Annotated in this window: 54 protein-coding genes (1 of these 54 running past the window's edge); 16 read left to right on the top strand and 38 right to left on the bottom strand. The window is 47.8% G+C overall.

Annotated elements, in window-relative coordinates; genetic code table 11:
• On the top strand, positions 1-225 hold a 225-nt coding region (locus tag FB479_RS30755), incomplete at its 5' end, for a hypothetical protein (RefSeq protein ID WP_221629581.1).
• Positions 226-518: 293 nt separating this feature from the next.
• Here the strand turns inward: FB479_RS30755 and hemH are convergent.
• The 5 genes from hemH to FB479_RS18660 all read right to left on the bottom strand — a co-directional run bounded on the left by hemH (position 519) and on the right by FB479_RS18660 (position 7,052).
• Positions 519-1,451: a ferrochelatase gene (gene hemH, locus FB479_RS18635; RefSeq protein WP_142066302.1), complete on the bottom strand. Its 933-nt coding sequence runs from the start codon at positions 1,449-1,451 to the stop codon at positions 519-521.
• Positions 1,452-1,559: 108 nt separating this feature from the next.
• Positions 1,560-2,963, bottom strand: coding sequence for a M20 family metallopeptidase (locus FB479_RS18640; protein ID WP_106657609.1), 1,404 nt, complete (start codon positions 2,961-2,963; stop codon positions 1,560-1,562).
• A 61-nt stretch (positions 2,964-3,024) separates the two neighbouring features.
• The gene (locus FB479_RS18645) at positions 3,025-4,284 is read right to left on the bottom strand and encodes an amidohydrolase (protein ID WP_142066303.1); all 1,260 of its coding nucleotides are present in this window, start codon (positions 4,282-4,284) and stop codon (positions 3,025-3,027) included.
• Positions 4,285-5,019: 735 nt separating this feature from the next.
• Positions 5,020-6,324, bottom strand: a complete 1,305-nt coding sequence (locus FB479_RS18655) for a hypothetical protein (protein WP_142066305.1) — start codon at positions 6,322-6,324, stop codon at positions 5,020-5,022.
• 161 nt (positions 6,325-6,485) lie between these two features.
• Positions 6,486-7,052 carry a hypothetical protein gene (locus FB479_RS18660; RefSeq protein WP_106652398.1) on the bottom strand — a complete coding sequence of 189 codons (567 nt, stop codon included), beginning with the start codon at positions 7,050-7,052 and terminating at the stop codon, positions 6,486-6,488.
• Between the two features lie 224 nt (positions 7,053-7,276).
• On the opposite strand from FB479_RS18660, the gene FB479_RS18665 reads away from it, so the two are divergent.
• Complete coding sequence (locus tag FB479_RS18665; protein ID WP_142066306.1) at positions 7,277-8,908, top strand: peptide ABC transporter substrate-binding protein; 1,632 nt, start codon at positions 7,277-7,279, stop codon at positions 8,906-8,908.
• Positions 8,909-9,264: 356 nt separating this feature from the next.
• Here the strand turns inward: FB479_RS18665 and FB479_RS18675 are convergent, their stop codons facing one another.
• From FB479_RS18675 to FB479_RS18690, 3 genes are all read right to left on the bottom strand, one after another.
• Positions 9,265-10,650 carry an L-cystine transporter gene (locus tag FB479_RS18675; RefSeq protein WP_106652396.1) on the bottom strand — a complete coding sequence of 462 codons (1,386 nt, stop codon included), beginning with the start codon at positions 10,648-10,650 and terminating at the stop codon, positions 9,265-9,267.
• A gap of 709 nt (positions 10,651-11,359) precedes the next feature.
• On the bottom strand, positions 11,360-11,608 hold the full coding sequence (locus tag FB479_RS18685; protein ID WP_047072076.1) for a hypothetical protein: 249 nt from the start codon (positions 11,606-11,608) through the stop codon (positions 11,360-11,362).
• Positions 11,609-11,716: 108 nt separating this feature from the next.
• Positions 11,717-12,514: a carbon-nitrogen hydrolase family protein gene (locus FB479_RS18690; protein ID WP_106652410.1), complete on the bottom strand. Its 798-nt coding sequence runs from the start codon at positions 12,512-12,514 to the stop codon at positions 11,717-11,719.
• Between the two features lie 168 nt (positions 12,515-12,682).
• Here FB479_RS18690 and FB479_RS18695 point away from each other — a divergent pair, with 168 nt between their 5' ends.
• The 5 genes from FB479_RS18695 to FB479_RS18715 all read left to right on the top strand — a co-directional run bounded on the left by FB479_RS18695 (position 12,683) and on the right by FB479_RS18715 (position 19,195).
• Positions 12,683-14,146: a sensor histidine kinase gene (locus FB479_RS18695; protein WP_142066308.1), complete on the top strand. Its 1,464-nt coding sequence runs from the start codon at positions 12,683-12,685 to the stop codon at positions 14,144-14,146.
• A gap of 15 nt (positions 14,147-14,161) precedes the next feature.
• Positions 14,162-14,857: a response regulator transcription factor gene (locus FB479_RS18700; protein ID WP_017249936.1), complete on the top strand. Its 696-nt coding sequence runs from the start codon at positions 14,162-14,164 to the stop codon at positions 14,855-14,857.
• 206 nt (positions 14,858-15,063) lie between these two features.
• Entirely contained in the window at positions 15,064-16,533 is a 1,470-nt protein-coding gene (locus FB479_RS18705) for an S-layer homology domain-containing protein (RefSeq protein ID WP_142066309.1), read from the top strand.
• Positions 16,534-16,633: 100 nt separating this feature from the next.
• Entirely contained in the window at positions 16,634-17,299 is a 666-nt protein-coding gene (locus FB479_RS18710) for an ankyrin repeat domain-containing protein (protein WP_142066484.1), read from the top strand.
• A 177-nt stretch (positions 17,300-17,476) separates the two neighbouring features.
• On the top strand, positions 17,477-19,195 hold the full coding sequence (locus tag FB479_RS18715) for a hypothetical protein (protein ID WP_106652392.1): 1,719 nt from the start codon (positions 17,477-17,479) through the stop codon (positions 19,193-19,195).
• Positions 19,196-19,523: 328 nt separating this feature from the next.
• On the opposite strand, the gene speD is transcribed toward FB479_RS18715, so the two are convergent.
• The gene (gene speD, locus FB479_RS18720; RefSeq protein ID WP_106652391.1) at positions 19,524-20,333 is read right to left on the bottom strand and encodes an adenosylmethionine decarboxylase; all 810 of its coding nucleotides are present in this window, start codon (positions 20,331-20,333) and stop codon (positions 19,524-19,526) included.
• Between the two features lie 205 nt (positions 20,334-20,538).
• Between speD and FB479_RS18725 the strand changes: the two genes are divergently transcribed.
• Positions 20,539-20,892, top strand: coding sequence for a DUF805 domain-containing protein (locus FB479_RS18725; RefSeq protein WP_106652390.1), 354 nt, complete (start codon positions 20,539-20,541; stop codon positions 20,890-20,892).
• A 102-nt stretch (positions 20,893-20,994) separates the two neighbouring features.
• On the opposite strand, the gene FB479_RS18730 is transcribed toward FB479_RS18725, so the two are convergent.
• The 11 genes from FB479_RS18730 to FB479_RS18780 form a co-directional block, all read right to left on the bottom strand.
• Positions 20,995-21,867, bottom strand: coding sequence for a sugar phosphate isomerase/epimerase family protein (locus FB479_RS18730; protein ID WP_142066310.1), 873 nt, complete (start codon positions 21,865-21,867; stop codon positions 20,995-20,997).
• Positions 21,868-21,912: 45 nt separating this feature from the next.
• The gene (locus FB479_RS18735) at positions 21,913-22,908 is read right to left on the bottom strand and encodes a Gfo/Idh/MocA family protein (RefSeq protein WP_142066311.1); all 996 of its coding nucleotides are present in this window, start codon (positions 22,906-22,908) and stop codon (positions 21,913-21,915) included.
• Positions 22,908-23,810 (bottom strand): Gfo/Idh/MocA family protein, encoded by a 903-nt coding sequence (locus FB479_RS18740; protein ID WP_142066312.1) that lies wholly within the window; start codon positions 23,808-23,810, stop codon positions 22,908-22,910. The genes FB479_RS18735 and FB479_RS18740 overlap by 1 nt, the downstream gene beginning before the upstream one ends.
• A gap of 51 nt (positions 23,811-23,861) precedes the next feature.
• Positions 23,862-25,064, bottom strand: coding sequence for an ROK family transcriptional regulator (locus FB479_RS18745; RefSeq protein WP_142066313.1), 1,203 nt, complete (start codon positions 25,062-25,064; stop codon positions 23,862-23,864).
• A 22-nt stretch (positions 25,065-25,086) separates the two neighbouring features.
• On the bottom strand, positions 25,087-26,049 hold the full coding sequence (locus FB479_RS18750; protein ID WP_142066314.1) for an ABC transporter ATP-binding protein: 963 nt from the start codon (positions 26,047-26,049) through the stop codon (positions 25,087-25,089).
• Positions 26,042-27,034 carry an ABC transporter ATP-binding protein gene (locus FB479_RS18755; RefSeq protein ID WP_142066315.1) on the bottom strand — a complete coding sequence of 331 codons (993 nt, stop codon included), beginning with the start codon at positions 27,032-27,034 and terminating at the stop codon, positions 26,042-26,044. Before FB479_RS18755 ends, FB479_RS18750 begins: the two co-directional genes overlap by 8 nt.
• 18 nt (positions 27,035-27,052) lie before the next feature.
• The gene (locus FB479_RS18760) at positions 27,053-27,943 is read right to left on the bottom strand and encodes an ABC transporter permease subunit (protein WP_106652384.1); all 891 of its coding nucleotides are present in this window, start codon (positions 27,941-27,943) and stop codon (positions 27,053-27,055) included.
• Between the two features lie 19 nt (positions 27,944-27,962).
• Entirely contained in the window at positions 27,963-28,886 is a 924-nt protein-coding gene (nikB, locus tag FB479_RS18765) for a nickel ABC transporter permease (protein WP_106652383.1), read from the bottom strand.
• Positions 28,887-28,953: 67 nt separating this feature from the next.
• Positions 28,954-30,540: a glutathione ABC transporter substrate-binding protein gene (locus FB479_RS18770; protein ID WP_106652382.1), complete on the bottom strand. Its 1,587-nt coding sequence runs from the start codon at positions 30,538-30,540 to the stop codon at positions 28,954-28,956.
• A gap of 72 nt (positions 30,541-30,612) precedes the next feature.
• Positions 30,613-31,677, bottom strand: a complete 1,065-nt coding sequence (locus tag FB479_RS18775; RefSeq protein ID WP_106652381.1) for a Gfo/Idh/MocA family protein — start codon at positions 31,675-31,677, stop codon at positions 30,613-30,615.
• Positions 31,678-31,781: 104 nt separating this feature from the next.
• A complete protein-coding gene (locus tag FB479_RS18780; RefSeq protein ID WP_142066316.1) occupies positions 31,782-32,771 on the bottom strand; it encodes an ROK family protein in 990 nt (329 codons plus the stop codon).
• A gap of 206 nt (positions 32,772-32,977) precedes the next feature.
• Between FB479_RS18780 and FB479_RS18785 the strand changes: the two genes are divergently transcribed.
• The 8 genes from FB479_RS18785 to FB479_RS18820 all read left to right on the top strand — a co-directional run bounded on the left by FB479_RS18785 (position 32,978) and on the right by FB479_RS18820 (position 37,783).
• Positions 32,978-33,223: a spore gernimation protein GerQ gene (locus FB479_RS18785; RefSeq protein ID WP_106652379.1), complete on the top strand. Its 246-nt coding sequence runs from the start codon at positions 32,978-32,980 to the stop codon at positions 33,221-33,223.
• Between the two features lie 13 nt (positions 33,224-33,236).
• Complete coding sequence (locus tag FB479_RS18790; RefSeq protein WP_142066317.1) at positions 33,237-33,608, top strand: spore coat protein; 372 nt, start codon at positions 33,237-33,239, stop codon at positions 33,606-33,608.
• Between the two features lie 15 nt (positions 33,609-33,623).
• Positions 33,624-34,760 carry a zinc-dependent alcohol dehydrogenase gene (locus FB479_RS18795; protein ID WP_142066318.1) on the top strand — a complete coding sequence of 379 codons (1,137 nt, stop codon included), beginning with the start codon at positions 33,624-33,626 and terminating at the stop codon, positions 34,758-34,760.
• A 30-nt stretch (positions 34,761-34,790) separates the two neighbouring features.
• A complete protein-coding gene (locus FB479_RS18800) occupies positions 34,791-34,985 on the top strand; it encodes a hypothetical protein (protein WP_142066319.1) in 195 nt (64 codons plus the stop codon).
• Positions 34,986-34,999: 14 nt separating this feature from the next.
• Positions 35,000-35,293 carry a spore coat protein gene (locus tag FB479_RS18805; RefSeq protein WP_142066320.1) on the top strand — a complete coding sequence of 98 codons (294 nt, stop codon included), beginning with the start codon at positions 35,000-35,002 and terminating at the stop codon, positions 35,291-35,293.
• A 226-nt stretch (positions 35,294-35,519) separates the two neighbouring features.
• Entirely contained in the window at positions 35,520-35,978 is a 459-nt protein-coding gene (locus FB479_RS18810) for a hypothetical protein (RefSeq protein WP_142066321.1), read from the top strand.
• A gap of 329 nt (positions 35,979-36,307) precedes the next feature.
• Positions 36,308-37,075 (top strand): matrixin family metalloprotease, encoded by a 768-nt coding sequence (locus FB479_RS18815; RefSeq protein WP_142066322.1) that lies wholly within the window; start codon positions 36,308-36,310, stop codon positions 37,073-37,075.
• A gap of 177 nt (positions 37,076-37,252) precedes the next feature.
• The gene (locus FB479_RS18820; RefSeq protein ID WP_106652372.1) at positions 37,253-37,783 is read left to right on the top strand and encodes a GNAT family N-acetyltransferase; all 531 of its coding nucleotides are present in this window, start codon (positions 37,253-37,255) and stop codon (positions 37,781-37,783) included.
• A gap of 68 nt (positions 37,784-37,851) precedes the next feature.
• Here the strand turns inward: FB479_RS18820 and arsC are convergent, their stop codons facing one another.
• The 18 genes from arsC to FB479_RS18915 all read right to left on the bottom strand — a co-directional run.
• The gene (gene arsC, locus FB479_RS18825; RefSeq protein WP_142066323.1) at positions 37,852-38,256 is read right to left on the bottom strand and encodes an arsenate reductase (thioredoxin); all 405 of its coding nucleotides are present in this window, start codon (positions 38,254-38,256) and stop codon (positions 37,852-37,854) included.
• A gap of 19 nt (positions 38,257-38,275) precedes the next feature.
• Entirely contained in the window at positions 38,276-39,316 is a 1,041-nt protein-coding gene (gene arsB / locus FB479_RS18830; protein WP_106652370.1) for an ACR3 family arsenite efflux transporter, read from the bottom strand.
• 15 nt (positions 39,317-39,331) lie between these two features.
• Positions 39,332-39,769 (bottom strand): ArsI/CadI family heavy metal resistance metalloenzyme, encoded by a 438-nt coding sequence (locus FB479_RS18835; RefSeq protein WP_142066324.1) that lies wholly within the window; start codon positions 39,767-39,769, stop codon positions 39,332-39,334.
• Between the two features lie 64 nt (positions 39,770-39,833).
• Positions 39,834-40,139 carry an arsenical resistance operon transcriptional regulator ArsR gene (arsR, locus tag FB479_RS18840; protein WP_106652407.1) on the bottom strand — a complete coding sequence of 102 codons (306 nt, stop codon included), beginning with the start codon at positions 40,137-40,139 and terminating at the stop codon, positions 39,834-39,836.
• 212 nt (positions 40,140-40,351) lie between these two features.
• On the bottom strand, positions 40,352-40,816 hold the full coding sequence (locus FB479_RS18845) for a hypothetical protein (protein WP_185746390.1): 465 nt from the start codon (positions 40,814-40,816) through the stop codon (positions 40,352-40,354).
• An 85-nt stretch (positions 40,817-40,901) separates the two neighbouring features.
• On the bottom strand, positions 40,902-41,501 hold the full coding sequence (locus FB479_RS18850; RefSeq protein WP_106652368.1) for a response regulator transcription factor: 600 nt from the start codon (positions 41,499-41,501) through the stop codon (positions 40,902-40,904).
• Complete coding sequence (locus tag FB479_RS18855; RefSeq protein WP_106652367.1) at positions 41,498-42,640, bottom strand: sensor histidine kinase; 1,143 nt, start codon at positions 42,638-42,640, stop codon at positions 41,498-41,500. Before FB479_RS18855 ends, FB479_RS18850 begins: the two co-directional genes overlap by 4 nt.
• Positions 42,641-42,703: 63 nt before the next feature.
• Complete coding sequence (desA, locus tag FB479_RS18860; RefSeq protein WP_142066325.1) at positions 42,704-43,762, bottom strand: Delta(5) desaturase DesA; 1,059 nt, start codon at positions 43,760-43,762, stop codon at positions 42,704-42,706.
• Between the two features lie 256 nt (positions 43,763-44,018).
• Positions 44,019-45,038 carry an ABC transporter substrate-binding protein gene (locus tag FB479_RS18865; protein WP_142066326.1) on the bottom strand — a complete coding sequence of 340 codons (1,020 nt, stop codon included), beginning with the start codon at positions 45,036-45,038 and terminating at the stop codon, positions 44,019-44,021.
• 117 nt (positions 45,039-45,155) lie between these two features.
• Complete coding sequence (locus FB479_RS18870; RefSeq protein ID WP_255438450.1) at positions 45,156-46,736, bottom strand: AraC family transcriptional regulator; 1,581 nt, start codon at positions 46,734-46,736, stop codon at positions 45,156-45,158.
• Positions 46,737-46,856: 120 nt separating this feature from the next.
• The gene (gene fhuB, locus FB479_RS18875) at positions 46,857-48,938 is read right to left on the bottom strand and encodes a Fe(3+)-hydroxamate ABC transporter permease FhuB (RefSeq protein WP_483297513.1); all 2,082 of its coding nucleotides are present in this window, start codon (positions 48,936-48,938) and stop codon (positions 46,857-46,859) included.
• On the bottom strand, positions 48,938-49,957 hold the full coding sequence (locus tag FB479_RS18880) for an ABC transporter substrate-binding protein (RefSeq protein WP_142066327.1): 1,020 nt from the start codon (positions 49,955-49,957) through the stop codon (positions 48,938-48,940). Before FB479_RS18880 ends, fhuB begins: the two co-directional genes overlap by 1 nt.
• Positions 49,958-50,431: 474 nt before the next feature.
• Positions 50,432-52,309, bottom strand: a complete 1,878-nt coding sequence (locus FB479_RS18890; protein ID WP_142066328.1) for an FtsX-like permease family protein — start codon at positions 52,307-52,309, stop codon at positions 50,432-50,434.
• Between the two features lie 13 nt (positions 52,310-52,322).
• Positions 52,323-53,090: an ABC transporter ATP-binding protein gene (locus FB479_RS18895; RefSeq protein ID WP_142066329.1), complete on the bottom strand. Its 768-nt coding sequence runs from the start codon at positions 53,088-53,090 to the stop codon at positions 52,323-52,325.
• Positions 53,091-53,266: 176 nt separating this feature from the next.
• Positions 53,267-54,274, bottom strand: a complete 1,008-nt coding sequence (locus FB479_RS18900) for an ABC transporter substrate-binding protein (RefSeq protein ID WP_142066330.1) — start codon at positions 54,272-54,274, stop codon at positions 53,267-53,269.
• Between the two features lie 159 nt (positions 54,275-54,433).
• On the bottom strand, positions 54,434-55,885 hold the full coding sequence (locus FB479_RS18905) for a polysaccharide deacetylase family protein (protein WP_142066331.1): 1,452 nt from the start codon (positions 55,883-55,885) through the stop codon (positions 54,434-54,436).
• Between the two features lie 189 nt (positions 55,886-56,074).
• Positions 56,075-57,304: an efflux RND transporter periplasmic adaptor subunit gene (locus FB479_RS18910; RefSeq protein ID WP_142066332.1), complete on the bottom strand. Its 1,230-nt coding sequence runs from the start codon at positions 57,302-57,304 to the stop codon at positions 56,075-56,077.
• A gap of 20 nt (positions 57,305-57,324) precedes the next feature.
• Positions 57,325-57,671, bottom strand: partial view of an efflux RND transporter permease subunit gene (locus FB479_RS18915; protein ID WP_142066333.1) — the final stretch only. Its footprint extends 2,785 nt past the window's final position; the window shows 347 of its 3,132 coding nt (coding positions 2,786-3,132); its start codon lies off the right edge, out of view; it ends in the stop codon at positions 57,325-57,327.

Here is a 57,671-nt window from a genome sequence, read left to right on the forward strand (position 1 = left end):
CTCTCCAATAAAGTTTGTTACTGGTTCAAAGCTGGCAAATCATTTAATGATAGACTCATTAACGCTTTCGCTGTTCAGTTTTCAAAGAGCATTTTCACCAGCACTTCAAAAGCGCTAGATTCACAATATACCACGTATGATTATTCAAATCAACAGGTAATATTTGGAGTGGTTCGTTTTGTTCCTTTATTTCGCCTGTTTTTGAAAGGCGGACTCTTAATATAACATGAACGGTTCGCTTGATCAAATGAAATAATTGGGAATAGGTTTTAGGAGAACATCGTTAAAGAATGCCCCTTGGCTCAAGATTCACTATGCCAAAAAGTATATAAAAGTTCGGAAGCGAAATCGATCTTCGAAAGTATACGGCTCCTGCTAGAGGGACAAAACATGGGATAAGCTATATGACCAGAGAACGGCCGTAGAGCAGCAAGTGAATGCGTCCTGAAGGAACAGGAGAGTGAAAGTTCACTTTGTCATCAAGGAGATTTTCACGCTATAAAAAAAGAGGAGGAAAGTCAACTCTTCCTCTCTTCGGACTGCTCTATTCTCTCACGAATCAGCTCTACTAGAGCGTCGATATAGTCAGCGGAATCATTCAGAAACTCAGTAGAGACAAATTCCAGCCCGCAAGCCTCTGCTTTCATTCGGCAATGGATTCTGCAATCGAAAATCGCCTCCACATTTTCGGTCAAAGACAGCAAGTCACAGACGACGACTGCCTTGCCGCCTGACTCGGCTACTTTTTCGATCATCGCAAGCACATCCGGTCCTAACCATTTCTGCGGGGCCGGGCCCGCGCTTCGGTAAGCGAGCAGCCACTTCTTGCAATCGGCTCGCATGGCGACCTCTTCAGCCAATTCCGTAAAAGCTTGGATGAACTCGTTGTTCACTTCTGGCACCCCCGGTTGGCTGTGGGCCGTAAACAACACAGTCGCTTCGGAACGGTTGTCCATGGAGAGCCATTGCAGTGCCGTTCGTAGGCGAAGACTGATCGCTTCTGCAATACCCGGATAGCGGTGCCAATGATTGATTTCCAAAACCGGAATGTTTGCACCGCTGGCTTCGAGCGCCTTTCGAACACTCTGATAATAGGCTGCTGTTCCCGTTCTCGAATACAAGGGAGATGTCGGAAACGCGTACAACTCGGTAACGCCATCTGCGACCATTTGTTGAATCGTCTCGTGCACAAAAGGAGACGTATGCTTCGTAGCTTGATAGACCTTGATTCGCTCGCCTCTCAATGGATTCAACCGCCGCTCCAAGGCCAGGGCTTGCCGAGCTGTTATCGAGCCGAGCGGATCTGCAACGCCAATAGATTGAAAACGTGTCTTAGCCGCTTTCAATGTATCTGCTGAAGGAATTTTGCCGTGAAACAGATGAGTATAAAAAGGCAGTATATCATCGATTGATTGCAGTGAGGCATAAGACAACATGAGCAGGGCTTTCATCTGATTTTCGCAACTCCTTTTGGCTATTCTACACGAAGACCTTCCTATTGAACAAAAAAGACGACCCCTGATCGTTCAGAAGTCGTCCGTGTTATTTCCGTGTATCTCTTATTTTTTTACAGAAGGCATAACACCCTCTGGAATCGGACATACATACGTTTGACCGCCCAGACGCTGTTTCAACTCGGCTTTTGCCTGTTCGATCAGCTCTGGTTTTTTCAGCATGTCAATAGCTGTAGAAGCCATGACTTTCCCCGCATGCAGCATCCCTTTATGTGCCATGGACGTTGCCCCGAGAGACACCCATTGCCAGGAGTGCAGCGTGGAGCCGTTAATATAGCACGCAGTTGTGCATTGCGCAGTTGGCGTAATCCAGCTGACATCCCCTACATCCGTTGAGCCGTTCAGCGGGATTTTTGATCCATCGTATGGGTTGAGCCACGTCACCATGTCTGGTGCAGGTGTGTCCGCCGACAGTTTTTCCGATGTAGCGAGTTCCTGCTTGGACAGCGTCGCACGCATTTCTTTTGCCAATTGCAGTTCCGCTTCATCATGTACAGGGACGCCCAGCTCCTGAAAGTTTTTGTACATAACCTCTTCGAGCAGCTTGTTTTGCACGAGGTTCGAGCACGCTTTGTCGAATACGATCTCTACTTCTGTTTCGGTCATAAGTGCAGCACCTTGCGCAATTTTGCATACGCGCTCGTAAATTTCCTGTACTTGATCAACCTTTGGCGCACGTACGAGATAGAGCACCTCTGCTTTTGGCTGAACCACATTTGGCGACAAGCCGCCGGAGTTCGTGATGGCATAGTGCACACGTGCTTCCGGGATGATGTGCTCACGCAAGTAGTTCACGCCGACGTTCATCAATTCCACAGCATCCAGTGCGCTTCGACCGAGATGTGGACTTGCTGCCGCATGGGCACTCTTTCCTTTGAACTTGAAGTAAATTTGATAGTTCGCGAGCGAATCGATGGACATGATGCTGTTGTAGCCCATTGGGTGCCAGCAAAGTGCAAAATCTACGTCGTCAAACAATCCTGCTCGCGCCATGAACGCTTTCCCGGAGCCGCCTTCCTCCCCTGGGCAGCCGTAGTAACGAACAGTCCCCGTCATGTTGTTCTCTTCCATGTACTCTTTCACGGCAACGGCTGCCGCAAGAGAAGCGGTACCAAGCAAGTTGTGTCCACAGCCATGGCCGTTTGCTCCCGCTACGAGAGGCTCTTCTGTAGTTTGGCCTTTTTTCTGACTCATGCCCGACAGAGCATCGAACTCTCCCAAAATCGCCACGACAGGATTGCCGCTGCCAAAGCTTCCGATGAAGGCCGTTTTGATTCCACCTACTCCGCGTTCTACCTGAAAGCCTTCTCCTTCGAGTGTTTGAGCCAACAGCTCAGCAGATTGGTACTCTTCAAAGCGCGTCTCCGCGAAATCCCAAATCTGATCGCTCACCTTGATAAAGGCATCTCGTTTATTCTCAATCATTTCTGCAATTCGCTTGGTATGCATTCGCAAACATCCTCTCTGCCCTCGTTGTCCACGTGCTTTTTCGCTCAGTTAGGAACGTTTTTTACGTCAGCAATCGTCTTGCAATTCGGTTCAAAAGCGCTACGCTGCGTGGCAAAATCTCTTCTTGTATATCGAATTTTGGATGGTGGTGAGGCGCCGGGATATCCGTACCGATTGCCATGTACGTTCCTTTTCCGCCACGATCCTGAACGCGTTTAATCATAAAGCTGGCATCTTCACTGCCCATCGAATTGTAATCGCCGTGCTTAAAGGAATGGAAGCCTTCTACCTGCTTGGCTTCTTCCAGTGCCAGCTCTGCCATCTCCACATCATAGTTGATCGGGATTGCTCCCCCGACGACTTCGATCGTGTAGTCGAGCTCATGCATAGCAGCACTGTGCGCGATGATGTTGCGCACGCGGTTTTCTACTTCTGCATTTACTTCTTCGGTAATGGAGCGCGTCTCCACAACCATCTTGGCATAGGCTGGAATGATGTTCGCTGCTGTTCCGCCTTCTAGCACACCCACATTGACTCTCGTATCACCAGTGCTGAAGCGCGGAATCGCATGAATGTTCAACAGAGCGGTAGCCGCTCCGAGCAATGCATTTTTCCCCTGCTCTGGCGATGCACCAGCATGAGAAGAAACACCGTAGAAATGCGCCATCATTTTCGTGGTAGCCAAAAATCCGTAAGAACCGCCGTGTACCTCACCTAGCGGCACATTGACACCCAAATGGTTGCAGAAAATATAGTCAACATCGTCCAAATGACCTTTTTCCACGATCGCATACGCACCGCGAACACCTTCTTCGGCTGGTTGGAAGATCAGTTTGAGCGTACCGGAAAAATCTCCTGCTGCAAGCGCTTCTGCCAATCCCAAGCCAATCGTGGTATGACCGTCGTGAGCGCAAGCATGCATGTTGCCTTCATAATGGGAGCGGAAGCCATTCGCTTGTGGAAAATGGTCTTGCTCCGTACTTTCCAATACAGGCAGTGCGTCCATGTCAAAACGGAAAGCAACCGTTGGTCCAGGTGCCTTCCCTTTCTTCACACCGATCACTGCTGTATAGCCACCGCGCATTTTTTCAACGATCGCCGGGTTTGCACCGTCACGCAAAGCTCTTTCATACGCTGCCTCGAGAACCGCCTCGGAAGGCAAGCCCCGACGGGAATCTCCATCGATTGCTTCTTGTCCGTATATGACCTCATAGCCGAGGGACGTCAAAATCTCTACTACCTTGGAAGCGGTACGGAACTCCGTAAAACCCACCTCTGGATGTCTATGAAACTCTCTTCGCAACGAAACCAGATCCAACATCGTTCAATTCCTCCTGTTAACTCTGGAGCATGTGTTTTTCCATGCCCAGGTCCGATAGGCAAGCTCTAGAAATATGAGAAGACTGGCAAATGTAAACCCTTACAAATATGCGAATATTAAAAGACATTTTCGCTTAATTGAATTATATAGTTGGCTCGCTGTTTTTTCAATAGAAGTTGTTAGACTTCTTGAAAAATAACGAACATTTTCCTGCTGTTGTTGCTGTTGTCGTGGGAGGAAACAGGAGAAAACGCTCAGATTCTAGGGCCACCCGCTGCGGGATTGACTGCAAAAAGCGAAACCGCGTCCAAAGTAGTCCATTCAGGATGTGTTTCAGAGGTGGACGCTTAAGGGCGTGTTTCGCTTTTTGCATTGCGTCTCGGTCGGTGTCCCTAAGATCTTCGCTTATTTCTCCTGTTTCCTCTACGAGCTTTCCGTGTTTTAACGGGCTTTTAAAAAAATTGAAGAAACGTAATCAGTTACGACAGAGAAGAATATTTCCAGACGTAGCGACTTGTGGAGTCCTACCGAGCGGAGAAGGGATTCGCGGGCAAAAGAAACGCAACCGTGCCCATACGACGTAGCGGCTACCACTTTTGCGTTTCCCCGCGAATCCCTTCGGAGCGGACAGTCTTAACCCTCAGCAGGACGGAGCCTGGAGCCTAGACTGGAAATATTCTTCTCTCCACCGCAGCCACATAATATGAAAGAACACCCGAAGCCTCTCGAGTGTCCTCATTTCTTTAACTGATAAAGCTTCTTCGGTCGTCCACGCACTGCCTGCTGCTCTTCCCCGCTAAACTCGGCTAAATCCACTTCGCACAGGCTGCCCATGATGCGCTGTGCATTCCGTACCGTCATCGACAAGTGCGAAGCGATATCCGTCGTCGAAAACGACTTCCAGCCCATACGCTGAACCAGCGCACGCAGCTTGTGATACGATTTGACACTTACATTGGCACGGTTCAGCTTTTCCAACAACTCGCGATCACTGGAGCGGAACGAATAAGCGAGCTCCTCTGTTTCTCCCACCGATTCCATCATGACTCCATTATCCTGTACGACGACAATGCCAGCCCCCGGTCGTTCTTTTGCGTGCTGGATTGCTTTTCGCGCATTGTTTTCCGCAGAAAAAGCTGTATCCCCAAAGCCCACACCTACTGCAACCGGAACCTCTGCCTCCAAAGAGAGTTGTTCTACTGTATGTCGTAGCATTTCTATCTCTCTTTGAATCGCACCGCGCGAACTGAAAATCTGGTAGCGTCCGTTGCCATTTGCCAGCAGAGAACCGTCCAGCCGATCGCAGAGCGCCAGCAGAATTTGTCTGACTTTCAGCTCCAGGTGCTGCAAGTAAAAGCGCGTGCTCGCCCGCTCGGGAATCTTGTCAAACTGCTCCAGCTCTATGATCTCTACCCCGATTTGTGTGTCCTTGAAATAGGAGGTTTTCACCTTTTCGATGACGATTTTCATCGCCTGACGAATCTCCATTTTCGTCATCAGGACACGATAGACAGGAATGCCTTCCTCGCGCAGCGCATGTTCAACCACAGAAAACGTGGTGAACGCTCCTTGTGTCTTGCCTTCACGCCACAGCGATACATGAAACTGTGTCATTGCATCGAGGTCAAAATTCTCGTCGTACATACTGACGTAAATCCCCTCTTCGGGTATGTCCAGCTCCGACATCGCCTCGCGCAAATGCGTTCCTTCCGAATCAATCATATCAATGGATACACGGTTCACGGCCGTATTTTGATCAATCGACATCTGAATAAAGCAGCGGTACAGATTCGAACCGTTCGGTGGGCAATACACGATATTGGCATCCGGGCTGAGTACGTTTTTCGCAATCGTAAACGGTATCGGGCCAGAGAAAAACCATCCATTTAAATCTGCATGATGCTCCAGCACGATCTTGCTCACTTCCCGCACGTCTTCGTAACGAAACGGTACAAATTCGATTTCATGCTCAAACTCATTTGCGACCGCCAGTATCCGTTCCACCGAAGGAAGCGGTCCTACAACACCGATTCTATACATAAGGGAGTTTTCTCCTACCTGTTTATGATAGACACCTTTTCCTCATTCATATCATGTACGGTTCTCTTTGTCCATCGAATGCCAAATGTGTTGCTGAACGAAAAAAAGAACTGATGGCTATATACACCTTAACCATCAGTTCGAACTTTATTTGAATATGACTAATAGCGATTCAAGTTTTTAATGTACTTGCCAGCAGCCACTTGGCTCTCGTAAACCCATCCTGGAGGAACAGGTGAATATTTGCTTACCAATAATACCGTTCCATAAGGAGCTCCAACGACATTCATGATCGTTTTGCTATCATAGTTTTCTCTCGACATAACCCATCCAGTTGGAATGGGGGAGAACTTGGTCACATTGAACTCCGTACGATAAGTTGCTCCTATTACATATTTGATCACCCGACCAGCTACTTCATCTCTTAAAACTACCCATCCCGCTGGAACGGGAGAATATTTGCTAACTCGTAACTCCTCACCATAGGGAGCACCTGCTGTATTTTTAATAAGCTTGGAACCTAGATCTTCACGAATGACGACCCACCCCGGTGGGACAGCAGCAGATTTTCGAATCCATTCCTCATCTGAACTCCATCTGGCAGAAACTAATGAATGTTCTTTCTGCTCACCAACACTAGATGGTATGTTTGCTGCTTGAATCGGAGACGTTAACACTGCAGAAAATACGGCTACACTTAATGCTGAAAAAACCATTTTCTTGAACATAGTGATTCCCACCTCTCCTATCATTAACATCTACCAAAATATACCATGTATTTCAAAATGAGTAAATTTTTAAGAAAAATCAATTTATTTCACACCACTATACCTATCTATCAATGATCTAAGTAAATATTTTTTATCGAGAAACTAAAAAAATTCCTTTGCTATCGAAAACCCAAGCAAATATTCTGAATATACGTTTTCTATCATTGTAAAGGGGGGTATTTATGAAAAAGGGACTGGCAATTGCAACCTGTCTTACCTTGCTTTTCGGGGTACTAGCGGGGTGCTCGAACTCTTCCGCACCTGCTGAACCCACTGGCTCCACTACACCTACAGAAGCGACAAAAACAGAGCCGATGGTGTTAAAATGGAGCATCAACAGCGAGCCGCCTTCGATGGACCCTGGGATCGCCGTCGACGCAGATTCGTTTGACATGATTTACGCTGCCTTTGAAGGATTGACCAGCTATGACCTGAATGGACAACTCGTCAATGCTACGGCTGAGAGCTTCACCAACTCGCCAGATTACATGAACTACACCTTCAAAATTCGCAAAGACGCCAAATGGAGCAACGGAGACCCTGTCACTGCCCACGATTTCGTCTATGCGATCAAACGCAATCTCGATCCGAAAACAGCGTCCGAGTACGCCTATCAGCTTTATTACATTAAAGGAGGAGAGGAGTACAATACGGGGAAAGGCAAAGCAGAGGATGTAGGCGTCAAGGCTGTAGACGACTACACCGTCGAATTCAACTTGAAGTCACCGACTCCGTTTTTCCGTGAGCTGACCTTCTTCCCAACTCTCTTCCCGTTGCATCAAAAAACGCTGGAAGCAAATCCGAAATGGGCGGATGAAGCAAAAACAATCGTGGGAAATGGTCCATTCATCATGGATACGTGGGAGCATAAAAGCAAGATCGTCTTTACGAAAAACCCGAACTACTGGGACAAAAACAACGTCAAGCTCGACCGGATTGAAATCGCTATGATCGAGGACAACAATACAGCATTCTCGATGTTTGAGAATGGCGACATCGACTGGGGCGGCTATCCTGCGTCAACACTTCCTACAGATGCAATCCCTACTCTCAAAGATGCGGGGAAGCTGATGGTCGCGGATAATCCGGGCACACAATCCGTCGTTTTTAATACAACCAAACCGCCGTTCAACAATAAAAAAATCCGTCAGGCCTTCGCTTATGCGATCAACCGTCAGGAAATCATCGATAACATATTGCAGACCGGCGTTCCAGCCGCTTACGGTTGGGTCCCGACTTCCATGGGATTAAAACCAGACGGCTACTTTAAAGAAGACCAGGCGAAAGCAAAAGCATTGCTGGAAGAAGGTATGAAGGAGCTCGGACTCTCGACCTTCCCGACCGTTACCTACACCTTTGACACGAATGATACCAATAAAAAGCTGGCAGAAGCCCTGCAAGATCAGTGGAAAAAAGCACTCGGCGTCAACGTGAAGCTGTACACGGCGGAGCTGAAGGTGTACCGCGACATGAGATCGCAAGCGAACTTTGACATGATCCGTTTCCAATGGGGTGCTGACTTCAACGACCCGATCAACTTCCTGGAGATGTTCCGCGACAAAACGGGCGGAAACAATCACCCGGATTGGGAAAATGCCAAGTTCAAAGAGCTGATCGACAAGAGCTACAATGAGCCTGACCTGGACACGCGCAAAAAAATCCTCCTAGAGGCAGAAACCATTCTCATGGAGGAAATGCCACTGGCTCCGATCAACTTCCGCGGAAGCCCTTATGTGAAAAACGACAAGGTGAAGGATTTCATTATCTTCCCGCTGGGAGGCGCGTACTTCAAGTACACCTCGGTTAATCCGTAGAGGATCAATGAAGAAAAAGCTTATGTTTGTGCGAACATAGTGGTAAGGAAGAGAAAAACGGGCTTCCTCCGTTGGTGGCACGCCAGCAAGGAAGCGGAGATGTCCGTCTCCACTCCAAAAAGCGGTACGTCGACCAAAAGCCACCCGATGGGCGGAAGTTTCTCAGTGAAGAGGTTGGTCGACAGGCGTGTACCGCTTTTTTCCGTTTCGACTAGGAGGCGTGCCAAGGCCTCCGGTCGCTCCGTTTTTCTCTTCCTCTCCGTAGCGTTTTATATTCACGAGTTTTATTAAAACACGTAAACAAACAAAACAGGCTGTACCTGTCTTGATAGACGGTACAGCCTGTTTCATTACATTTACACAGTCAGTGTTTTTTGTTCATTTCCGTGGTAGGCATTGGTATCGAGCTCTTTTGTCACTCTGCTCGTCAATAGCCCTGATGTCATGCTTCCGCTTACGTTGAGTGCTGTACGTCCCATGTCAATCAACGGCTCAACGGAGATGAGGAGACCAACAATGGCAATCGGCAAATTCATCGTGGACAAGACGAGCAGTGCTGCAAATGTCGCCCCGCCCCCTACGCCTGCAACCCCGAAGGAGCTGAGTGCCACTACTGCGATCAGCGTCAAGATGAACGATGGTGTCAGCGGATCAATTCCTGCGACTGGTGCTACCATGATGGCGAGCATGGCCGGATACGTACCTGCGCAGCCGTTTTGTCCGATGGAGAGTCCAAAGGAGCCTGCGAAGTTGGCAATTCCCTCAGGAACCCCCATGCTTTGCTGCGTTTTTACATTCAGCGGCAACGCGCCCGCGCTCGTACGCGAAGTGAAGGCGAATGTCAGGACAGGGAATGCTTTTTTCACATAGGTGATTGGATTCAAACCTGCAAACGTCAACAGCAACAGATGGATGATAAACATGATGATCATCGCCACATACGAAGCGACAACGAACTTGCCCAGCTGCCAGATGGCATTGTAGTCACTGGTAGCTGCGACTCTGATCATGATTGCCAGTACACCATATGGCGTCAGGCGCAAGATCAATGTCACGACACGCATAATAATCGTATGGAATGTATCCACAATCTTCGCAAACAATTCAGCTTGCTCCGGATTTTTGCGTTTTACCCCTAAATACGCAACTCCGATAATCGCGGAGAAAATCACAACGGCAATGGTAGACGTCGCCCGATCTCCAGTCAGATCGAGGAAAGGATTCGCAGGAAGCAGTTCCAGGATTTTAGCTGGCATGCTCAAGTTCTCGATATCGCCCAAGCGCTGCTCCACCTGTTCGATCCGAGCGGATTCCGCATCCCCCTGCTGGAATTGTGCCCCGTCGAGATTAAATGCCAAGGTAGTCGAAATCCCGATTGCTGCCGCGACAGCAGTCGTTCCTACCAAAAGTCCGATAATCAGCGTACTGATTTTCCCGATGTTATTGGTTAATTTCATTTTGGTGAAAGCCGATAAAATAGAGATGAATACTAGTGGCATTACGATCATTTGAAGCAGCTTCACGTAGCCTTTTCCTACGATGTTGTACCACTCGATGGTGGATTTGAGTACGTCTGATTTGACTCCGTATACGTATTGCAAAATGAGTCCAAATAAAATCCCGAGTCCGAGACCAACAAATACCCGTTTGGAAAAAGAAATATGCTTTTTTTGCATGGCATACAATCCAGCAATGAATAAGAGCAACAAAACAATGTTTACGATGATCAATAACGTCGACATATATTCCCCTCCCTTTCGTTTTATGTACCTCTCATTATTGTATTCGGTATAGATATAGTTATATTACCAACAATCCCTACTGGTCAAGTATGAATTGTTTTTGTATTATTCCAAACTGTCTTACAGAGGTACATATTGTCCAGCTGTAGTGGTGGGGAGGAAACAGGAGAAAACGCTCAGATTCTAGGACCACCCCCTGCGGGATTGACTGCACGACTCCATGCAAAAAGCGAAACCGCGTCCAAAGTAGTCCATTCAAGAAGTTTTTCAGAGGTGGACGCTTAAGAGCGTGTTTCGCTTTTTGCATGGAGTCTCGGTCGGTGTCCCTAAGATCTTCGCTGTTTTCTCCTGTTTCCTCTGCGAGCTTTTCGTGTTCACCCGTTTATTAAAATCTTTAAAAGATTGAAGAACGTAATCAGTTACGACTAGAGAAGAATATTTCCAGACGTAGCGAATTGTGGAGTCCTACCGAGCGGTGAAGGGATTAGCGGGAAATAGAAACGCAACGTGCCCATACGACGTAGCGGCTACCACTTTTGCGTTTCCCCGCTAAGCCCTTCGCAGCGGGCAGTCTATTCCCACAGTGGGACGGAGCACTGAAGCCTAGTCTGGAAATATTCTTCTCTTCCCCGCAGCCACATATAAAAAAAACCAGGAACCGCCCTTCTGGACGACTCCTGATGTTCTTAGTAGTACGAAATCGCTTTGCTTATTTTAATTGCTTCACCACCAAATTCCACAGCCAGGTGAGGACGACCGCACCAATGGCTCCGGCAATGACGTTGAAGCCGGCCCACATCCACAGCCAATCACCCAGTACCAAATCGCCCAGCCAGCTACCCAAAAGAGCAGCAATGAGCGAAGCCCACCAGCCTGATCCTGCCGCTTTTCCTGTACAGATCATACTCATTGCCCACCAAACGACCACACCGACGACAGCCCATACGACCCAGAACATTCGTACACACTCCCTCTCTTATGATGGTGACGCTTACATAAGGGCCACAATAATGACTGATTATCTGTTACCATCATATTGAACAAAAGAGAAAATGTGCATAGGCATTTAATTGGTATACAGTTCCGCTCGGCGGTTGGCTACGCTTGGCAATTTGCCCCGTACTCGTTCAATCCGACTTACATCCAGTTCTGTGATCAATAACGTTTCTTCTTCCCCTGCACTTGCAATCACGACACCCATCGGATCGACGAACATGCTGCGTCCGGCAAAAATATTTCCGACCTGATCTGCCGCACATACGAACATTGTGTTTTCAATGGCACGCGCACGAACCAGCGTCTCCCAGTGATCCTCTTTCATCGCTCCCGCTACCCAGCCTGCTGGCACAAACAAAATATCTGCACCCTGGAGCGCAAATTGTCTCGCGATTTCCGGGAAACGCACCTCGTAGCATACCATCAGCCCGATTTTGCCGAATTCCGTTTCCACCACTTGATAGGGATTATCCCCAGGCGCGATGAAGTCCGATTCTGTGTAGGAAAAGGCATCGTACAAATGTGTCTTGCGGTACGCATGCAGCAGCTGTCCTTCACGGCCTAGAAAAACGGTCGTATTGTAGGCACGATTTTCATCACCCTCGATGGATTCAAACACACCACAAACCACATACACTCCATGCTCCCGAGCAAGCTCTGCCAAGCCGGAAACGAATGGACCATCCAGCTTTTCCGCTACCTCCGCTGGGGTTACTCCCGACTTTGGCGTGGCAGGTGCGCTGTACATTTCAGGCAAGATTACAAAATCTGCCCCTGCTGCCTTTGCTTTTGCGATGTAATCGGCTGCTTTTTGCAAATTTTGCGTCTTATCCATCGTCGCTGTCAGTTGTGCAATGGCTACTTTCATAATTTCCCCGTCCTTCCCATTCATACAAAGCTCTCGTTTTCTTACTTGCTAGTATAACTGATTTTGACCGAGTTCCAAGTAAATATGCTTTACCAGCTGGACGTCTTGTATATAATGGACTTGTCCTCTTGCGTATAAATTTTCACCCTATTGAAAGTAGGTGAGTCCATGTCCATCCGTATCAAGCTGCTGCTCTCTTACACAGGGATGCTAGTCATCAGCTTGCTGACGTTTTTCGTAGCCGCCAGCCTATTTACGATTGCGGCGACAGGCGATATCAACAGCTTTCGCGATTTTTATAAAGTGCATTATCAGCTCAATCCGCTGACAGAACAAGAAGAGAATATTTTCCTTGAATTGAAATATCTCGCCAAGAATGAGCCGGATCAGTTGCAAAACCAGGAGCTGCTTGCCGATTACGATTTCAAGCTCAAAACGGTACGAGCCGGCCTGTATGTCCGCAGGGAGAGCAATCAAGTCTTTGCCTCCCCGACCATCAATCAGCCCGAGCTGGAAAACAGCTTGCCACCCTATGATTTGAACAACAACCAGATTCGCAACACGTTCAACATCGGCGAAAGATTTTATGCGTATGCCAAGTTTGACTTCAAGTTTTCGGATGACGCAAAAGGCAGTGTCTTTGTGATCCGCGAACGCAGTCCATTTGGTGAGGTTATCCGCAAACTGCTGCCGATTCTCGTGTTCCTCCTCCTCGGCGTCATTGTCATCGCAAACGTCTTGTTGTACCGCTGGATTACCCGCAGTGTCGTCAAGCCGCTCGATCTTCTGCGCAATTCGGCTGAGAACATCAAGGAAGGCAATCTGGACTTTGAGCTCCATCTGCACACGAAAGACGAGATTGGACAACTGAACGAAGCGTTCGAGAACATGCGCAAACGATTGCAGGAATCAGTGCGGCTGCGCCTTGCGGACGAAGAAAGCCGCAAAGAATTGATTTCCAACATCTCGCATGATTTGCGTACACCGATTACCAATATCAAGGGCTACATCGAAGGAATCCGCGATGGCGTAGCTGATACCCCGGAGAAAATGGAAAAGTACGTGAACATCATTTACTCCAAGGCAGTAGACCTCGACATGCTCGTCGATGAGCTGTTTCTCTACTCCAAGCTCGATCTGAAGCAAGTGCCCTTTACGTTTGAACATGTAGATATCGTGCAGTTTTTGGATGATTGCATCGACGAGCTGCACTACGATCTGGAAAAGAAGGGCATCACGATTCAGTGGAATCAACGCACAGCAGAAGGCACCCTGGTCATCGCCGATCTGGAAAAAATCAAGCGCACCGTCTTAAACATCATTGGCAACTCGCAAAAATACATGGATAAACCTGAAAAAATCATCTTCGTCTCTGTTCAAGCGGATGCTGATTGGGCGACCATTGAAATAAAAGACAACGGCATCGGTATCCCGCAAGAAGCCATTCCTCACCTGTTCGAACGCTTTTATCGGGTGGAGCAATCCCGTAATTCTTCCACGGGCGGTAGCGGTCTCGGACTCTCCATCGCGCGCCAGATTATTGAGGGTCACGGCGGCACCATCTGGGTAGAGAGCAAGCAAGGTGTAGGTACCAGCCTATTCTTTACGTTAAAACGTACCCACAAACAATAGGAGGTGCACATTCCCATGTCTTCACGCATCCTCATCATTGAAGATGAGACGACGATCGCTCAGCTGGAGCGGGATTATTTTGAACTGAACGGCTTTCAGGTCGATTTATGCCACTCTGGCAGCGAAGGCTTGCCGCTTGCCATCAATGGCGACTACAGTTTGATCATCGTTGATTTGCAGCTTCCGGGCATGGACGGCTTCGAATTGTGCAGCCAGATTAGACAAGTCAAGGAAGTGCCAATCCTGATCGTCTCCGCGAAAAAAGAAGAGATCGATAAAATCCGCGCCTTTAATCTCGGTGCCGATGACTATATTACAAAGCCGTTCAGCCCAAGCGAATTAGTAGCCAGAGCCAAAGCCCATCTGACAAGATACGAGCGTTTGACAGCCCGACAACCTCAACCATCGAACGCAGAGATTCACATTCGCGGTCTCGTCATCGACAAAGTTTCAAGAAGAGTGTATGTACGAAATCAGGAAGTCATTTTCACGACTAGAGAATTCAATCTGCTTGAATTTCTAGCGACTCACCCGAATCGGGTTTTTAACAAAAATGAGCTGTTCGAACGAATCTGGGGCATGGATTCCAGCGGAGATATCGCGACCGTTACGGTGCACATTCGCAAGCTGCGTGAAAAGATCGAAGTCGATCCATCCAATCCACAGTATATCGAGACGGTCTGGGGTGCCGGTTACCGATTTACTGTCTAAGCGTGAATACCATGACCATCACAAAACCTTCAGCAAAAACGAGGACGGATTTTCCGCTCCACGTTAATGTTGGAGGCTTTTTAATATTTTTTTAAGAACTTTTTTAGATTCTATTAATCTCTTGTTTCTTGGCAGTTTAGGTCTCTCGACTATCCTACAGGTAATCAAGCAATAGCCACTCAACTGATCTGAAGGAGGACCAACTGATGGGAAAGTTTTCCAATAAAATCGCGATCATGATGCTCGCAACTGTTATGGGTACAGCATCCCTGCCTTACGCTGCATTGAACGTGCAAGCAGCTTCCACTCCCCTGAGTGCTCAAGAAATTCAACAAGCCGTTACTGAACTCTCCAAGCTGAAAGTCATGCAAGGCAGCAACATTCACAATCAAGTTACGCGTGCCGAGCTGGCAAAAATGGTCGCACACACCTTTGGCTTGCAAGGCGGCAAAACAGATAAATCCGTAACGTTTACGGATGTGAAAGCAAATGACTGGTTCTATAAATACGCGGTTGATCTGGTATCCCTCGACATCATGCAAGCAAAAGATGGCCAATTTGATCCACGTGGAACCGTGACAGATGCTGAATTCACACAAATCATCGCAAAAGCGCTCAAGCGTGATGTGAAGTCGGTTAATTACTGGGCGGAACGCTTCTTCTCCGCAGACAGCTCCGTTACTCGCGGTGAAGCTGCTTATTTGTTGAATGTGGCTCGGCAGGCAATCCCTTCTGATAAAGCAACCATCACGAGCGTACAAGCCTTGAACGAAATTACATTGATTGTGACGTTCGACGCTCCGTTGACCGCAGAAAACGAAGCATTTGCAAAAGCAAAAGAAGACTTCGTCTTTAGCGATGGGCTGACACTGACCAACATGCCACGCCTGAAAACAGGCTCTACCAATACCTACATCGTGCCGACATCAGTTCAAAAGCCAGGAACCACCTACACCCTGACATACAAAGGGAAACAGGCGGGCACATTCACAGGCAACGCAACCAAGATCGACATGACAGAAGTGCGACAAGTAACAAACGACACGTTTGAAGTCGAGTCCCTGCGAGCAAATGGTGTCATCGATTACGGATATATCATCTCTGCCTACAGCGGAGGGCGCGGTGCAAATGCATTGGTGCTGGATCAAAACAACAGTGCAGACGGCAAAACGTATCAAATCATTCCTTCCATGCAAGCAAGACAAGTGACCATTACACCGGAAGGCGGACAACCGATCGTAGCGAAATACGTGCCTTTCACACAATCAACAGACGGCAAGCAAGAAATTAAATTCCGTCTCCCAGAAGGCCAAGTCCTGACTCCGGGCGTTACGTACACCATTACGTCCGACTGGGCGAATATCGCGAATTCAAGCTTCGTCGCAAAAGAAATCGCTCCGCTCGAAATCAGCGAAGCTAAAGCAGCTAGTGAAACTTCTATCACGGTTACCCTGACAGAGGACCCGGGAGACGAGCTGTTCTCCGGACGCAGCGTAGAACTCACAAGTGCAGACGGAGAAAAACTGCTGGCGACGTACAAATACTCCAGCCGCAAAGGTACTACAGGCGTGTTTGACATCCAGCAAGATGGTAAACTGAAAGCAGGTACCACATACACGGTAACACCTGTCGGCGATTGGGCTGGCAAATCTTCTGCCGAGCTGACAGTCGAGTAGTCTTTGTGTGATGCAGGTATCCAAATCAAAAGAAAGGTGTGGGCTCGCTGTGCTGTATGCAGGTCTTTTGACCGCCGTCATTATTCTGTCAGGGTGTGAGATGAATTGGAATACCCTCTTAACGAGTGGCGAGCAGCAAGCAACCCAGGCGGTGAAAGTTGAAATGGATAAGCTGAATCAAGCCTTATTGACAGCAACCAGTCAAGGAGACAAAGCAGCGATTGAGAGACTGCTTGCAGAAGGCGCCGATATTGACGCTACCGATAGTAGAGGCCGTACCTCTGCGATGATCGCGGTCCACTCTGCTCAACTCGACATCTTCAACTTGTTGGTTGAACGCGGAGCCAACATCAACATCCGAGACAACAACTTAGACAATCCCCTACTCTTCGCAAGCGCAGCAGGCCAGCTCGCATTCGTAAAAGCCTCGATAGCAGCAGGTGCCGATACTACCATTACGAACCGTTTTGGCGGAACGGCCTTGATTCCTGCGGCTGATCGTGGTCATGTCGAGATCGTCAAGGAACTGCTCACCACCTCTGATGTCAACATCGATCACGTCAACAGATTGGGCTGGACCGCTCTGTTAGAAGCAGTGATTTTGGGCGATGGCGGCAAGAAGCATCAGGAAATCGTGAAGCTCCTAATCGAGCACAAAGCCAATGTCAATCTCGCGGATCACGATGGTGTGACGCCTCTTGGACATGCGAAGAGGCATGGCTACAAGGAAATGATTGAAATGCTCACGCAGGCTGGCGGAAAATAAGACCCTAATGGAAAACGCAAAGGATAGGATCGTCAGAAATCATCTGACCCCTATCCTTTTTCTTATTTTCTAGCCCAAAAGCCCCTGAAAAACTCAAAACTTTTTCTATATTCAGGCGTCAATTACTAGTGGACTATTCCATTATGCCTACACCATTTTGATAGGAGCCTGTTTTACATGACCGTCAGCTCGTATACATCGATTCTGGAAACGGACAAACGAATCAGAAAAGCTTCTCCTGACCTTGAACCCAAGGTGGAGATGTACAAGCTCTTTCTTGCTTCTACAGACGCCATTGAAATCCACATGAGTAACCTGACGCATCCTTTGACTACCATTAGAATCTATGACATCCATCGGACAAAACTCGCAGAAGCTGAGTATAGTCCGAACGCCCCCATCATCCTTCCGTTTTTTCCGGAGGAAGATGGTCTTTACTACGTGCAGCTGACGATTGGGCCTGATCCAGACCCGCAGCACACCTATCAACTGCACGTGGATAAGTACAAACGCCTATCGGGGATCATCAATCAATCGGAGGAATTTACCGCAGAAAATGGTCCGTACATGATCGGACCAGAAGATGTCATCATAGCTGCCGGGACCTCCATCAGCTTTGAAGCAGGTACATCCATCAACGTACGCTGCCAAAACAAGATCGTCGTCCAAAACGATGCCTCTATTTCATTTCGCGGGGATTCAGACAAACCGGTCGTCGTCATCGGCGCCATTGACGATACAACCGCGCACCGTTGGAATCAGCTCGTGTTGTCTCCCTTGGCTGAGGCAACCTTCCAGCACATTATTGTGCAATACGACAACGACGAAGACGGGGTGGACTTCCTTACCTCGGCAGCCCCTTTCGTGGCCATCGCCTCATCCGTTGAAGAATTCGAGACAACCGTTGCCAAAACGAACTATGTGGAGCGGGCCGCAGTCTTATCTCCCTCTTCTCGCCTGGACTTCATCAAAACCTGGTTCCAGCAGTCCAGCCCGTATCGCTTCCATATTTTTGGCGACTTCTTGCCTGAGCTTTATTTCGGCATCGATGTCACCACCTTTGCGCGATGGGAAACGGATACGAAGCGGATTAATGAAGAACGTGTAGAAGCTGGTGAAATCAATTACTGGGATTTTGTTAACGGCAACTTCACTGCCGATTTGATAGAAGCTACGTATCTGTTTGCCAATAATGAGAGCAGCTCAGAGCTGCGAATCCAACGATTGATTGATTTTCTGATCATCGCGCAAAAATGGAGGAGAAAACACGGGTGCTTCAGCCTGTTCGACATGCTCGACCCGTTCCATGACCACGACGAGGAATTTTACAAAACGTTTGAACAGATGTCGTCCTCCTTCTGGCTCGCGCACAATACGTCCATTATTCACTGGGATACTCTTTCACGAGAACTCGGCATTTGGCAAAAAGAAAGTTTCTTCGAACGGCAATTCATCAACTCTGTTATGATTCGCCTGCACTTTGCAGCCGATCTGCCGTTCTCTCTTCCGGGGTATGGAAACAACATTCCACCTGTCGGCTTTCTCGGTATTTCCATTCACTTTGGCCCGTTCCGCTATCCAGAGGATTATCCGGCACCCGAGCCTGAATTCGACGTCAATTACGGCGAACTCTCTACAGCAACCTATGTGAAATTTATGTTCGAATCGTTTCTCAATGGCAAAACGAATCCCGTCTACACGTGGTGGATACCTACGCAAGCGGATAAGGAGCTGTTTCGAACCTTGCAGGAAAAGGGCATTTCGCTGGATTCCCCTCCGGAAGATTGGGACCGCGAATTCGTGCAGCCTGCTAGAAAAACGCTGGAGGAGATTCGGGCCTACTATCTTAATCCAACTCTTCGAGAAGACAAAAGAACGATGCCCTCCAACTGTTGAAGTCGGGAGAAGCCATGCCACATTTTGAGAGAGATGATCTTTTGTTTCATCATCTTGTGTAACCTGTAGAAAGTATTTGGATTTAAGATCTTCTGAATTAACGTTCAGGGAAGCACAAAAAGCTACGTGGAAAGAAGCGCATTTCCAGTCCAAGCGCCTCTGGAGCCCTACTTAGCGTAGGAATGAATGGCGGGGAATTTCAGCTTCACCTATGAGATACTTCCTCGAAATTGTCTACGTTTGAAGCGAAGCGGCCAGTCAATCCCCCCTTGCGGGGCGGAGGCCGAAGCGTAGACTGAAAATGCGCTTCTTTCCCCCACTACAGCTACTAATTCACAAAATTTTTCCCATAGTAAATCTCGTCCATCTCTATTTGCAATTGCTTCGTAATATCCTCCTGCTCCTCCGGTGTCAGCTTATCCTTCGTGTATCCGAACAAATAATTGTTCAGATCAAACTCCCTGCGCTTGCATTTGGTATGGAAAATATTATCTTGGTATACATTCACATCAATCATGTGGAACAATTCCTTAATTTCCTCGGGAATATAATTTTGGATCGAACTGATGTCGTGATCGATAAACAGCTTGTATCCATGTATATCCCGGGTAAATCCGCGCACCTTGTAATCAATTGTCATCAAGTCTGTATCAAACGAACGAATTAAATAATTGAGTGCTTTGAGCGGAGAAATTTCGCCACAAGTCGACACGTCGATATCGGCCCGGAATGTACTGATGCCCTCCGTCGGATGGTACTCTGGGTATGTATGCACCGTAATATGGCTCTTGTCCAATTGCAGCACCACATTTTCAGGCAAAGGTCCGGGGGATTCCTCATAAGATTCAGTAGGGACTTCTACGACTGGCCCCTCGGAAACAAGAACAGTGACGCTCGCGCCTTGTGGTACATAATCTTGTTGGGCGACATTCAGTATATGTGCACCGATAATATCCGACACGTTTTTCAGGATATTCGTCAATCGCTCTGCATTGTATTGTTCATCTATGTATTCGATATACGCTTCGCGTTCCGCTTTTGTTTTCGTGTAACAGATGTCGTACATGTTGAAGCTGAGCGACTTGGTCAAATTGTTGAAGCCATGCAGCGTAACGTTTTGTTCTGTTTTTTGTTCCAAGCGTCATTTCCCCCTGTGGTAGCATCCAAAACTCGTTTGCTCTTACTTTTTCCTCCATCTCGTTCATAAATACCCGTTACTTTTGTCCTAACCAAAAATGATTCAATAGCATCAGGGAAACTTGACAGAATCTGGTTCTAATCCCCTGGGTTTAGTGATAAAATATCGAAGTGTGTCAAAATTTAGAAGAAAGGGGGAAATTATCATGCATTGGTATACAAGCGTATTGAAAAAATACGTCGCTTTTACAGGAAGAGCTAGACGTCAAGAATATTGGATGTTCACTTTGTTCAACATCATCGTATCTCTGGTAATTGCTCTCGTAGACTCATTACTTGGTACTGCATCTGTTTTGGGCTTGATCTATTCACTGGCAGTATTACTGCCTAGTTTGAGCGTAACTGCTCGCCGATTGCACGATACTGGAAGAAGCGGTTGGTGGATCCTTCTCTCGTTTATTCCTTTTATCGGTGCAATTATTTTGATCGTATTCTTGTGCCAAGACAGCCAAGGAGACAACCAGTACGGTGCGAATCCAAAATCATCGCAATCCTTCTAATGTCTCCATCGCCTCTCCTCATAAGGGAGAGGTTTTTTATTTTTCGCCCAAAGAAAAAACGGCAGTTCGGGGCTCCCCAAATGCCGTTTTTCCGCTACCGTTTTACGCCTCGTCCCAAAAACGTCGCAGGTTGTCCATTCCAATCTTGGAACCTTCTCGACAATCCTCCATGCCTTCGAACTCGACCGTGATATAGCCATCATAGCCGGACTGCTTTACCAGCTTGACGACCTCACGGATGTTGATGTCGCCTTGTCCCACTATCGCTCCACGCAAAAAGTTGCCATTGACGGTCTTGAACCATTTGCCTGCGCCTGGATCATGGTACGATGGACGGAAGTAGAAATCTTTGAAATGCACGAGCGAAGCGTAAGGCAGATTTTTTTGCACACCGACCAGCGAAGCCTCGTCTGCGCACATGAAGTTTCCGATATCCAGCGTCGTTTTGAAATTCGGACGGTTGACCTCATGCAAGACACGCTGCACGCGATCACTTGCCTGCACGAGCCAGCCGTGATTCTCGATTGTCGTTGTAATTCCGAATTGCGCGGCATAATCAGCGATTCGGCGGCTGCCCTCGACCATCTCAGCCAAATGCTTTTCGAAGTACTCGATCGTCGTCTCCTCTACGGGAACAGTAAAGGCGGACACATCGTGGCGCATATGCTTGATACCCATGCGGTCCAGCAGATCGACATGTGTTTTTACACGTGCGACCTCTGCTTCGAAGGCTTCTTCGTCTGGTTGAATAAAGTTGGTCGGCATCGAGTAGTTGGACAGCTCAATCCCTACCGCTTTTGCCTTATCCCGAACAGCGTCTGCCAATTCGTAGTTATCGACCAGTGTAAAACCGTACGGTACGATTTCCATGTGCTCGCCACCGTTATCCGCGATCCATTGCACGACATCCAGTACGTCCATTTCCCCAGCTCGGATTGCTGTCAGCAGACTGTAAGTGCTCAATCCAATTTTCATCAGTTCCACCTCATTCGATTGATTGTATAGAAAGGCTACTGCTCATCATGATGAGAAATGCACCTTGTTGATAATCACGACTTGCTTGAGACGATGGGATTCGTAGGCTGCCTTCACTACTTCGAGTGTCCGCAGTCCATCCTCTCCTGTAATAGACGGAGGTCTGCCTTCTATGACATTTTGCACAAAATCTCCGATAAGCCGCTGATCCATATCCACAGCCCAAGGTAAATGTTGCAGCTTCGAATCGCGGTCATTGCAATAGAGCGCGTGTTGCTTGAACACATCGACGTCCAACGTGCCTTTGGTGCCGACAATCCGCATCGTCACATCTCCCCACGTCGGGAACGTCTTCGGCCGCGACCAGCTCGGATCAATTCCGACGATCACGCCAGACTCCATTTCCACGGAAACCAGTCCGCAGTCCTCTACCTCAATCTCGTAAAAGCGTGTGTCCAGCTCAGCGTAGACGCTTTTTACTTCGTCTTGGAGCATCCAGCGTACGAGGTCCATCAGATGGACGATGTGATCCGTCGCTGCCCCGCCTCCAGACAGCTCTTTTTCAATAAACCAGCCACCTGGCATTTGTCCGTGGTTCGTTCCATCGATGGCGAGAATGTTTCCGAGAGTACCTGATTGAACGATCTGCTTCACGTTTTCCATCACGGGTGCAAAACGGACAGGATAGGCAATTTGAAGTATGACACCCTCCTCTTTGCAGACCTGAATCATTTCGCGTGCATCCGCAATCTCGGTGGCAATTGGTTTCTCGCACAGAATGTGCTTTTTCGCTCGCGCTGCCGCAATCACGTGCTCCTTGTGCTTGGCATTCTCCGAGCAAATAATGACCGCATCGATACCGGATTGCAAAAAGGCTTGCAGATCCTTGTAAAAATCGAGTTGGTAGGCAGTGGCCATTTCCTCTCCACGGCGCGAGTTATCATCCCAGACTGCTATCAGCTGCGCATCGGGGTGCTTTTGCAAATAAGCAGCGTAGCTATGCGCATGCATATGGGCGAAGCTGACGATTCCTACCTTCATCACTCGTCACCTCCGTGCATGAGCTTCACAGGTTGTCCCGTCTTTACCGATTCTCTTGCCGCCGAAGCGATATCGAGAGCCCCGAGCAGATCACATGAGTGCAGACGTGCCACTTCCTGTTTCTGTACACAGCGAATGAAATGCTCCCGCTGTCGCTGCATCAGGTCCATCCCTGGGAATGATGTCGACAGAAACCGCTCTCCCCGACTCCAGCGTATGGGGGTACTTTCCCGGTTATCATGCGCAATCATTCCTAGATCACCGGTAAGCTCAAAGGAAGCATGTTCTGCCCCCTCCGCCCAAGATAGCTCTACATGGGCAATTGCCCCGCCTGCCATTCGGAGCATGACCAGCGCATAATGGACGATCTGTCCTGACTCATTCGTGTGCTTGACCTCTCGCGCCATCACTCGCTCAACCTCGCCGAACGTCCAGCGCAACCAATCGAATTCACGTATTCCAAGGGCTTGAAAAATGCATTTCCCTACATTTTCAGCCGATGCAGGAGCACCTCTTCGCAAGCGAATGACGCCTGCTTTACCTATGGCCCCATTCTTTATTTGTTCGTGCGCTTGCTCGTATTCTGGAGCAAAACGCAGCGTATTGGCGAATTGCAGCACGATATCATGCTGATCGCACAAACTGATTCCTTCACGCCCTAGAGCAGAACCCTCTGCACATAAAATATGCTTTCCCGCCTGGGCAGCCAGCGTCACCCATGGATCAATACTGTCCGTAATCGAGCCAATCTCCACGATATCCACTTCTGTTCCCTGCAAAATTTCGCGCAAAGAAGACAAGCTGTCTGCCACACCTACAATCTCTGCCTCTTTGATCCGAAGCCAAGCCTGCGACTCTTTGATGCTTGTTCCCGCTTCCCCTGCGACCACAACTTTTACCATGATCCTGCTCCTCCTCTCCTCGAGCTTTCTGTACTGCTAGACACACCCCTCTTATAGCGAAAACTGAAACGTATCCTGCAATAAAACAGCGGCAGCTCCTGCGACCTCTACATTTTCACCCAACGAATTCGGCCGAATCTCCAGTTCCTCCGTCAGGATTCCATGCGCGTATTCCCCCACGTATTCTTTTACTTTGGCAATCAACAGCTCATTTCCGAAGGCAATTTCACCACCTAGAATCATGACCTCCGGATTGAACAAATGAATCAGATTGACCAGTCCCGAAGCCAAATAAGAAGCCGTTTCCTCCAAGATGCTGACCGCAAGCGGGTCCTGCTCTGCCAAAGCCTGACGAAACACCGCAGGAGTAATCCGGCCAACATCCTGCTCCACCAAATCCGAGATGCGGCTCGACTTTCCTTTCGCAAGCGAGGAGACCAGCTTGGAGTAAATCGTTGGCCAGCTCACGTAATTTTCCAGACAGCCAATATTGCCGCAGTCGCACCGCACACCTGCCCGATCAATCGTGGTATGACCGAACTCACCCGCCCCGCCTTTAAAGCCCCTGTAGATGGCACCGTTCATCAAAATACTGGCTCCCAATCCATCCCCAAGCGTGACGTACAGCATGTTTTGATAATGACTGAAATCCCCGATGGTCTTCTCGGCTAACAAGTACGCATTCGTGTCGTTATCCAGCCATGTTTTCAACTGGAAACGCTGCTCGATCATTTCTTTTACAGGGGCATTCTGCAAGCGGAGCTTCGGATTGTAGCGAATCACCCCATGGACCGAGTCTACGATGCCTTGTGTGACAATCGAGATTCCCATGCATGTCTCCAGACTCGCGGCTCCACGCAAAAATTGCTCAATAATCTCCATCAAATAAGCGAGGACGCTCTCTCCTTGGTACGGCTTGATCGAGTGGACTTCCTTTCGCTTGACCGCGGCTTCCAAATTCATCTCGGCAATCGTAATCTTCGAGCCGGAGATCGAAATACCGATCAGAAAACGACTGTCAGGAGAGAACTGTACCAATATTGGTTTTCGTCCGCCATTTGACTCTCCTGTTCCCACCTCGCATACGAACGAGTCACGAATCAACTCACTGACAGCCGAGGTCACGGTGGTAGGACTCAGTTTGTTCCGCTTCGCTATTTCACTCCGGGAAATGGGGCCGTAATGACGGATCGTATCGAATATGATGGAGCGATTCAGTTCCTGGATCAGCTTTAAATCACCCGTCCTACGCATGTAACCATCCCTTTTATTCAAATCACAAATGGCAAGCGACAAAATGATCTCGGTCTGCCGCTTCGCGCAATGCAGGCGGTGTCACCTTGCATATGTCCATCACGAACGGACAGCGCGTATGAAACAGACAGCCTGACGGCGGATTCACCGGGCTCGGCACATCTCCCTGTAAAATGATCCTCTCCCGCTTCGCTCGTGGATCAGGAATCGGAACCGAAGAGAGCAGCGCTTTTGTATACGGATGCCGGGGATTGGCAAAAATCGTTTCCTTCGGGCCGGATTCTACGAGACTCCCCAAATACATCACGCCGATCTTGTCGCTAATATGCTCGACCACGCTCAAATCGTGGGAAATAAACAAATAGGTTAAATGAAATTCTTCCTGCAAATCTTTAAGCAAATTCAAGATTTGCGATTGAATCGACACATCGAGAGCAGAGACTGGCTCATCCGCGACGATCAGCTTCGGCTTCAAAATCAAGGCACGAGCGATTCCGATGCGCTGCCGTTGTCCTCCGCTGAATTCATGGGCGAATTTCTCCGCATGATAGCTGGAGAGCCCGACGACCTCGAGCATCTCAGCGACAACCCGATCCCGCTCTTGGGCAGACAGCTTCGTATGAATGAGAAGAGGCTCTGCTACCACATCGCGAATTTTCATCCGCGGATTCAATGAGGCGTACGGGTCCTGAAAAACCATCTGTACCTGCTTGCGCACTTCCCGCAGCTTTGTTTCGTTCATCTTGGAGATTTCTTCTCCATTGATCCAAATCTTGCCCTCATCCGGCATCAACAATCGTGTGACCAAGCGCCCTGTCGTCGACTTGCCGCAGCCACTCTCTCCGACCAGACTGAACGTTTCGCCTTCCTTAATCTCGAATGAAACGTGATTCACTGCCTTTACGCTTTTTTTGCTGCTTAATAGACCGCTATCAATCGGGAACGTTTTTTTGATACCGTCTACCACGAGCAGTGATTTAGACATAAACATCCCTACCTTCCTCTTGATAGAGCCAGCAGCGGCAAGAACGTTCCTCTCCCACCGTCGTAATGGCAGGCTCCTTTTCCCAACAAACAGGCATGACGTCCTTGCAGCGCGGAGCGAATTTGCAGCCCTTCGGCATATTGTTTGGTGTCGGTACGTTCCCGGGAACCGAATCCAGCCGCGCGCGCTTTTGCCCGATTTTGGGGACAGAGCCGATCAAGCCTTTGGTATACGGATGCTTGGGTTCATCGAACAAGTCGTAAACAGATGCTTCCTCTACGATACGCCCTGCGTACATGACCACGACACGGTTGCACATCTCTGCCACGACGCCGAGATCATGCGTGATCAACAGCATCGACATATGCTCGTCAGCCTGCAACTGCTTCATTACGTCGAGGATTTGCGCTTGAATCGTGACATCGAGTGCCGTCGTTGGCTCATCGGCGATCAACAGGTTGGGATTGCAGGACATCGCCATCGCAATCATGATGCGCTGTCGCATACCGCCAGAGAGCTGATGCGGATACTCCCCCATAATTTCGCTCGGTCGTGGAATGCCTACTTTTGTCAGCATGCTCACTGCTTGTTCTCTCGCTTTTTGGTCGGAGTAGCCGAGATGCAAGCGAATCGCTTCCATCAATTGCTCTCCGATTTTCATCACCGGGTTGAGCGAAGTCATCGGCTCCTGAAAAATCATCGAGATTTCTTTTCCGCGAATACGGCGCATTTCACTCTCCGAAATCGAGAGCAAATTCGTACCGTTGTAAACAATCTCGCCATTAGTAATCTCGCCAGTCGTGTCCTTGAACAGGCGCATGATTGACAAGGAGGTCACGCTCTTGCCGCAGCCCGATTCGCCAACCAGTCCAAGCACTTCGCCCTTTTTTATATGAAAGCTGACATGGTCGAGGACGACTGTCTTCTGGTTGTCTCTCGTAAATTGCGTCTGCAGATGCTTTACTTCCATGATGTTGTCACTCATCTGCCCCATCTCCCTCGTTTAGTTCTTCGTTTTCGGGTCCAAAATATCGCGCAAGCCATCCCCAACTAGGTTGAACGCCAGCACGGTCAAAAAGATCGCAATCCCGGGAATGATGACCACATGAGGAGAAGTAGCGAGATAATCACGACCCATACTGAGCATCGCCCCCCAGTCGGGACTCTCAGGCTTTGCCCCCAGACCGAGAAAGCTGAGACTGGATGCAGCCAAGATCGAGGTACCGATCCGCATGGAAAAAAAGACGATCATACTGGAGACGGTCTCTGGAAAGATGTGACGAAAAATAATCCGGCTGCTTTTTGCCCCCATGGACCGCGCCGCTTCTACAAACACCGCTTCCTTGGCAGCCAATGTATTGCCGCGGATCAAACGAGCAAACGATGGAATACTGAACACCGCTACCGCCACGACGACATTCGTTAATCCCGGGCCGAGGATCGCAACGATGGCGATTGCGAGCAGCAAATCGGGAAAAGCGAACATGACGTCACTCCACCGCATGATGAGACGATCCATCCAGCCCCCGTAATATCCACTGATCAAACCTAATACCGTTCCAACCACTGCGCCGACCAGCACAGAAGAAAAGCTGACGCCAAGAGAGATTCCCGTTCCTACGATGATGCGGCTCATAATATCCCGTCCGTATTCATCTGTCCCTGCCCAGTGCTCCATGGATGGAGTCTGCAACGTCACGTCATAGTTCGGCTCGTACGGATCATACGGCGCGATCCATGGGCCAAACAGTGCTATCACAAACAAAAACAAGATAAAAAACCCAGCCCAGAAAGCTGTCTTTTGCTTTTTCCACTTCATCCAAAACTCGCGGGCTCGGGATTTCTTTTCAGTGGGAACCACGACGTTATGCCCGATTTCTTTTACTACCTCCATTTACGTCACCTCCTTGCCATTAGCTGTCATAACGGATTTTCGGATTCAGTGCCTTGTACAGGATGTCTACCAGCAGATTCACGAGAATGAACTCCAGTGAAAACAACAGGATGACTGCCTGTACGACCGGATAATCGCGAAACGCAATGGAATCGATCAACAGACGCCCCATACCCGGAATGCTAAACACCGTCTCCACGACAACCGATCCGCCCAACAGAAAACCGAATTGCAAACCGGCGATGGTCACGACCGGAATCATCGAATTTTTCAAAGCGTGCTTGCGAACGACTACCGATTCCTTCAACCCTTTTGCCCGACCTGTTCGGATAAAATCTTCCTTTAATGTTTCGAGCAGGGAGGAGCGTGTAAAACGGGCCAGCATCGACATGATGCCTGCTCCCAAGGTTAACGAAGGAAGCACGTAGCTTTTCCAGCTCTCGACCCCACCTGTGGGAAACCAGCCCAGTGTGACCGAAAAAACTTGTATGAGAATGAGCCCCAGCCAAAATCCAGGCAAGGAAATACCGGAAATCGCCGTCAGCATCCCTACGTAATCCGGCCATTTATTGCGGAAAACAGCAGAGATCGTCCCAATCAGCAACCCGAGCACCAAGGCCCAGCCCAGGCTCATAAATGTCAACGTCATCGTTACGGAAAAACGGTTTTCAAACATATCGCTAATGGGAAGCCCCGTCTTCAAGGAGTGTCCCAAATTTCCTGTCAGCAGGTTTTGCATGTAGGTGACGTACTGGGTAAGCAATGGCTTATCCAAGCCCAGCTCCTGACGCACCCGCTCGATCTCTTCCAAGGTCGCTTCTTTTCCCGCTGCCAAGCGGACAGGATCACCCGGAACCAGATGGATAAAAAAGAAAATAAGCAACGACACGACAAAAATGATCGGGATGATCTCGATGAGTCTCTTCACGATATAACGGAACATGGTACGGTTCCTCCTAAAAGAAAAGCAGCGCCCAGCGGCAGACAATGCCCGAACGCTGCTTCAAGTATTATTGGAACGCCGCTTCTCTTACATAGATGCCGCCACTCGGTGTGATATAAACACCGTTCACGTTCGCGCGTTTTCCGTACAAGATTTCATCGACTGCGAGGAAAATCCATGGTGCATCTTTAAACACATTTTCTTGCACGACGCCATACAGCTGCTTTTGCTTGTCTTGATCTGATGATTGTGTCGCTTCCTTGATGCTTTGGTCGACAAGGTCATTTTTGTAGAAAGCCGTGTTCGCTCCTGCAGGCGGGAAGTTCTCGCTGCTAAACAACGAACGCATTGCATTGTCTGGATCAGCAGAGGACCAGCTTACATACCACATGTTCATTTTTGCTTCTTCTGGCGACTTGATGCCGTAGATTTCATCGGACAGCGTCGCTTCTTCCATCGATTTCACTTCAACGGTGATGCCGACCTTTTGCAATTGCTGCTGAATGAATTGCATGCCCTTCATCGTATCCGAGTTCGTATTCCCCCAGATGTCCGTTGTGAAGCCGTTCTCGTAGCCTGCTTCTTTCAAAAGCTGCTTCGCCTTTTCTATGTTGTATTCATAGGCGCCTTGCTTCGCGTAGTGGGCAATCGTCGGCGACATCACGGATTCCAGCTGTGCGCCGTATCCGGCTTTCACGACTTTAATGAATGCCTCCTTGTCCACTGCATGGTTGATGGCTTGGCGAACGCGCGGATCATCAAACGGCTTTTTCAGCATATTGATCGAGACATAGCGGGTGATGGTGGAAGGTGTGCGCTCTACCTTTACTCCCTCTTCACCGTTCAGTGTCTCTACCTGCTGTTCCGGCAACGGATAGATGACATCGGCCTCCCCCGTCTTCAGCATGGCTACGCGGGAGCCATTTTCAGGAACAGGCTTGTAGACGATTTTACCGACCTTGGCGGCGCCCTTGTTCCAGTGATCTGGATTCAGCTCTACCGTCAGATGGTCACCCTGTACCCATTCCACGAATTTATATGGACCTGTACCGACTGGATTTTTCGTAATGTCTTTGCCGTACTTTTCCAGAGCTGCCGGACTGATGATTCCTGTCGTGAACTTGTTGATCATCGCGGAAAACGGCTGGTTCAGCGTCACTTTCACTGTGTGCTCGTCGACAACCTCTGTTGATTTGATGTATTTGTAGTTCCGATAGGCTCTCAGGTTGTTGTCTTTGTTGCTCATCCGGTCGAAGTTGATTTTGACCGCTTCGGCATTGAATGGTGTGCCGTCATGGAACTTCACGTTTTGCCGGAGCTTGAAGGTATACTCTGTCGCATCTTCATTAACCGAATATTCAGTCGACAGACCTGGCATGAGCTTCAAATCCTTGTCGTAAATCAGAAGCCCTTCAAACATCGCGCTTTGGACACCTGATGACAGGGCATCTCCTGTATTTTGCGGGTCCATCGTGATAAAGTTTTCGTTTACAGCGATCACCATCTGATCCTTTTGCGGCGCTCCCGTCGTTGTCCCGCCATTGGAAGCTGCCGGAGTTCCACTACCACTTCCACCGCCACTGGAACATCCGAAAAGTAAAGCCACTGAAAAAAGTAAGACGGATGCTGTTCGCAAAAACGATGCTTTTTTCATTTCTTTTCCCCCTTGTCTTCATCTGCTCTATGGGTGATATCTGGATGTCCATGGATAGGTCTTGCCTGCCGATTATCGGGTAAATACGATTTCTCTTCCGGTCGCAGCCGATTCATAAATGCCGCACAATATCTTCATCATCTCCACTCCGTCCTGCACAGGGCTGAGCGTTTCTTTTTCATCCAATATGCATGCGATGAAGTGATCGATTTCATTTTGGAAGCCTCGCTTGAAATCAAACGATAATTTATCCATCTGGGGGCTGACATTCAGGATGGTGTCATGCTTTTCTGCAATGATGGACAGCTCTGGCTCCACCTCTGCGCCTCCCTTGTCTCCGTACAGTTTGACGGCCAGCTCGTCTTTTTTCGCATGCAGGGTATAGCTCACATCCACGAAAAGGGACGCTCCGTTTTCAAAGCGAATGAGTGCATTGGCCATATCCTCGACGGTGTTTTGGGAAGGATCGTAGTCAGCTGCTTTGTAAAAGGAGAGATTTTTGACATTGGCGCGATTGCCCAGCTTGTTGTATGTATTGCCGCTGACGGTCGTTACTTTTGGACAGCCCATCAAGTACCAGCACAAATCAATGACATGCACGCCGAGATCAATGAGTGGACCTCCCCCAGATCTGTCCTTGTCAGCGAACCAGCCCCCTGGATTGCCCAAACGGCGCAGACAGGATGCCTTCGCGTAATATATCTCGCCCAGCTCGCCCGCATCGATGAACTGCTTGAGCAATTGCGCATTCGTATCGTATCTTCTCACAAAGCCTACTTGGAGCAGCTTGCCACTCTCTTTTACAGCCTCTTCTATCAGGAGAGCGCTTTCAACTGTCGTACTTAAAGGCTTTTCTAAAAGCACGTGCTTACCCGCTCCGAGGGCAGCAATGGCAATGTCTGCGTGCGTGTTGTTCCACGTACAAATACTTACTGCGTCTACCTGCTCATCTGCGAAAACATCTTCAAGCTTGCTGTAGTAGGTTTCGGCCCCGTACTTCTGTGCTTTTTCCCGAGCACGCTCCTCGTTGAAGTCGACGACGGCACGAATTTCTGTACGTTCGTTTTGCTGGTACGATTGCAAGTGCATGTCTGAAATGGATCCTGCACCAATTACCGCAACTCTCACTTTTGCCATGATGTTGTCTTCCTCCTTGCTTCTCATCCGTTAATTAGTTTTTTCAGTGGAGTAATTAATAAGATGATACAAAATTGTTTTAATTTTTGCAATACGGATTTCAATTAAAAATTTTGCGGTTTCTCTTCTGGTTGATTTAACGCAAAAACTCCCCCTGCCGCTCCCATCACTCCAGCTTCCGCCCCGATCTGGCTAAGGGCAACGCGTACCCCCTGCACCAATCCAGGGATGCATCTATCTCTCATGCTCTTTTCGATTTCTGGAAGCAATAGTGCGGATGCGTTCATTACCCCGCCTCCGAACACGATGACCTCCGGATTAAACAAATAGATCAGATTGGCTGCTCCTATGCCTAAGTAAAACCCAGCTTGCTTTACAATTTGCGCGAAAAATGCATCTCCTGCAAGCGCAGCTTCGCAGATCACTTTTGCCGTCAGTTCTCCATTTTGAACAAGGATTCCATCGGTAACGGGCTCCTTCGTGGATACCAGTTTGTGACTAGCGGCGCTTTCAATGGCAGTACCAGAAGCGTAATTTTCCAGGCATCCGCGATTCCCACAACGGCATGGCGGTCCGTTCCAATCGATCGAGATATGGCCGAACTCACCTGCACTCCCATCTCTACCTGATATCAATCGTCCGTCGCTGACGATTCCAGCCCCTACCCCTGTGCTGACCGTGACGTAAATCATATTTCGTGTACCGACACCTGCGCCCCATAGCCACTCTGCAATTGCCGCCGCATTCGCGTCATTGAACAGTCGAACAGGCAATCCGAACCTTTGCTCAATCAACAAGCCAATCGGTACATTTCGCCAACCCAAATTACTCGCAAAAATGACTTCGCCGCTATCGCTGTTAATTACACCAGCCGAAGCAATTCCAACACCGCGTACTTTTTCGGGATGGATGCCGCTTGCTGACAGGACATCGTGCGTGGCGGACAGCACCCGTTCAATCACTGCCCTCTTTCCCTCTTCCGCGTAGGTCGGCAGCTGCTTTTGTGCGATGATCCTGCCGTCGTGATCAACCAAACCAGCCAAGATTTTGGTCCCGCCCAAATCTAGTCCAATCGCATATTCCTCTTTTGCCATGCTCGTCTCTCCTTTGTTTACCGTAACCGCCTGATATTAATTTCTCCAATGGCTTTATAAATTCAACTTTGCTTTATTTGTAGCACACCCCTTTGATTCCGTCCAGATTATTCAAAAAATTAACTTCGTTGACAGCCATCTTTCGAATACCAAGAAGTACATAGGACAGAATAGAACTGTTAAAAGCCCAAAAGGAGGATTGTACGATGAATAAACAGACGTTGGCTGCCCATGAATCACTGGATATTCATGAAGTACTTAACTTCAAAACACTCTGCCTCGCCAAATCCAAGCTGATGCAAGGCATTGTATTCGATCAGGATTTACGAGCGTTGATGCAAAAAGATGTAGAGCAATCCTTGCAAGCAATCGCGGAGCTTCAGGCTATTTACAAGAAAGCACCCTTCCAGGCACCGATCCCGCAAACTCGTCCGACCCCCATCATAAACTGAAGGTGAAAATCCGATGAACAACGATTATCAAGATCCCATTCATGCGTTAAACATGCCGGAGAAGGCAGATATGACTTTTGCTATGGACTTCCTCATGCGTGCCAAAGAAGGTGTCCGAAACACGGCAATCGCTCTGACTGAAACCGTTACTCCGGAAGCAAGGGCCGTATTGCGAAAACAACTTCATCAAGGAATTGCTCTCCATCAAGAAATCGCGGAACTGATGCTCAGTAAAAAGTGGTTCCATCCCTACGAACTCCATGAACAGTACCAACTAGACCACCTCTCCGCCTTGGAAACGATCCAAATCGGGCAAATGAACCTCTTTCCTGAGGATACCTCGCGAAAAGGCATGTTCGATCGGACACCAGATGAACACCAGTAATGGAGGAACTTATTGATGAAAGCTGTTACATACCAAGGCATTAAAAACGTAGTGGTAAAAGATGTGCCCGATCCGAAGATGGAAAAGCCCGATGATATGATCGTGAAATTGACAAGCACCGCCATATGCGGATCCGATCTCCATTTAATTCATGGCATGATCCCCAATTTGCAAGAGGATTATATTATCGGTCACGAGCCAATGGGCATTGTTGAAGAGGTAGGCCCCAGTGTAACCAAGCTGAAAAAGGGTGACCGCGTCATCATTCCATTTACGATTGCTTGCGGCGAATGCTTTTATTGCAAAAACGATTTAGAAAGCCAATGTGACAATTCAAACGAGAATGGCGATATGGGTGGTTTTTTCGGATATTCCGCTACAACTGGCGGTTATCCTGGGGGACAGGCGGAGTATTTGCGGGTGCCCTTTGCGAACTTTACCCATTTCAAGCTACCCGAAAACTGCGAGGTAGAAGATGAAAAGCTGTGCTTGATTGCCGATGTTATGCCAACTGCCTATTGGAGCGTAGATAACGCAGGTGTCAAGAACGGAGATACCGTGATTGTCCTCGGCTGTGGACCCGTAGGTCTTCTTGTCCAAAAGTTTTGTTGGCTAAAGGGTGCAAAACGTGTGATTGCGGTTGATTATATCGATTACCGCCTGCAACATGCAAAGCGTACGAACAACGTAGAAATCGTAAACTTTGAGCAAAAGGAGAATATCGGCAACTACCTGAAAGAAATCACGAAGGGTGGAGCTGACGTTGTCATCGATGCTGTTGGTATGGATGGAAAAATGTCTGCTCTGGAGTTTCTTGCGAGTGGCTTGAAGCTGCAAGGAGGCGCCATGGGGGCAATCGTCATCGCTTCCCAAGCAGTCCGCAAAGGCGGCACGATCCAAATTACCGGTGTCTATGGCGGGCGCTATAATGCCTTCCCTCTTGGAGACATCATGCAACGCAATGTCAACATACGCTCCGGACAAGCTCCAGTGATCCACTACATGCCGTATATGTATGAGCTCATTACCACCGGAAAAGTCGATCCAGGCGACATCATCACGCACGTCATTCCCTTGAGTGAAGCAAAGCGTGGATACGAAGTGTTTGATACGAAAACAGACAATTGCATCAAAGTCGTTCTAAAGCCTTGATGAAATGACGGGAAGGAGGGTGCTGCTGCGATGAGTTACGGATTGCACGAACAGCTTGAACTGCATGAAATTGCTTCTTTTAAAACCATTTGCATGACCAAGTCCAAGACGATGCAAGGCCTGGTTTCCGATGAGACGTTGAGACAGCTTTTGGCAGACGATGTTCTCGTATCCACCAGACAGCTTCAAGAGCTGAGCTCTCTACTTACAAAGTCAAATTCATAGGGGGAAACAAACGAATGAGTGGCATTCTTCAAAGCTTAGCCGGTATGGGTGGGCTGACGGATCAAGTAATCGCCATGGACTTTCTCATCTCAGCCAAGAGCGGTGTGCGGAACTATGCGATGGCACTGACGGAAACGGGCACCCCAGAAATTAAGGCAACACTAACCAAGCAATTGGAAGAAGCAATCGATTTGCACGAAAAGATCAGCCTGTACATGATTGAGCGAGGTTGGTACCATCCATGGAATGTTACCGAGCAGATTCAGTTGGATCAGCAAAATATCCAGACCGCATTAAATCTTCCGTGAAGTGAAAGCACCCTTTTTGGGTGCTTTTCTTTTATCCTTACTACTTTGTCTACCATTCGACAATATCTCCTAAAGTAAACGGAACAAACATCCTATAAAATGGTATATATAGATATTTTAAGGAAGTGCAACATCTCATATTTTTGATGGAGTACCGCAACATCTGGCATCCACTCGATGATCGTTTCAGAGCTACATATTCCCCTCTCATGAAAGGTTGATGTTCATGTTTAAAAAAGCCTTGATCATCCTGACATTAAGCTCAGTTGTCGCTGTACCAAGTGTAGCCGCGAAAGCCCAAGGGGCCGCTCTACCTTTACAGGAGAAGGCGCCAGCCTCCACAAAAACAATCATCAAAAATGCCGCATTTGGTCAGGAAGTCTGGGTCATGCTCGGCTCCCCTATTCCAACCGGATGGGTCGTGATCAGATCTTCTGGCAATATGAACCTGATTAAGGATATGAACAATGCTCCTGCTGGTTACGAAGTGTGGGTAATGCTCGGCTCACCTATTCCTGACGGGTGGGTTGTGATCAGAAGTTCCGGAACCATGAACCAGATTAAAAATCTGAACAACGCTCCCTCTGGTCAGGAGGTATGGGTGATGCTAGGCTCGCCTATTCCTGACGGATGGGTCATAGTCAGATCATCGGGAACAATGAACCTGATCAAACGTATAGGCTAATCAGAACAATTGGATAACCGCATCCCAAATAGTTAAGCACATGGCATGCATCCTCCACAAGCTGACGTCGAAACTCAATCGACATCAGCTTGTTTCCTTTTCTTTTTGGCCATAAAAAAATGCAAAAAGTGTTCCATATTGTGAATTTTTTGTATTTAACTTGAAAATACTGGATGTATATTTTACCATTAGAAAAACAATTTCAAACTACTTAAAAGAGATGAACTAGTAGGAATGGAATTGTTTTTGTCATCAAAAAAATGAGAAGGAGGTCTACAGAGAACTGTACTGGAAAAAACGAAAACTCTTGTTTGGAAAGGAGCCTCATGATGTTAGAAAGAATTTTGGGTAAACTTTTATTGCTCACCATTACTCTTGTCACTCTTGTAAATGGATATTTTGTTACGCCGACAAACGCACAGGATCAATCCGAATATCGCGTGGATTTTAGCGGTGTATCCGCTCCGATCCCTGTCAATATCCGTACCGGACCGACAACTTCTGCCGCTATCATCGACAGGCTTCAACCAAATACCCGTGTACAATTTTCTGGTTGGACCCGAGGTACCTCGCTCAATGACTATTGGACAAGCTCCCCTGATAATAGATGGTTCTTCTACGAGAATAACGGCGTGAAATACTATGTTGCGTCTGCTTTTATTAATGGAAACCCACCTGCAACCGATCAAAACAATGTCTTAGTTTCGTATCAGGTAACCATTACGACGAATATCCCTGCTCTTAAACAGGCCTATGAAAATGCCATTCGAAATTGGAACAACACAGGCATTGTTTCATTAACACCAACAAAAAATGCCCCCATTACCTTAGGTGAAGGCTATGCGAGGGGCTATGATGGATTTGGCTGGTGGCAATCGAACGGTTCCAGAGTAACCGGTGGCACAGTTATCCAATGGAACAGAGTGAGCAACAGAAACGCCGCTTATTTAGAAGCCTTGGCTACTCATGAGATTGGGCATGTATTACGACTAAATCACAGATCGGATTACTCGATCATGAATAACTCTTGGTTAACGAGAATCACTGCTCCGACCCAAAACGACATCAATGAGCTTAGAAACATCTTTAGTCGATAACTCCATTGCCCACAAAAAAAGACAATGCAAAGGCACTCTTTTGGCTGTCGAGAAAATCGACGGCCTTTTTTTGATTAACAATTAACAGCGCAATTCTTGGTGATAGACTCCTTTCCTTCTCATTCAACAGCGTATACTATTAGAAATATTCCTTACAATTCCCAAAGGAGAATCCCCATGAATAATCAAATCCTCAGTACGCGCCTGACTCTCACAAAAGTAGCATTACCCGATTGGGAGCTGATCCGCTCCATCTATTCCAACCCGACACTGATGGAGCATATCGGAGCGACCATGAGCGATGAAGATATCCGCCGTAACTTTGAGAAAGAACTCGCTCCGTGGAGCCTTGAATCGACACACTGGCTAACCTGGATCGTACGTGAAACCGACTCTGGTAACAACGTTGGCTTGATTAGCATCTGCACCCGTAACCAAGAACGAGAAAATCTCACTGCGGAAGTAGGCTTCATCATACTGGAAGGATACAAAGGCAAGGGCTATGCTACGGAAGCAATCGGACGCGTATTTGATTTCGCTGTGGATACTTTTGGATTCAAAAAATTTACGGCAGTTTGTTCCGAAGAGCATGTGGCTTCACGCCGTGTTTTGGAGAAGGCAGGAATGAAGCTGGATAAAATCGTGCCCGAAAGCACTGAAATTGCGGGTAAGATGGTGAATGACTGTTTTTATTCGTTGGAGAAATAAGAAATGGAGTGTCTTCTGACAGCCTCCATTCGCTGTACAGCGACACTCCATTTCCCCCTCACCCAAAACTACTTTCCCGTTTCCTTATACGCTTTAATACGTGTCCCAATTTCATCTCGAACCCTTTGAAACTCAGACCATTCTTTTCCTGCGGGATCGTCAAATCCCCAATGGACGCGTTTCACATGAGGAGGTGTGGTTGGGCAAACGGAGTCTGCATGACTGCATAGTGTCACGACCAGATCCGCTTTGTTTAGGATATTCGGGTCAATGACGTCAGAAGTTTGCGTAGAAATGTCTATTCCTACTTCTTGCATCGCTCGAACGGCATTTGGATTGACACCATGCGCTTCAATCCCCGCAGAAAACACATTCCACGAGTCACCCAAGTATTTCTTTCCCCACGCTTCTGCCATTTGGCTTCGGCAAGAATTCCCTGTGCATAAGAAGTAAATGGTCTTTTTGTTTTCCATGATATACTCACCTTTTCCATTACGATATTGAATTGGCAAAATACTTTCGCTTGAACCATAATGCTACGTTAACTAAGGCAATCATCACCGGGACTTCAACAAGAGGACCGATGACAGCTGCAAAGGCGGCACCTGAGTGAATCCCAAAAACACCGACTGCCACAGCAATTGCCAACTCAAAGTTATTACTGCCTGCCGTAAACGCAAGAGTCGTTGTCACCGGATAGTTTGCGCCTATCTTCTTCCCCATAAAGAACGAAATAAAGAACATCAAGATGAAATAGATAAGAAGAGGAATCGCGATTCGAACGACATCGACTGGTACACTCACGATATTTTCTCCTTGTATCGAGAACATGACGACGATCGTAAAAAGCAACGCTATTAATGTCATAGGGCTTATTTTGGGGATAAACACTTTCTCGTACCACTGTCTGCCTTTTGCTTTCACCAAAGTAAAGCGCGTCAGCATCCCTGCAAGAAATGGGATACCCAAGTAGATGAACACTGATTTGGCTACTTCCGCCATCGTAATGTCAACGACTGCTCCCTGGATGCCTAGCCATTCTGGAATAATCGTAACAAACACATAGGCATAGACCGAAAAGAAAAGCATCTGAAATACTGAATTGAAGGCCACAAGCCCGGCTGCATACTCGGTATCGCCTTTTGCCAGGTCATTCCATACAATCACCATCGCAATACAACGTGCCAGGCCAATCATTATCAGCCCTACCATATATTCTGGCTTATCTGGCAGGAAAACGATAGCCAATACAAACATCAAAACCGGACCAATCACCCAGTTCTGAATGAGGGACAGCAAAAGAACCTTGCGATCTTGAAAGACACGTCCCATCTCTTCGTAACGAACTTTTGCTAAAGGGGGGTACATCATCAGAATTAAACCAATGGCAAGAGGGATGGATGTTGTGCCAATTTGCAAGCTGTTCAATCCACTTGTGAAGGCCGGAAAGAACGTTCCTACCGTAATCCCAATAACCATAGCTAGGAAAATCCACAGGGTTAAGTAGCGATCTAAAAAAGATAGTTGTTTCATGAAGCACTCCTTCGTTTAACAGCAAGCTTTGCTTACGACTGTATTTGAATCTGCACAGCAGGAAGAGGATTCGATTTTATGAACGCCACTGTCAGCCTTGGTGTAAAAAAATTCCCATTCATTCCCGTCCGGATCTGTTACCCAAAATTTGTCCTGCACAGCATAGCAGCATGTCGTATCCATCTCATCTCGTGCGAAAAAGCCTTCTTTTTCTAGCCTTTCCTTATGAGCAACAATTTCCTCCGTACTTTCAACCTGGAATCCAAAATGATTGACTTGATTCCCACTAACGGCGTCTCGGACATTTAACGTAAAGTTCAACCCCGGGCTTTCCAGCAAAAACTTTGCATAATCGGTCTTTACCTTCACAGGCTCTACTCCAAATACCTTTTGATAAAATTCAATCGATTTCTCCAGGCTCGTAACGTTAATCCCAACGTGAACATACTTCATTCTCATGTTCCTCCTATGATTAGATAGATTCATCAAAAAAAATTGATATAAGGTTTAAAAAAAATTAGCAGCAGCTGCCTTTACCTGTTTTCCTGAAAATACAACAAAGCTCTTCCGATAACAGTTGATTGACTTCGCTGTCGTTCAAGTCGTAATAACTCCAAGTACCTTTTGTTTCTTTCACAATCAGGTTTGCGTCCAATAAGATCTTGAGGTGATAGGACAACTTGGATTGTGGCATGTCAAAAACCTCAGTGAGGTCACATACGCACGTCTTGCCTCTCTGACAAAGCTCATACATAATTTCTAATCGTTTCTGATCGGCAAGAGCTTTGAATTTCTTCTCATATTGCTCCAACTTTTGCTTCATATCGTTCATGAATAATACCCTCATTCATCAATTTTTTTTGATGTATTTATTATATGCGTGGTTTCCAAGAAAACGCAACGTTTGTATATCAATTTTTTTTGATGAATAGATATAACGTTTGCTTCCACTCGTTCATTTTTGTAATAGAAAGCGAACTATCCCCACATGCACTTACCTAACTATGAGTAGACTACATACCAAAGTTACTCCCTTTATCTTATCAAGTTGCTTATTTGAGAGTTATACTCCTCTGGTTGAAACGTCATACTCGGTACCTTTTCAAGCCAATCTACTTTTGTCCCTATATTTTCAAAACTGTTAATCAAATCTTCCCGTGTACATTGGTCAATACCCAATCGCTCCCACTTGATAATGCCTTCACTCCTTACAACTTCAACGATTATTATTGTGCACCACAAATCACAATCGTCGGGACACATCAATATGGGAAGCATTTCTCTCTGCTTGAATGACTCGTATCGGCTTCGTACAAAAGCCTTCTCTCTTGGTTCATCTATCCAGTTTAGGATAGTCGGAATTAATCCTTCCAAATGATGATTGGGGTAAAGAGAGTGAAGGATAACATCAAGCGGGACCTCATCAATCAATACACACTCATGTTCATGATCGCAGTATTTACTTGTCATCTTCTTCACTTCTATTTTGTTCAGCTTCAACAGAATGCTCCTCCATCCACGACTCCGTCGAAATATTATAAAACCCTTCCTGCCAAAACAGAAAGGGCCTTCTCCAGCTGGTCTGCTACTTAAACCAGCCTTTTTCCTTGAAATGCATAATCGCCTCGATCCGATTGCTCACACCGAGCTTATCGAGAATGACGGAGATGTAATTCCGTACAGTCCCCGTCGTAATGTACAGCTGGCTGGCAATCTCCTTGGTGTTCTTGCCGTCAGCGATCAAGAGCAGGACTTCCTTTTCCCGCTCCGTCAGCGGATTCTCCTGCCCGTATGCCTCATCGACCAGCTCAGGGGCATAGATCCGCCGCCCTGCCATAATGCTGCGAATCGAGCTGGCCAGCTCTTCGCTCGGACTGTCCTTGAGCAAGTAGCCGTTTGCACCTGCCTTCAGTGCTCGTTCGAAGTAACCTGGGCGAGCAAAGGTCGTTAGAATCATTACCTTGCAGCCGCTGCCTTTCAATTCTTCGGCAGCGTCCAATCCGCTTTTGACTGGCATTTCGATATCCATAATGCAAATGTCGGGTTGATGCTGATGCACGAGCTTGACGGCATCCTCACCATTACTTGCTCTACCGACGACCTTCATATCCTCTTCCAAATCGAGCAGGGAAGCAAGGGCTCCCAATAGCATCCGCTGATCCTCTGCAATGACAATGCGAATCATCCTCCCGCCTCCTGTTCCGGTTGTTTGAAGACGTTGGGTACCCGAATCACTAGCTGTGTTCCAGACACTGAGGACTGGATTTCCATGCTTCCATTGACAAATTCCAGCCGTTCCTTCATCCCACGCAAACCATTGCCTCGGTAGACCAATTCCTCCGCCATTCCAATTCCATTATCTGTTACGCTTACGACGAGATCGGTAAGAGTGGGTTCGATGACGATGGAGCAGACGGTGGCATTGCTATGCTTCACAATATTGTTGACTGCTTCTTTCAGGCACATGCACAATACGTTTTCCGTCATCAGCGAAGTGTTGGTCAGATTCGTGTCGCCTTCCAGCACGAATTCAATTTCCGCTGCCTTGAAAATTTGCTTGATCCGAAACATCTCATCCTCTAGCCGTGTCCCACGCATTTGCGTGACCATTTCCCGTACTTCTTTCAAAGCGATACGCGCCGTTTGCCTGATTTCCTCCAGCTCCGTTCGTGCCAGAGCAGGATTTTTGTTGATCAGCTTGTTCGCCAAATCGCTTTTCAATCCAATCAAGGAAAGCTTCTGTCCCAGCGTATCGTGCAAGTCACGGGCAATGCGTTGGCGTTCCTCGAGCTTGACCAGCTCCGATATTCGCTTGTTTGCATGCTCCAGTTCTCCCTGCAGCTTCTCTCGCTTATTCCAGTTGTACGTCGTCACGGGCAAGAGAATGACAGCTATCATGCTAACCAAAACAAACGGAAGCTGGCCAATCAATTGCGCGTTTTTGGTGAAAAAGCCGATGTTGACCGATATGGTGGTGCTAATCAAATGAACCGTGTACAGCGTAACGAAGCCGATCTTATTATCGATATTCCCGATAAAAAACGCCAGGAAGAGCGAGAAATACACATAGCCGAACATCAAGGTCATGGCGACCGATATAACGATTTGCACACTCGTCCAGAAATACACCAGCCAGCCCTTTGACAGAAAGGAGAATACATAACAAATGAAAAACAGAATGATCATGATGATTCCGATCACTGCTTCGTACGTCGAAGAGGACCGGAAGATAAAATAGAATGGCAGGATGTAGAAGACAACCCACACATAAGGGCTCAAGCCCGTATTTTTTTGAAGAATGTGATACCACTTCTGCTTCTGCATACTTGCCCACCTTTTCTTCGCCACTCTCTCAAGTGTATCGGAATTCAAAGGTTTATGGCAGGCTTATTTTCCTTCCAAACTCGGTTTGGAGCCTTGGAGTGCATCCATGAGCGCTTCCGATTGAGCAGCAGCCAACCGCTTGATGCCTTTGAAGCTCACAAAGCGCTTGTTGCTCTCATCCCACAAATGAAAACGCAGGCACTGCAAGCTGGACGCCAGTGTAATCGTTGTCGCCATCTGAAGCGGCGGTGTATCGTTATGTGCTTTTTCCAGGTTGTAGTTCGGTACCCGTGGGCTTAAGTGATGAACATGGTGAAAGCCAATATTGCCTGTGATCCATTGCAAAACCTTCGGCAGCTTGTAGTAGGAGCTTCCTTCTACAGCGGCCTTCACGTAGCTCCACTCTTCATCGTTCTCAAAGTACGAATCCTCATACGTATGCTGCACATAAAACAGCCAAATCCCAAACAAGCCGGAGACGAAAAAGATCGGACCTTGGATCAGCAGGAATGCTTGCCAGCCAACCGCCCAGATTAAGAGCGCATAAAGACCGACCAGCAGCACATTGGTCAAATACGTATTCAACCGCTCTTTGCGGCGAGCTCGCTTTACATTAAAACGATATTGGAGCAAAAAGACAAAAATAGGACCCAAACCAAACATGACGATCGGATTGCGATACAGCCGATAAGCGATTTTACGCCAGATAGAAGCCTCGAGATATTCATTGACGGTCATCATCCATAGATCGCCTACGCCTCGTTTGTCGAGGTTGCTGCTCGTTGCATGGTGAATATTGTGACTGTTTTTCCATTGTTCATAGGGGACAAGGGTCAGCACACCGGTAATCGTACCAACGATGTCATTCGCCAGACGATTTTTGAAAAAGGATTGGTGGCAGCAATCGTGACAAATGATGAAGGTACGGATGACAAAACCAGCTGCGACAATGACGATAGGCAGCGTGAGCCAATAGGACACAGACAGACTGAGATAAGCACCGTACCAGAGTACAATCAGCGGAACCAACGTATTGATGAGCTGTCGGATGCTCTTTTTTAGGTCTGATTTTTCAAAGGGGGCAACATTCTTTTTCAACTGGGCAATGTTAGCTTGTTGCATTGCTTGTTTCCTCCTCGATTGAAGCGTACAGGGACATGTGAATTCGCCGGACGCAATATTCTATCTTTATTGTAGAAAATAGCGTCTGACCGCTGTAGTCATAAACGTCAAGTCGAGGACATGACAAATGTCATGGTTAAACAAATGACTGGGAAATTTAGGGTACATAAACTAAGCGGTACATCCCATATTATACCAAGGAAAGACCCCATCCATTCTTCCAGATGAGGTCTTTTGCTTTGACGCCGTATTCTTTTTACTTCACATCAAGGCGCTTCATGATATCTTCGAGCAGCAAATTCGCTGCCTTGATGCCGCCTGCTTTGTTCCAGACCGTTTCGTCTACTTGGTAAACTTGATTGGTCTTCGCCACATTCAGAGATTTGAAGACTGGGCTTTCCATCCATTTTTTCGCATTGTTCGCAATGTCTGTAGATTCTTTCGTTGGCTCCGTTACCCAGTAGAACAGGATGTCCCCGTCCATAGCGGACATGCCTTCTTCACTGATCATTTCTGCAAAGCTGTTTACGTCCTGGGAAGCTGGACGTGCGAGTCCCAGCTGATCGAGCAGCACACCGCTAAAGGTATCTTTTTGATAGATTTGTACGCCTTTTTTGGAGAATTTCGCTACGGATACTTTGGTAGAAGCTTTAGGACCCAGCTTTGCTTTCGCAGCAGCTACACGGTCGTCGAATTCTTTCAGGACTTGCTCGCCTTCCGCCTTCTTGTTCAGTGCTTCTGCATAGAGCGTGAAGTTGCTTTTCCATCTTCCGGACAGCTCTTCAGAGAATACGGTTGGAGCGATTTTGGACAGTTGATCATAAATCTTTTCATGACGTACTTTGTTCCCTATGATCAAATCAGGGCTCAGGCTGACAATCGCTTCGAGATTCGGCTGGTCTTCAAAGCCCAACACTTCTACGCCTGTCATCTCATCTTTGATGTGAGGATACCATGGATCTTCATCCCAGGACTGTACAGCAGCGATTGGCTTAACGCCAAGTGCAAGCAAGGCTTCCGTACCTTCATTTGTTAGAATAACCACACGTTCTGGTGTTCCCTTAATGGGAGTTGTGCCCATTGCGTGTTTCACTTCACGTACTTCATTCGCATCGGCTGGTGCTGGAGTAGCCTCAGTCGTCGTTCCCGATGCAGCTGGCGCCTGTTGAGCTTGATTGGCATTGCCTCCACAACCGGCAAGGACAACCAGCAAGCACAGCGCAAAGAAGCTGGTCATGATGTGGCGCATGGTACGTAAACTGGTCTTACTTTTCATATCGAGAATGCCCCCACTTCTGCTTATCAACTTAGTGATAACAATTATCAATTGATAGTATATAGAGACTCCTCTTACTTTTCTATGGACGTGATTGTCTAATTGCCATGGACCAGATTATCCCTGTGCGACCTGGAGAAAATACGCTGTGCTCCTTTGAATCGTATGCTCTCTGCCAAACGGTCCCCATGGGTCCCATTCATGATTGGCTGGGTGGTACACTTTGTTTTCCCGCACCGCACGCAAGTCTCTCCACAGCGGGTTGTTCCACAGTGCTGCCACATGTTCCCGTTCGCTCCAGAACACGATGATTCTCTCCGGGTTCAATTCGATCAGATCGATAAGCGCATTTGGTTTATAGGCCGCATGGGTCACATTCGGATCAGGCGCAAACCCAAGCTTGTGATAAAACAAGTCAGCGAGGGCGTGTCCCTCTACGCCGTACAGGCGCACCTCATCCTTCAGCACGCGAATCATCGTCCATTCACCCGTGCGCGTAACCGGCAATAGTGCATCTCTTGCCTGTTTTTCCACTTTGTCGATGTGCTTGATGATTTTCTCTGCCTGACTCTCTTTTTTGAAGAGCGTCGCCAATTTGGTTTGGTAGTCAATCCAGTTCGGATAGCCGTCAAAGGAGACCGTTCCTTTTATTTTCTCCCAATCTCCTGCCTCCCGATTGTGGAAAAAATTCATCCTGACAATCACATCAGGCGACAAAGTCAAAATCTCTTTCGGATCGATCAACTGCTCTGCATTCAGTGCTTTTGTCCCGCGCAGCTTTTGCTGCAAATAAGAAGGAAAGCCCGTCCTCGTTTCAAAGTAGTTCGGGAAGGAGGGGGCAGCAATCGGCTGAATTCCCATCGCAAGAAAATGATCCTGCAAAAACAGCTTGCTAACCACGACTACCCGCTGTTCACTTTGCTTTATATAAATTTGCGGCGACAATCCTTCTCGCTTTTTGAAGAGTCTACTAAAATACAGCTCATCGGCATAGCCTACGTTGCGAGCCACATCCTTCACACTTCCTCCAGAATGGGCAAGCAGCTCCTTGGCATGCTCCATCCGCAACCCAGTCAAATACTCCCCAGGTGTCATTCCCGTCGCACGTTTGAAAGCACGGCAATAAGAGCTAGGGGTCAACCCCGCCAGTTTCGGCAAGCTTCCCAATTCTAGTGACTCGCGGTAGTGCTTCTGCATGTAGGCGATCGTCTCCTCAATCGCTCCAATGCCCTTTTCCTCATTCTTTTTCTGTTCATCATCAACAATACCCAAAAGCTCGTAGAGCAGCGCTTGGCTCCGCAAAAAAGAAGAGTAGTCCCGCTTCCGTGTCAATTGCGAGAGCTCCTCCAATACCGTCAGAAATGAGGCGGGAGTAGAGACAGCCAAAACCTTGACTCCTTTCCTCTCGGGAACGCTCTCGTACTGGTCGTGTCTCACTTCCACGTAATGCAGCCTGTATATGTGAAACGGTCCTGATTGGCACCGCAATTCTTCTATCTTCGCCGTCGGGCGCAACAACAAGAGCTTTCCGGCGTCGAGCACCTGCTTTTGACCATCCACCGTAATCTCTGCACTTCCTTCTGCCACATAGCAAAGGACATGGGTGTTTACCTCCACCTGACGCAGGTGAAAATGTTTCAATCGCTGTTTGCGAAAGACGGTCATCAAAAAGCCAGGATAATCTTGATAAATCGTCAACAGACTCACATCCTTCTATCACCGGAAATAGCAAAAAAAGCAGACAAGCTGATTGCCAGAATCAGCCTGTTCTACTTTTATCATGTTGGAGATCTTTCTATTTGGCAAGTACCTGCCTGTCTATTGTGCTGAGCGATTCGAACGGAACATCAGCAAGAACAGATAGGGTGCGCCTAGCAACGCCACTACGACCCCGGCCGGAATATCTTTCGGGATCATGACGATCCTTCCCAGCAAATCAGAAGCAGCCAGCAATACAGCCCCAAGCATGGCTGAGACGACAACTGCACGGCGATGATGGGGTCCAACCAGCATACGTGCTGCATGCGGAGCGAGAAGACCGATAAATCCTACGGCTCCGACACTGGCAACTGCCGCTGAAGCGAGCAACACCGCAATGACTGCCACAGACAACCTCGTCATCCGCACCTTTAACCCCAATCCAGTCGAGCTCTCGTCGTTAAATGACAAAAGATCCACCCGACGTCCTAACCACCACGCGATCGGAGCTAGAACGAGGATCGCAGGCAACAGGCGGCCTACTTCCATCCATCCCCGCCCATATGTACTTCCTGCCAGCCAAGTGAGTGCAGGCGCTGCCAAGATCATGGAATGTACGATCAAGATATTGATAAGGGCGGCACCTGCGGCAGAAACCGCAATACCTACAAGCGTCAATATGATTGGATTGAGTCCCCTTCTCCAAGAGACCGCGTACACAATCGCAGCTGAGATGATTCCCCCTGCAACGGCCCCAAGCGGCATCCAAGCCGAGAGTTGAGGAAACACGAGGAGCACGATAATCGCCCCTACACCCGCACCGCTCGTTACACCTACAATCTGTGGATCTGCCAGCGGATTTCGTACTGCACTCTGCATGAGGCTTCCGCTGATCGCGAGTGCCACACCTGCCAGCATCGCCGTCAACAGTCGCGGCATTCGAAGCTCAAACACCAATTGACTGTACATCTCGTTTCCTTGTCCCATGAAAATGGCGATGATCTCTGTCCACGGCAGGTACAGGTTTCCGCTGGACAAGCTGAGCATCCAAACGACCACGAGCAGCACAGCAAGCGTGCACACAATCAACGGATACGAAACTTTGCGTTGTGCTCCTCCGACACTCATCGAGCCTCCAGTCCCCGCACTCATACTGCGCGAGACACGCAAAGCCAGCCAGATCAACCATGGTCCACCAATAGCAGCAGTGATGGCTCCTGCCGGAAGTTCACCATAATGATTGATGAACATACGTGCAATCGTATCGGAAGCCACCAGCAGCGCTGCCCCCCAGATGGCACATAGCGGCAACAGCCATTTATGCTGAGTGATGCCTGACAATCGTACCAGATGCGGAGCCACGAGACCGATGAAGCCGATTGGCCCGACCACACTGACACTGACGCACGTAACCAAGATCGCAATAAACATGGTGAAAAGTCGTGTTTTCGCTACCTTTTGCCCCAATGATTTCGCCGTTTCTTCATGAAAGGTAAGTACATCAAGCTGCCTGGACATGAAAATGCTGACCAAAATCCCGGCTACAATCCAAGGCCAACTGAATTCTACACCCGACCAGTCATTTTGTTTCAAAGAACCTGAGCCCCAGAGGAAAATGCCATTGGTCGTTTCTTCATTAAACAAGATGATGGCACTCGTCAAGGAGGAGTACACCAAGGTCACAATCATCCCGGACAATGCCACACGGACTGGCGTACCTTTTCGCCCGCCAGACATGAAGTATACGGTAACAGCTGCGAGAATTCCGCCCGCCATCGCAAAGGGAAGCGGGTGATCATGCAAGAGTGATGGCCAAAAAACCATCCCGAACACCACGAAGAAATAAGCACCTGCATTTACGCCTAGTGTCGTTTCTGACGCGAGCGGGTTTCGTGTCACCGTCTGCATCAAAGCTCCGGCAATCGCCAATGCTGCACCAGACAAAAGCCCCATGACCGTTCTCGGAAGCCTGACACCCTGTATCATATGGTGATCTGAGATATCCTGCGGAGCAATAATGGCCTGTACGACAGAACGCAGAGAAATGTCTGCCATTCCCTGTGTCAAACTGACAAATGTAAGAACCAGCAGAGCGACCAGCCCACTCCCTAACATCAAGAACAATCTCCAGCCCCCTCTTTGCGAGGAAGTGGCTGGAGTGATGTCAGTTCGTGTGAACATTTTATTTTTGGCTAAACTCATTATTTTGCCAACAAATCAACGACTTTATTCGCGAGAATCTTTGCAGACATGGTACCACCGTAAGGCCACAGATCTCCGCCCAGGGCATAGACACGATTTTCTTTCACAAAAGTAAGGCCGTTCCAAACCGGGTTGTTCTTCAATTGATTGTCAATCACGTTGTCATCATTTTGAATGATATGGAGGAAATTTGCATCCTGCAACGCTGGTAGTGCCTCCACATCTGCCAGTGTCATTCCTGTTTGCTCAAATTTCTTGGGCTTATACTTATTTGTCAGACCAATATGAATCAAGATGCTTGCTGCTGTAGAGTTGTCCGTAGACAAACGGAATTCTACCGCATTTTGACTGCTGTAGCCCATCGCGAGGACGAATGGAACTTTATCTGCGCCAGCTTTGGTCAGCTTTTCTTTTGCTTCCGCATAAGTCTTGTCGAGGTCTTTCAAAGCGGCTTCGGCTTCTGCATTTTTACCCGTGATATCCGCAATTTGCTTGAAGATCTCGATCATTCGATCATACTGTGATCCTTGACCTTCAGCCGGATTCGTATCAAAAGCAATCGTTGGCGCAATTTTGCTCATTTCGTCGTAATTCGCTTCTACATTTCTTTTAATACCGATAATCAAATCTGGCTTCAACATCATGATCGATTCCAGGTTTGGGGAAGTACGACTTCCTACATCCACTACCTCTGGAGCTATCTCCACAGGGAGTTTGACCCATTTTCTCATATTCGGAATATCTGCAATCCCCACAGGCTGAATACCAAGAGCCAACAAATGCTCTGCTGAGCTCCATTCCAATGCAACGATACGCTTAGGAGTGCCTTTGATGGTCGACTCTCCCATCATGTGCTTCACTGTGCGCACTTGCTCTTCAGCCGGCTTCGCCGCGTCAGGCTGAGCTGTAGCAGCTTGGTTGGAACCAGATTGTGCAGTTGACCCTGCATTGCCGCAAGCAGCAAGTAGCAGCATCGCAGACAAAAATACAAGCATCACTGGTAATTTCATAAGACGCATGAAAAATTTCCCCCTTACTTTTCTGGGTGTTACATCGAATGATAAAGGATGTTTCATGATGGACATGATTTCCAATCAACCATTGATTATGATAATGATTATCATTATCTTTGTCAACGGTGGGATGTGCTAGTTTTTTCTGTTTTCCAACTGTTTTGATCTGGAAGTAGCTTCTTGAAGTCACTTTCAAGTTATTTAACCAAGGCTACGTAAGAAGAAGCGCATTTCCAGTCCAAGCGCCTCTGGAGCCCGCCCCAGCTTCGGAATAAATGGCGGGGAATTTAAGCTTCACTGATGGAATCCTTCATCGAAATTTCAACGTTTGAAGCGCTCCCGCCGTTTATTCCGAAGCGGCCAGTCAATCCCCCTTGGGGGGCGTAGGCCGAAGCATAGACTGGAAATGCGCTTCTTCCCCCCACAACTGCTCCGAATAAAAAGCAAAAAAATCCCCCTCAAATGAGGAGGATTGATTCTTTACGCTTCTTTTGGCAACACAATTCCACGATAAAGCTGAACCGTAATGTAATAGTAAATCGCATAGATCACAACGAAAATCAGTGTTGGAATCCAGATGTTCAGATACGGATCCAAAAGGATGAACGAGAACATCTCCATGCCGATCAATACGTGCATCAGACCGATGATCGCCGGGAAAATGAATACCATGAACAGCTCTTTATAGATCGAACCTACGAGCAACGATTGACGTACGCCGATTTTTCTCAGCATGCTGTATCGGTCTTTGTCACGGGAAGCACCGGACAAGATTTTGAACATCAGGCAGCTCGCCATCATCGCCAGGAAGGCAATTCCGAGGAAGAAGCCCATAAACATCGTCCCGCTTGTGAAAATATACATGCCCGAATACGTGCTGTATTTGGAAGAAGTGTATACGTCTTTCGCTTCCACATTTGTGATAGACCCAATCAATTGCTTTTGGCGTTCATCCATTGCTTTAAATTCCTGCGTGTATTTCAAATAATCGTCTACTTGGGCAAGGAGAACCTTGTGTTCACTTCCAGCGGTTTGCTCATACGTCGCCTGATCCACAACCAGTACAGACTTGCCCTCAATCATCTGGTAGTTGATAAAATTGGTAGATATCCCTTTGTCCCAATCCTCAGGAACAGCATCGTATTTACCGTTGTCTTCTTTTGACGCACTAATGATATACGTCTCTTTTGGAAGCGGATCTGCCACAAGTTTTGGCTTGTTGTCAGCAGAGTAATTTTGAGTGCTGTTCGTGGAAATCAGCAGCGGATTTGCCAGCAAGTCTTCCTTCAAGTAGTAATACGCCTTGTCGTCGACTTTGTATCGATACGTATTTTGCTCCAGGACGTTCATTTTTTTCAGTGCCTCATAATCCGCTTCAACCGGATCATGCAGATTCACGTCATACACATGGAACACCGTGGTAAACAAATTGACGTTTTGCTGGAAGGCCAAGCCCCCTGCCATCGCCCCGACACCAAGCCCGATCAACATCGCTACTGTACCGAGGATTTTGGTCAGGTTATTCACCCGAAAACGCAGCTGAGCAAAGGTGAATGCGTTCAACTTGCTGTCATTCAGCTTTTTATTTTTCTTCAAAGCCTGTACAAGAACTGGCAGCAACGAGATGAAAATCAAGTACGTCCCGATTGTGCATGAAATAGCCCCGACGATAAAGCCGAGTGCTTGCAGGTACATGATCAAGTGCAAGCATGTATAGCCTAGAGCCAACAGGATAACGCCAAGGATAGCGACCAAAACCGCTCCGATTCCTTTTGACTTGATTTGGTCATTTTGCTGCTCCGCACGGATGAGAGCGAGCTCAGTAGCACGAGCCAAACGAGTCGCATTGATCGTGGATGTGATGATAAACAGAATGAGGAAGAATCCCCATGTCACCCAAACCGCTGGCAGATAAAAAGGATAGTACCCATCTGTTGAAATCTCCAGCAAGTTCATGAGCAAGACGCCGATGCCGCTTGCAAGCGCAATACCAACCAGACTACCGATCACCAGGGAAAGGATCCCCATCGTCAATGTTTCCAGGAACAAAATCTGGCTGATTTTCCCCTTCTTCGCACCTAACACCATGTACATTCCGAGCTCTTTGCGCCGCAGCGAGAGTAGGAATGAGTTCGCATAGAAGATATAGAAAATCGTGATAAACGCCAGCAGGAATGCCCCTACATTAAAAACGATCTGAATCGAAGAGATCATCGAGTTGTTTTTCGTGTAATCTGAATTGAGAGCAAGCGTCTGGAACATGTAAAAAATCGAAATCGAGATGACCAGACCCACGAGCAGAACCAGATAGTCCTTCATCATCTTCCGCATACTGGACAAGGATAGCTTTAAAAGCATGAAATGTTACCTCCTAGCGTACATCATGTGATGCACCTAGCTCGGCCAGTACATCCAGAATTTGTTTGAAAAATTGCTGACGATCCCCCGTACGTTGAATCTCGGTGTACAGCTTGCCGTCCTGAATGAACAAGATACGTTTGCAATAACTCGCAGAAAAAGCATCATGCGTAACCATCATGATTGATACTTGGTGGTTCTCGTTCAAATCTGTCATCGTTTCCAGCAAGCTTTTCGCATTCTTCGAGTCGAGGGCACCCGTCGGTTCGTCCGCCAGCAAAATCGCAGGATCATGCACAAGTGCGCGTGCTGCTGCGGCGCGTTGTTTTTGTCCCCCGGAAATTTGAACCGGATATTTTTGCAAAATCTCTTCGATCCCGAGTGTTTGTGCTACCTTACTTACTTTGGTGCTGATTTCTTTGGAAGGGACACCTTGCAGAGACAGCGGCAATGCAATGTTTTCATACACAGACAAATTCTCTAGCAGGTTGAAATCTTGAAAGATAAAGCCGAGCTTTTGCGAGCGAAAATCTGCGAGCTGATTACGCTTCATCTGTGTAATGTTCGTTCCCGCAATTTCAATAAAGCCTTCTGTTGGACGATCCAGTGTGGAAATCACGTTGAGCAGAGTCGTTTTACCCGAACCGGATGGCCCCATGATTCCCACGAACTCACCTTTGTCTATGGTCATCGATACGCCTTTTAAGGCATGCGACTGGCTTTCACCTTTTGTCCCATATATTTTTTGAACGTCTTTCACTTCTAGTACAGCAGCACTCATTCTACGTTCCTCCATTCTATCTATTGGTTAGCGTTCGTTGTTTCGGTCGCTATTAACTGTAACCAAATTCCAGAATAGGAGCTATTGATGTTCCTTACAGTTATCTTTACATTTTGTAAGGTTTATTACGTGAGACGAAAAAAAGCCATCCGGGAAGCGATGACTTTTCTTGTGATCTATTTTTTGCTCTTGTTCTCTTCATGTCTTTTGATCAGCATATCTACGAACATATCAATATGTGCTGTGATCGCGATTGGGTCATAGCGATAGAATGTATCGTAGTCGTTGTAGAAAATCTGATTGTTTTTGGCAGCAGGTGTAGCATTCCAGACAGCGGACTCCTGTAAGGTTTTCAAGGCTTCACTATTCTTTTCCGGGTTGTAGAAAGTCACGAACATGTAATCTGCCGCATATTCTGGCAGGGTTTCCATGGACAGCTGTACGGTTTGCTCTTTTGCTTTGCCTGCGTGCGGCATTTTCAGCTTCAATGCATTGTACACCGTTTGACCACCGCGCCCTGCGTTATCGCCGAAGATCCACAAATCTCCTTTGTTGGTCAACTCGTAGAGACCGACAGTCGCATTCTCATCCACGATGCCTTTCAGCTTTTCGCGACCCCAGGCAGCCTTCTTGTCAAAGTCTGCAATGAACTTGTCTGCCTTTTCTTTATCGCCAACCACTTCTCCGAACAATTTGACCGTATCGTAAATGTTTGTCGCCGTACCGTACGGGAGATAAACGGTTGGAGCGATTTTGGACAAGGCTTCATAATTGTCATCATACATGACGACGATGAGGTCAGGAGCGAGCGCTAACGTTTTCTCCACATTGATCCGCGGGCTGCCTACGTCCTGCGCATTTTTTAATTGTTCAACGGTAAACGGGCTTTTGAAAGCTTCCGTCTCTGCACCGATTACATTTCCGCCTACTGCAATCAACTCGCCTGCGTAGTAGTCAGTCACAATGCGTTGTGGCTTGTCGGGAATTTGAATCGTCCCTTTGGGTGTTTCGATGCTGCGCATTTTGTTCTCAGAAGGAGCTCCTGTAGACTTGTCAGCTGGCTTGGAAGCAGAATCCGTCGCGGGTGCTGGCGTTGCCGTATTTGCTCCACCGCATGCCGTCAAAAAAAGCGAGAACACAAAAATGACAGCAAGGACAGCTTTTACTGTTTTGTTCGTAAGCATGATGAGCCTCCCTTATGTACGTTTGTAAGGTAAATGTAAGGAATGACCTTATCGATATTGATTATCATTATCGTCAAAACTATAGCAAAGAGTATTCTTACTGTCAATCGCCCGAGCTTTGCGAAAAAAGGCAAAAAAAATCCCTTTCTGAGAAAGGGATTAGTTGCCGGAACGGCTTTGTTTGATCATATCGTCCATCTTTACAAAGGTGTAGCCTTTGCTTTTCAGGCTTTCCAGTACAATCGGAAGCGCCTCAATCGTGTGGATGTCATCGAGCATATGCAGCAAAATGACACTGCCATTTTTCGTTTTGCTCATGACGCCATTTACAATATCTTGGGCGCTGTTTTTCTTGTCCCAATCCAATGTGGTGACATCGTACAACGCAATGACCTTGTATCCTGTGGCTGCAATCACTTTGGCTGTATGGTCGTCTACTACGCCAGTAGGCGGACGGAACAGCATGACAGGCTGCTGTTGGATCGCTTCGGTTATGACCTGGTGTGCTTTGACCACGTCCTTCTGCAATTCTTCCGTTGTCAGCGTCGTTATGACCGGATGGCTGTAAGAATGGTTTGCTACATCATGACCACTCTCCACCATCGCTCTCGCCAAATTCGGATTGTTCTCCACCCCTTTTGCCCGTAAAAAGAAGGTCGCTTTGACATTATGCTCTGCCAAAATGTCTAATAGTTTCGTTACGGTTTTGTCGCTTCCCCAGTCGTCAAAGGTTAACGCGATCTGTTTTTTATTTGTGTCGACCTGATAGACGAGCTCGTACTTGGCATTTTCGAATTGTGGATTCAGTTTGGCTGCGTCAAAGCCTGGTATTTGTTCCAGCGGCTTGCGTTCACCGCCGTTTTTCACCATCTCACTGAGCGGGACAAACTGGTAGCCGATATCCGCTGCTGCCTTGGCGATCAATGGAATGGCCGGAATCACCTCAGGATTGATGTCCGTATTGAGCGAGATAATGCTGCCCCTAGACATGTAGCGAGCTATGTAATCTCCGATGGTTTTTGCGTCTTTTTGCAAATCACGGTCCTTCGGGTTGATCGTGTAGCTGACGACCGCTTCCATCCCGAGATGGGCGGCTGCCAAACGAACATCATCTGTCACATCGCCAGATTTGGTTCTCACATAGCGAGGCGAAATACCCGTTTCGCGTTTGATTACCTCATTACTCAACTGAATCTCCCGATAGATTTGCTCGTAGCTGAGCTTGCTCATGTCCAGCTGACTCAGTGTGTTGTTTTGGATTTCATGACCGCGGGCCAAAATGTCCTTGGCGATGTTTGGCTCCTCGGCGACACGCATGCCCGGGAGAAAAAAGGTTGCTTTGATCTTATGAGCATCTAGCTGCTCCAAAAGACTTTTCATCATTTTATCGTCGCCCATGCCGTTAAACGTCAGAGCTAGTTCCTTGCGCCCCGTGTATACATGAGACAGCGCCTTGCTTTTTTCACCCGTGTATCGCGTGATTTTCTGTTCCTTCTCTATCTTCTGGCGCTCAGTGGATTCATCTTTGCTCGCAAACATCGAGCATCCGGAGAAGAGCACGACTGTCATGAGCAGTGCAATCCCTTTGCGCAGTTTGGTGGATATAATCATTTATTACTCCTTATCCTATCATTGCTTTGATGTCGGGATTATGAAAAAGTTAGAGGCATTGATTTTTAACTCTCAACTTCCATAGCTAAAATTATACTCTGTTTAGCAATTTTGGTAGAGTAGATAATCCTACCATTTTATAACAAAAAAGAGGCGGATCTGCTCCGCCTCTTTTTCTTCCCTATCTACTTACTCCTGAATACTCACCTTGCCGCCATCCGCAAGCAGCGTCTGTCCTTTTACCACGACTTTATCTCCATTCGCTAAGCCGGATACTACTTCAATCAATTCGCTTGTCGAGTTGCCCGTCGACACTTCCACTTGCTTGGCTGTTTCCCCTTCCAGCTTGAATACGTATTGTCTGCCTTCACGCTCAAATACCGCCTTGCGAGGAATGACCAGTGACTTCGCTCCTTCTGAACCTTGCGGGAAGGTAACATTCACGACCATATCGGACTTCAATTCATTAGAAGCATTTGGAATCGTGATTTCTACTGGATAGGCTTTGAGCTGCGAATCCATGACGGGACTAATCGCCGTTACTTTTGCATCAATCGTTTTGCCTGTAGACTGCACGTTTACTTTGACGCCTGTTCCTACTTTTACTTTCGTCACATCTGCTTCGGACAAATTCGCTTTGACCACAAGTGGATTCGTTTTGACGACGGTCACAATCGGTTGCTGGCCTGCCATCTGCCCTACTGCTCCGGTCACGCTTGCGACAAATCCGTCGATTGGGGAGACAACCGTTGCATTCGCCAATTGCTCTCGAGCATTTTGCAGTCTGACCTCGGACTCCGTTACGCTCGCTGCCGATACTTGCACACCTGTTTTTTGTTTCGCGCTTTGCAGCTTCTGCTTTGCATTGTCATAGGAAATCTGGGCTTTTGTGAGCGTTGTATTTGCCTCTTCCATTTTCTCAGCAGCAATCGCTCCCTGAGCAAACAGCTGCTGATTACGTTGTTGATTCAGTTTTGCGTCAGCAAGCGCTCGTTCTGCTTCCGTCAAATCATTTTGTGCTTCCACCAAGCCTTGGTCAGAGGTGCTGCCTGCTTGGGTTAAGTTCGCTTTTGCCACACGGAGAGCTGCTTCTTGTTCTCTTACGCTGTTTGACAGCTCATTCGTATCGAGTGTAAACAATAATTGACCTTTTGTTACGGGCTGACCCAGCTTTACGGGTAGAGATTTAATTTTCCCACTGGTTTTTGGTGACATTTGGACTTCTTCACTCGGTGCCAATTTTGCAGTCAGCCCAGACTCAGATGTGACCACGCCTTGTGCCACCGTTGCAACCTGTACAGGGGTAACTGTTTCTTCTGGTGGGGCAGCAGTAGTCGCTGCATCTTCCTGGCTTGCGCAGCCTGTGATCAAGGTAAGGGAAAGTAGCGCCACAATCGCGATTCTTTTATTTATGATCATGAATCGTTCCTCCTCTTTTCTCATGCATTTGTCGATTCCAAAGTGGTAAAGGTTTTCTTTTCCTGCTTTTCCTTACGTTTATTGCGTCTCTTCTGCCCCATCTCGTCGAACCATACGGTAACCACAGGTACGAGTATGAGCGTGATCATGGTGGAGAAAATCAAACCATACATGACGGTAGTAGCCATAGGCGCTTGCAGTTCTAGACCAGACCCTGCCGCAACGGAGAGCGGAGCAATGGCCATAATCGTCGTGAGGGTTGTCATCAAAATCGGACGTAGACGAGCAGGTCCTGCATGTAAAATCGCTTCATGTAACTCCCAACCTTTTGCACGCAACTGATTGATCAAATCGATTAACACAATCG

The organism is Brevibacillus sp. AG162 (genome assembly GCF_006715575.1).
In the GTDB taxonomy this organism is placed as follows: Bacteria; Bacillota; Bacilli; order Brevibacillales; family Brevibacillaceae; genus Brevibacillus; species Brevibacillus brevis.

Bases quoted from the DNA above. Each gene is read 5' to 3' on its own strand.
- hemH (WP_142066302.1), bottom strand. From the start codon at position 1,451: ATGAAAGCCCTGCTCATGTTGTCTTATGCCTCACTGCAATCAATCGAT.
- FB479_RS18640 (WP_106657609.1), bottom strand. From the start codon at position 2,963: ATGCATACCAAGCGAATTGCAGAAATGATTGAGAATAAACGAGATGCC.
- FB479_RS18645 (WP_142066303.1), bottom strand. From the start codon at position 4,284: ATGTTGGATCTGGTTTCGTTGCGAAGAGAGTTTCATAGACATCCAGAG.
- FB479_RS18655 (WP_142066305.1), bottom strand. From the start codon at position 6,324: ATGTATAGAATCGGTGTTGTAGGACCGCTTCCTTCGGTGGAACGGATA.
- FB479_RS18660 (WP_106652398.1), bottom strand. From the start codon at position 7,052: ATGTTCAAGAAAATGGTTTTTTCAGCATTAAGTGTAGCCGTATTTTCT.
- FB479_RS18665 (WP_142066306.1), top strand. From the start codon at position 7,277: ATGAAAAAGGGACTGGCAATTGCAACCTGTCTTACCTTGCTTTTCGGG.
- FB479_RS18675 (WP_106652396.1), bottom strand. From the start codon at position 10,650: ATGTCGACGTTATTGATCATCGTAAACATTGTTTTGTTGCTCTTATTC.
- FB479_RS18685 (WP_047072076.1), bottom strand. From the start codon at position 11,608: ATGTTCTGGGTCGTATGGGCTGTCGTCGGTGTGGTCGTTTGGTGGGCA.
- FB479_RS18690 (WP_106652410.1), bottom strand. From the start codon at position 12,514: ATGAAAGTAGCCATTGCACAACTGACAGCGACGATGGATAAGACGCAA.
- FB479_RS18695 (WP_142066308.1), top strand. From the start codon at position 12,683: ATGTCCATCCGTATCAAGCTGCTGCTCTCTTACACAGGGATGCTAGTC.
- FB479_RS18700 (WP_017249936.1), top strand. From the start codon at position 14,162: ATGTCTTCACGCATCCTCATCATTGAAGATGAGACGACGATCGCTCAG.
- FB479_RS18705 (WP_142066309.1), top strand. From the start codon at position 15,064: ATGGGAAAGTTTTCCAATAAAATCGCGATCATGATGCTCGCAACTGTT.
- FB479_RS18710 (WP_142066484.1), top strand. From the start codon at position 16,634: ATGAATTGGAATACCCTCTTAACGAGTGGCGAGCAGCAAGCAACCCAG.
- FB479_RS18715 (WP_106652392.1), top strand. From the start codon at position 17,477: ATGACCGTCAGCTCGTATACATCGATTCTGGAAACGGACAAACGAATC.
- FB479_RS18725 (WP_106652390.1), top strand. From the start codon at position 20,539: ATGCATTGGTATACAAGCGTATTGAAAAAATACGTCGCTTTTACAGGA.
- FB479_RS18730 (WP_142066310.1), bottom strand. From the start codon at position 21,867: ATGAAAATTGGATTGAGCACTTACAGTCTGCTGACAGCAATCCGAGCT.
- FB479_RS18735 (WP_142066311.1), bottom strand. From the start codon at position 22,908: ATGAAGGTAGGAATCGTCAGCTTCGCCCATATGCATGCGCATAGCTAC.
- FB479_RS18740 (WP_142066312.1), bottom strand. From the start codon at position 23,810: ATGGTAAAAGTTGTGGTCGCAGGGGAAGCGGGAACAAGCATCAAAGAG.
- FB479_RS18745 (WP_142066313.1), bottom strand. From the start codon at position 25,064: ATGCGTAGGACGGGTGATTTAAAGCTGATCCAGGAACTGAATCGCTCC.
- FB479_RS18750 (WP_142066314.1), bottom strand. From the start codon at position 26,049: ATGTCTAAATCACTGCTCGTGGTAGACGGTATCAAAAAAACGTTCCCG.
- FB479_RS18755 (WP_142066315.1), bottom strand. From the start codon at position 27,034: ATGAGTGACAACATCATGGAAGTAAAGCATCTGCAGACGCAATTTACG.
- FB479_RS18760 (WP_106652384.1), bottom strand. From the start codon at position 27,943: ATGGAGGTAGTAAAAGAAATCGGGCATAACGTCGTGGTTCCCACTGAA.
- nikB (WP_106652383.1), bottom strand. From the start codon at position 28,886: ATGTTCCGTTATATCGTGAAGAGACTCATCGAGATCATCCCGATCATT.
- FB479_RS18770 (WP_106652382.1), bottom strand. From the start codon at position 30,540: ATGAAAAAAGCATCGTTTTTGCGAACAGCATCCGTCTTACTTTTTTCA.
- FB479_RS18775 (WP_106652381.1), bottom strand. From the start codon at position 31,677: ATGGCAAAAGTGAGAGTTGCGGTAATTGGTGCAGGATCCATTTCAGAC.
- FB479_RS18780 (WP_142066316.1), bottom strand. From the start codon at position 32,771: ATGGCAAAAGAGGAATATGCGATTGGACTAGATTTGGGCGGGACCAAA.
- FB479_RS18785 (WP_106652379.1), top strand. From the start codon at position 32,978: ATGAATAAACAGACGTTGGCTGCCCATGAATCACTGGATATTCATGAA.
- FB479_RS18790 (WP_142066317.1), top strand. From the start codon at position 33,237: ATGAACAACGATTATCAAGATCCCATTCATGCGTTAAACATGCCGGAG.
- FB479_RS18795 (WP_142066318.1), top strand. From the start codon at position 33,624: ATGAAAGCTGTTACATACCAAGGCATTAAAAACGTAGTGGTAAAAGAT.
- FB479_RS18800 (WP_142066319.1), top strand. From the start codon at position 34,791: ATGAGTTACGGATTGCACGAACAGCTTGAACTGCATGAAATTGCTTCT.
- FB479_RS18805 (WP_142066320.1), top strand. From the start codon at position 35,000: ATGAGTGGCATTCTTCAAAGCTTAGCCGGTATGGGTGGGCTGACGGAT.
- FB479_RS18810 (WP_142066321.1), top strand. From the start codon at position 35,520: ATGTTTAAAAAAGCCTTGATCATCCTGACATTAAGCTCAGTTGTCGCT.
- FB479_RS18815 (WP_142066322.1), top strand. From the start codon at position 36,308: ATGTTAGAAAGAATTTTGGGTAAACTTTTATTGCTCACCATTACTCTT.
- FB479_RS18820 (WP_106652372.1), top strand. From the start codon at position 37,253: ATGAATAATCAAATCCTCAGTACGCGCCTGACTCTCACAAAAGTAGCA.
- arsC (WP_142066323.1), bottom strand. From the start codon at position 38,256: ATGGAAAACAAAAAGACCATTTACTTCTTATGCACAGGGAATTCTTGC.
- arsB (WP_106652370.1), bottom strand. From the start codon at position 39,316: ATGAAACAACTATCTTTTTTAGATCGCTACTTAACCCTGTGGATTTTC.
- FB479_RS18835 (WP_142066324.1), bottom strand. From the start codon at position 39,769: ATGAAGTATGTTCACGTTGGGATTAACGTTACGAGCCTGGAGAAATCG.
- arsR (WP_106652407.1), bottom strand. From the start codon at position 40,139: ATGAAGCAAAAGTTGGAGCAATATGAGAAGAAATTCAAAGCTCTTGCC.
- FB479_RS18850 (WP_106652368.1), bottom strand. From the start codon at position 41,501: ATGATTCGCATTGTCATTGCAGAGGATCAGCGGATGCTATTGGGAGCC.
- FB479_RS18855 (WP_106652367.1), bottom strand. From the start codon at position 42,640: ATGCAGAAGCAGAAGTGGTATCACATTCTTCAAAAAAATACGGGCTTG.
- desA (WP_142066325.1), bottom strand. From the start codon at position 43,762: ATGCAACAAGCTAACATTGCCCAGTTGAAAAAGAATGTTGCCCCCTTT.
- FB479_RS18865 (WP_142066326.1), bottom strand. From the start codon at position 45,038: ATGAAAAGTAAGACCAGTTTACGTACCATGCGCCACATCATGACCAGC.
- fhuB (WP_483297513.1), bottom strand. From the start codon at position 48,938: ATGAGTTTAGCCAAAAATAAAATGTTCACACGAACTGACATCACTCCA.
- FB479_RS18880 (WP_142066327.1), bottom strand. From the start codon at position 49,957: ATGCGTCTTATGAAATTACCAGTGATGCTTGTATTTTTGTCTGCGATG.
- FB479_RS18890 (WP_142066328.1), bottom strand. From the start codon at position 52,309: ATGCTTTTAAAGCTATCCTTGTCCAGTATGCGGAAGATGATGAAGGAC.
- FB479_RS18895 (WP_142066329.1), bottom strand. From the start codon at position 53,090: ATGAGTGCTGCTGTACTAGAAGTGAAAGACGTTCAAAAAATATATGGG.
- FB479_RS18900 (WP_142066330.1), bottom strand. From the start codon at position 54,274: ATGCTTACGAACAAAACAGTAAAAGCTGTCCTTGCTGTCATTTTTGTG.
- FB479_RS18905 (WP_142066331.1), bottom strand. From the start codon at position 55,885: ATGATTATATCCACCAAACTGCGCAAAGGGATTGCACTGCTCATGACA.
- FB479_RS18910 (WP_142066332.1), bottom strand. From the start codon at position 57,304: ATGATCATAAATAAAAGAATCGCGATTGTGGCGCTACTTTCCCTTACC.